Annotated in this window: 48 protein-coding genes and 1 pseudogene (2 of these 49 cut by a window edge); 12 read left to right on the forward strand and 37 right to left on the reverse strand. The window is 49.7% G+C overall.

Features of this window, described 5'->3' with window-relative positions:
- The 8 genes from AC5JMP_RS17275 to AC5JMP_RS17310 all read right to left on the reverse strand — a co-directional run.
- Positions 1–217, reverse strand: partial view of a F0F1 ATP synthase subunit gamma gene (locus AC5JMP_RS17275; protein WP_495852722.1) — the 5' end (the start) only. The gene continues 734 nt to the left of window position 1, outside the view; only the first 217 of its 951 coding nucleotides appear in the window; it begins with the start codon at positions 215–217; its stop codon lies off the left edge, out of view.
- 74 nt (positions 218–291) lie between these two features.
- Complete coding sequence (atpA, locus tag AC5JMP_RS17280; protein ID WP_495852723.1) at positions 292–1,812, reverse strand: F0F1 ATP synthase subunit alpha; 1,521 nt, start codon at positions 1,810–1,812, stop codon at positions 292–294.
- A gap of 63 nt (positions 1,813–1,875) precedes the next feature.
- Positions 1,876–2,427, reverse strand: a complete 552-nt coding sequence (atpH, locus tag AC5JMP_RS17285; protein WP_495852724.1) for an ATP synthase F1 subunit delta — start codon at positions 2,425–2,427, stop codon at positions 1,876–1,878.
- Entirely contained in the window at positions 2,427–2,975 is a 549-nt protein-coding gene (locus AC5JMP_RS17290) for a F0F1 ATP synthase subunit B (protein ID WP_495852725.1), read from the reverse strand. Before AC5JMP_RS17290 ends, atpH begins: the two co-directional genes overlap by 1 nt.
- Before the next feature lie 62 nt (positions 2,976–3,037).
- Positions 3,038–3,526: a F0F1 ATP synthase subunit B' gene (locus AC5JMP_RS17295; protein ID WP_495852726.1), complete on the reverse strand. Its 489-nt coding sequence runs from the start codon at positions 3,524–3,526 to the stop codon at positions 3,038–3,040.
- Between the two features lie 117 nt (positions 3,527–3,643).
- Positions 3,644–3,889 (reverse strand): ATP synthase F0 subunit C, encoded by a 246-nt coding sequence (atpE, locus tag AC5JMP_RS17300; RefSeq protein ID WP_495852727.1) that lies wholly within the window; start codon positions 3,887–3,889, stop codon positions 3,644–3,646.
- A gap of 174 nt (positions 3,890–4,063) precedes the next feature.
- Positions 4,064–4,822, reverse strand: a complete 759-nt coding sequence (gene atpB, locus AC5JMP_RS17305) for a F0F1 ATP synthase subunit A (RefSeq protein ID WP_495852728.1) — start codon at positions 4,820–4,822, stop codon at positions 4,064–4,066.
- A gap of 49 nt (positions 4,823–4,871) precedes the next feature.
- Entirely contained in the window at positions 4,872–5,276 is a 405-nt protein-coding gene (locus tag AC5JMP_RS17310; protein ID WP_495852790.1) for an ATP synthase subunit I, read from the reverse strand.
- Between the two features lie 692 nt (positions 5,277–5,968).
- On the opposite strand from AC5JMP_RS17310, the gene AC5JMP_RS17315 reads away from it, so the two are divergent.
- The 3 genes from AC5JMP_RS17315 to AC5JMP_RS17325 all read left to right on the forward strand — a co-directional run bounded on the left by AC5JMP_RS17315 (position 5,969) and on the right by AC5JMP_RS17325 (position 14,309).
- Positions 5,969–9,268, forward strand: a complete 3,300-nt coding sequence (locus tag AC5JMP_RS17315) for a phycobilisome rod-core linker polypeptide (protein WP_495852729.1) — start codon at positions 5,969–5,971, stop codon at positions 9,266–9,268.
- Positions 9,269–9,531: 263 nt separating this feature from the next.
- The gene (gene smc, locus AC5JMP_RS17320; RefSeq protein ID WP_495852730.1) at positions 9,532–13,224 is read left to right on the forward strand and encodes a chromosome segregation protein SMC; all 3,693 of its coding nucleotides are present in this window, start codon (positions 9,532–9,534) and stop codon (positions 13,222–13,224) included.
- 116 nt (positions 13,225–13,340) lie between these two features.
- Positions 13,341–14,309, forward strand: a complete 969-nt coding sequence (locus AC5JMP_RS17325) for a PRC-barrel domain-containing protein (RefSeq protein WP_495852731.1) — start codon at positions 13,341–13,343, stop codon at positions 14,307–14,309.
- Positions 14,310–14,688: 379 nt separating this feature from the next.
- On the opposite strand, the gene AC5JMP_RS17330 is transcribed toward AC5JMP_RS17325, so the two are convergent.
- The 4 genes from AC5JMP_RS17330 to AC5JMP_RS17345 all read right to left on the reverse strand — a co-directional run bounded on the left by AC5JMP_RS17330 (position 14,689) and on the right by AC5JMP_RS17345 (position 18,194).
- Positions 14,689–14,982: an SH3 domain-containing protein gene (locus AC5JMP_RS17330; RefSeq protein WP_495852732.1), complete on the reverse strand. Its 294-nt coding sequence runs from the start codon at positions 14,980–14,982 to the stop codon at positions 14,689–14,691.
- Between the two features lie 150 nt (positions 14,983–15,132).
- Positions 15,133–16,692, reverse strand: coding sequence for a circadian clock protein KaiC (gene kaiC / locus AC5JMP_RS17335; RefSeq protein ID WP_495852733.1), 1,560 nt, complete (start codon positions 16,690–16,692; stop codon positions 15,133–15,135).
- A 69-nt stretch (positions 16,693–16,761) separates the two neighbouring features.
- Positions 16,762–17,079, reverse strand: a complete 318-nt coding sequence (gene kaiB, locus AC5JMP_RS17340; RefSeq protein WP_495852734.1) for a circadian clock protein KaiB — start codon at positions 17,077–17,079, stop codon at positions 16,762–16,764.
- 107 nt (positions 17,080–17,186) lie between these two features.
- Positions 17,187–18,194: a circadian clock protein KaiA gene (locus AC5JMP_RS17345; protein WP_495852735.1), complete on the reverse strand. Its 1,008-nt coding sequence runs from the start codon at positions 18,192–18,194 to the stop codon at positions 17,187–17,189.
- A 415-nt stretch (positions 18,195–18,609) separates the two neighbouring features.
- On the opposite strand from AC5JMP_RS17345, the gene AC5JMP_RS17350 reads away from it, so the two are divergent.
- Complete coding sequence (locus AC5JMP_RS17350; RefSeq protein WP_495852736.1) at positions 18,610–21,861, forward strand: ATP-binding protein; 3,252 nt, start codon at positions 18,610–18,612, stop codon at positions 21,859–21,861.
- Between the two features lie 13 nt (positions 21,862–21,874).
- Here the strand turns inward: AC5JMP_RS17350 and AC5JMP_RS17355 are convergent, their stop codons facing one another.
- The 15 genes from AC5JMP_RS17355 to AC5JMP_RS17425 all read right to left on the reverse strand — a co-directional run bounded on the left by AC5JMP_RS17355 (position 21,875) and on the right by AC5JMP_RS17425 (position 39,587).
- Positions 21,875–22,336, reverse strand: coding sequence for a hypothetical protein (locus AC5JMP_RS17355; RefSeq protein WP_495852737.1), 462 nt, complete (start codon positions 22,334–22,336; stop codon positions 21,875–21,877).
- A gap of 211 nt (positions 22,337–22,547) precedes the next feature.
- The gene (locus AC5JMP_RS17360) at positions 22,548–23,834 is read right to left on the reverse strand and encodes a class I SAM-dependent methyltransferase (RefSeq protein WP_495852738.1); all 1,287 of its coding nucleotides are present in this window, start codon (positions 23,832–23,834) and stop codon (positions 22,548–22,550) included.
- On the reverse strand, positions 23,827–25,140 hold the full coding sequence (locus tag AC5JMP_RS17365) for an O-antigen ligase family protein (protein WP_495852739.1): 1,314 nt from the start codon (positions 25,138–25,140) through the stop codon (positions 23,827–23,829). Before AC5JMP_RS17365 ends, AC5JMP_RS17360 begins: the two co-directional genes overlap by 8 nt.
- Positions 25,141–25,280: 140 nt before the next feature.
- Positions 25,281–26,723 carry an undecaprenyl-phosphate galactose phosphotransferase WbaP gene (gene wbaP / locus AC5JMP_RS17370; protein ID WP_495852740.1) on the reverse strand — a complete coding sequence of 481 codons (1,443 nt, stop codon included), beginning with the start codon at positions 26,721–26,723 and terminating at the stop codon, positions 25,281–25,283.
- A gap of 23 nt (positions 26,724–26,746) precedes the next feature.
- The gene (locus AC5JMP_RS17375) at positions 26,747–27,880 is read right to left on the reverse strand and encodes a glycosyltransferase (protein WP_495852791.1); all 1,134 of its coding nucleotides are present in this window, start codon (positions 27,878–27,880) and stop codon (positions 26,747–26,749) included.
- Between the two features lie 136 nt (positions 27,881–28,016).
- Positions 28,017–29,102, reverse strand: a complete 1,086-nt coding sequence (locus AC5JMP_RS17380; protein ID WP_495852741.1) for a glycosyltransferase family 2 protein — start codon at positions 29,100–29,102, stop codon at positions 28,017–28,019.
- 578 nt (positions 29,103–29,680) lie between these two features.
- On the reverse strand, positions 29,681–32,515 hold the full coding sequence (dnaB, locus tag AC5JMP_RS17385; protein ID WP_495852792.1) for a replicative DNA helicase: 2,835 nt from the start codon (positions 32,513–32,515) through the stop codon (positions 29,681–29,683).
- A gap of 296 nt (positions 32,516–32,811) precedes the next feature.
- Positions 32,812–33,951: a 5-(carboxyamino)imidazole ribonucleotide synthase gene (locus tag AC5JMP_RS17390; protein ID WP_495852742.1), complete on the reverse strand. Its 1,140-nt coding sequence runs from the start codon at positions 33,949–33,951 to the stop codon at positions 32,812–32,814.
- Between the two features lie 8 nt (positions 33,952–33,959).
- Complete coding sequence (locus AC5JMP_RS17395; protein WP_495852793.1) at positions 33,960–34,418, reverse strand: pentapeptide repeat-containing protein; 459 nt, start codon at positions 34,416–34,418, stop codon at positions 33,960–33,962.
- 390 nt (positions 34,419–34,808) lie between these two features.
- Entirely contained in the window at positions 34,809–35,303 is a 495-nt protein-coding gene (locus AC5JMP_RS17400) for a P-loop nucleotide/nucleoside kinase family protein (protein WP_495852743.1), read from the reverse strand.
- 168 nt (positions 35,304–35,471) lie between these two features.
- A complete protein-coding gene (locus tag AC5JMP_RS17405; protein ID WP_495852744.1) occupies positions 35,472–36,002 on the reverse strand; it encodes a 2'-5' RNA ligase family protein in 531 nt (176 codons plus the stop codon).
- A gap of 214 nt (positions 36,003–36,216) precedes the next feature.
- The gene (locus tag AC5JMP_RS17410; protein WP_495852745.1) at positions 36,217–36,609 is read right to left on the reverse strand and encodes a GFA family protein; all 393 of its coding nucleotides are present in this window, start codon (positions 36,607–36,609) and stop codon (positions 36,217–36,219) included.
- A 291-nt stretch (positions 36,610–36,900) separates the two neighbouring features.
- Positions 36,901–37,590 (reverse strand): SDR family NAD(P)-dependent oxidoreductase, encoded by a 690-nt coding sequence (locus tag AC5JMP_RS17415; RefSeq protein ID WP_495852746.1) that lies wholly within the window; start codon positions 37,588–37,590, stop codon positions 36,901–36,903.
- Between the two features lie 134 nt (positions 37,591–37,724).
- On the reverse strand, positions 37,725–38,450 hold the full coding sequence (locus AC5JMP_RS17420; RefSeq protein WP_495852747.1) for an HNH endonuclease: 726 nt from the start codon (positions 38,448–38,450) through the stop codon (positions 37,725–37,727).
- Positions 38,451–38,885: 435 nt separating this feature from the next.
- The gene (locus tag AC5JMP_RS17425) at positions 38,886–39,587 is read right to left on the reverse strand and encodes a glutamine amidotransferase-related protein (protein WP_495852748.1); all 702 of its coding nucleotides are present in this window, start codon (positions 39,585–39,587) and stop codon (positions 38,886–38,888) included.
- A 317-nt stretch (positions 39,588–39,904) separates the two neighbouring features.
- On the opposite strand from AC5JMP_RS17425, the gene AC5JMP_RS17430 reads away from it, so the two are divergent.
- A complete protein-coding gene (locus AC5JMP_RS17430; RefSeq protein ID WP_495852749.1) occupies positions 39,905–42,100 on the forward strand; it encodes a phosphoketolase family protein in 2,196 nt (731 codons plus the stop codon).
- 406 nt (positions 42,101–42,506) lie between these two features.
- Here AC5JMP_RS17430 and AC5JMP_RS17435 read toward each other — a convergent pair whose 3' ends face one another.
- Positions 42,507–42,713 (reverse strand): type II toxin-antitoxin system HicB family antitoxin, encoded by a 207-nt coding sequence (locus AC5JMP_RS17435; RefSeq protein ID WP_495852750.1) that lies wholly within the window; start codon positions 42,711–42,713, stop codon positions 42,507–42,509.
- A gap of 1,010 nt (positions 42,714–43,723) precedes the next feature.
- Between AC5JMP_RS17435 and AC5JMP_RS17440 the strand changes: the two genes are divergently transcribed.
- The gene (locus AC5JMP_RS17440; protein ID WP_495852751.1) at positions 43,724–45,016 is read left to right on the forward strand and encodes an HhoA/HhoB/HtrA family serine endopeptidase; all 1,293 of its coding nucleotides are present in this window, start codon (positions 43,724–43,726) and stop codon (positions 45,014–45,016) included.
- 169 nt (positions 45,017–45,185) lie between these two features.
- On the opposite strand, the gene AC5JMP_RS17445 is transcribed toward AC5JMP_RS17440, so the two are convergent.
- The gene (locus tag AC5JMP_RS17445; protein ID WP_495852752.1) at positions 45,186–45,506 is read right to left on the reverse strand and encodes a DUF3007 family protein; all 321 of its coding nucleotides are present in this window, start codon (positions 45,504–45,506) and stop codon (positions 45,186–45,188) included.
- Position 45,507: 1 nt separating this feature from the next.
- A complete protein-coding gene (gene ndhL, locus AC5JMP_RS17450; protein ID WP_495852753.1) occupies positions 45,508–45,729 on the reverse strand; it encodes an NAD(P)H-quinone oxidoreductase subunit L in 222 nt (73 codons plus the stop codon).
- Between the two features lie 153 nt (positions 45,730–45,882).
- Between ndhL and AC5JMP_RS17455 the strand changes: the two genes are divergently transcribed.
- The 4 genes and pseudogenes from AC5JMP_RS17455 to AC5JMP_RS17470 all read left to right on the forward strand — a co-directional run bounded on the left by AC5JMP_RS17455 (position 45,883) and on the right by AC5JMP_RS17470 (position 48,618).
- Positions 45,883–46,221, forward strand: a complete 339-nt coding sequence (locus AC5JMP_RS17455; RefSeq protein ID WP_495852754.1) for a CPCC family cysteine-rich protein — start codon at positions 45,883–45,885, stop codon at positions 46,219–46,221.
- Between the two features lie 77 nt (positions 46,222–46,298).
- A pseudogene (locus AC5JMP_RS17460) lies at positions 46,299–46,712 on the forward strand (DUF6714 family protein); the annotation flags it as partial.
- A 167-nt stretch (positions 46,713–46,879) separates the two neighbouring features.
- Positions 46,880–47,422 (forward strand): AAA family ATPase, encoded by a 543-nt coding sequence (locus AC5JMP_RS17465; protein ID WP_495852755.1) that lies wholly within the window; start codon positions 46,880–46,882, stop codon positions 47,420–47,422.
- A gap of 257 nt (positions 47,423–47,679) precedes the next feature.
- Entirely contained in the window at positions 47,680–48,618 is a 939-nt protein-coding gene (locus tag AC5JMP_RS17470; protein ID WP_495852756.1) for a GIY-YIG nuclease family protein, read from the forward strand.
- A gap of 198 nt (positions 48,619–48,816) precedes the next feature.
- Here the strand turns inward: AC5JMP_RS17470 and AC5JMP_RS17475 are convergent, their stop codons facing one another.
- From AC5JMP_RS17475 to phoU, 5 genes are all read right to left on the reverse strand, one after another.
- The gene (locus tag AC5JMP_RS17475) at positions 48,817–49,317 is read right to left on the reverse strand and encodes a tetratricopeptide repeat protein (RefSeq protein WP_495852757.1); all 501 of its coding nucleotides are present in this window, start codon (positions 49,315–49,317) and stop codon (positions 48,817–48,819) included.
- Positions 49,314–50,231 (reverse strand): LapA family protein, encoded by a 918-nt coding sequence (locus tag AC5JMP_RS17480; protein ID WP_495852758.1) that lies wholly within the window; start codon positions 50,229–50,231, stop codon positions 49,314–49,316. Before AC5JMP_RS17480 ends, AC5JMP_RS17475 begins: the two co-directional genes overlap by 4 nt.
- A gap of 143 nt (positions 50,232–50,374) precedes the next feature.
- Entirely contained in the window at positions 50,375–51,022 is a 648-nt protein-coding gene (locus AC5JMP_RS17485; RefSeq protein ID WP_495852759.1) for a flavin prenyltransferase UbiX, read from the reverse strand.
- Between the two features lie 56 nt (positions 51,023–51,078).
- Positions 51,079–53,547, reverse strand: coding sequence for a ribonuclease R family protein (locus AC5JMP_RS17490; protein ID WP_495852760.1), 2,469 nt, complete (start codon positions 53,545–53,547; stop codon positions 51,079–51,081).
- Positions 53,548–54,296: 749 nt separating this feature from the next.
- Entirely contained in the window at positions 54,297–54,950 is a 654-nt protein-coding gene (phoU, locus tag AC5JMP_RS17495) for a phosphate signaling complex protein PhoU (RefSeq protein ID WP_495852761.1), read from the reverse strand.
- 385 nt (positions 54,951–55,335) lie between these two features.
- Here phoU and psaM point away from each other — a divergent pair, with 385 nt between their 5' ends.
- The gene (gene psaM, locus AC5JMP_RS17500) at positions 55,336–55,431 is read left to right on the forward strand and encodes a photosystem I reaction center subunit XII (protein ID WP_495852762.1); all 96 of its coding nucleotides are present in this window, start codon (positions 55,336–55,338) and stop codon (positions 55,429–55,431) included.
- A 395-nt stretch (positions 55,432–55,826) separates the two neighbouring features.
- Positions 55,827–56,300: a slr1601 family putative cell division protein gene (locus tag AC5JMP_RS17505; RefSeq protein ID WP_495852763.1), complete on the forward strand. Its 474-nt coding sequence runs from the start codon at positions 55,827–55,829 to the stop codon at positions 56,298–56,300.
- Here the strand turns inward: AC5JMP_RS17505 and AC5JMP_RS17510 are convergent.
- Together AC5JMP_RS17510 and AC5JMP_RS17515 are read right to left on the reverse strand one after the other, a co-directional pair.
- A complete protein-coding gene (locus AC5JMP_RS17510) occupies positions 56,297–57,322 on the reverse strand; it encodes an ABC transporter permease (protein ID WP_495852764.1) in 1,026 nt (341 codons plus the stop codon). The two genes, AC5JMP_RS17505 and AC5JMP_RS17510, sit on opposite strands and share 4 nt — an antisense overlap.
- A 76-nt stretch (positions 57,323–57,398) precedes the next feature.
- Positions 57,399–57,671, reverse strand: partial view of an ABC transporter substrate-binding protein gene (locus AC5JMP_RS17515; RefSeq protein WP_495852765.1) — the final stretch only. Its footprint extends 1,377 nt past the window's final position; the window shows 273 of its 1,650 coding nt (coding positions 1,378–1,650); its start codon lies off the right edge, out of view; its stop codon occupies positions 57,399–57,401.

Raw genomic sequence — 57,671 nt, forward strand, 5'->3', positions numbered from 1 at the left:
GCTTTTTCAGCAGAGGCAAGTCGGCTTCCTCAAACTTGAGGCGAGACTGCAAGCCGTAAAGCACCTGAGCTAGACGATCGGCAAAGGGACGCGTTGCCGTTACCTGCTCCTGAGCGCGGCGCACCTTTGCTGCCGCCACGAGCCGCATTGCTTCCGTAATCTTTCGCGTATTTTTGACCGACTGAATGCGATCGCGAATTTCCTTTAAGTTAGGCATAAATGAAAAGAATAGAAGAACAGGAAAACGAGGGAGCTAGGGCAGCAAATGCCGCCACTAGCTCCTAGACTCTCTTAGGCAGAAGCCAACATCGTCTTTTTCACTTCAGCGATCGCTTCCTTCAGCAGACCCTCCGCTTCTTCACTCAGAACCTTCTGAGTGGTCATAATTTCCATGTACTTGGGCTTGCTGTTTTTCAGATAGCTGCGTAGCTCTTGGGTATACGCCGTAACCTTCTCAACGGGCAATTCGTCAAGGTGACCATTAATGCCAGAGTAAATGATCGCCACCTGTTCACCCACTGACAGCGGTGAATACTGAGGCTGCTTGAGAATCTCCCGCAGTCGCTGACCGCGAGACAGCTGATTCCGCGTCGTTTGATCTAGGTCAGAAGCGAACTGAGCAAAGGCTTGAAGCTCGTCAAACTGCGCTAGCTCCAGCTTTACCTTACCCGCAACTTTCTTCATTGCCTTGGTCTGCGCAGCAGAACCCACGCGAGACACCGAGATACCAGGGTTAACCGCCGGACGCTGACCTGAGTTGAACAAGCTGGAGGTTAAGAAGATCTGACCGTCAGTGATGGAAATGACGTTAGTTGGGATATAGGCCGACACGTCACCCGCCTGGGTTTCGACGATCGGTAGAGCCGTCATACTGCCTTCACCCAGCTCAGGGCTAAGCTTTGCTGCCCGCTCTAGCAAGCGAGAGTGGAGGTAGAACACGTCGCCGGGATAGGCTTCACGACCGGGCGGACGACGTAGCAGCAGCGACATTTGGCGATACGCCTGCGCCTGCTTCGACAAGTCATCGTAAATCACCAGCGTATGCCGACCCTTATACATGAAGTACTCAGCCAGGGTTGCACCCGTGTAAGGAGCCAAATACTGAAGAGCTGCCGGGTCATTAGCGTTTGCCGCGACAATGATCGTGTAGTCCAAGGCGCCCTTTTCTCGCAGGGTTTCAACGACCTGAGCTACCGTAGAAGCCTTCTGACCAATCGCCACATAAACGCAGATAACGTTCTCACTCTTCTGGTTGAGGATCGTATCTACCGCGATCGTTGTCTTGCCCGTTTGGCGATCGCCAATGATCAACTCTCGCTGACCCCGACCAATAGGAATCATGGCATCGATCGCCGTAATTCCGGTCTGCATCGGCTCATAGACCGATTTCCGCTCAATAATTCCAGGAGCCGGAGACTCAATCAGGCGGCTCTCGGAAGAAACCACATCACCCTTGCCGTCTAGCGGACGTGCCAAAGCATCCACCACGCGTCCAATCATGGCATCACCCACCGGAATCGAGGCAATCTTGCCAGTGGAAGTCACAGAACTACCTTCCTGAATTCCCAAGCCTGTGCCCATCAGCACCACGCCAACGTTGTCTTCTTCCAGGTTCAGGGCGATTCCGACTGTACCATCTTCAAATTCCAGCAGCTCTCCAGACATCGCCTGTTCCAGACCGTAGACACGGGCAATCCCGTCCCCAACTTGCAGGACGGTACCCACATTCGTGGTTTTCACGTCCTGATCGTATTGCTCGATCTGCTGGCGAATGATGCTACTAATTTCGTCAGGTCTAATACTGATTGACATCTGTCGTTCTCTCTAATTGAAAAATGGAGGACAAGGAGTATCTGTAGCGCTAAATCTCGAATATTAAGCCCCTAGCTTCATCCCAATTCGGCGAAGCTGAGTCTGCAGACTGGCATCCACTACCTGAGAGCCAACCTTAATAATGACTCCACCCATCAGATCAGGATCGACGGTAAGCTCTAGCTCAACCTGCTCTGACTGAGTCATGCTTAGAACCTTCTGGCGAATTCCGTTTTGCTGCTCTTCGCTCAGCGCGACCGCTGAAGTCACCTCTGCGAGGACGGCTCTGCGGAGCTGACGTAGCAACACCTGAAACTGCCGGAAGATATCTTCGACGAAGACAATGCGACCGCGATCGACCAACAGCAGAATGAAGTTGAGCGTGTAGGCATGAAGCTGATCGCCCATGACCTGCCGGATCACTCGCTTCTTCACGTCCGCTTCAAACAAGGGGCTAGACAAGCAGGTTCTGAGATCCTGAGATTCAGACAGCACTGACAGCACTGAGCTAACGTCTTCACCAATGCGATCGACCTGATTGCTCGACTGCGCTAATGACATCAGCGCCTGAGCATAAGGCTCAGCAATTTCACCGGAAACTAGACTAGACTTCATCAGCTTCCTCCTATTGTGGCTATGCTGCGCTCAATCAACTGCTGCTGAGTCTCTGGATCCAGACCCGATCGCAATTGAGACTCAGCCCGTTGAACCGCCAGTGCCGCAATCCGCTGCCGCACTTCGCTGATAATTTTCTCCTGCTGCGTATTCAGATCCTGAGCCGCAGAAGCTCTCATCCGCTCAATGTCCGTCTGCGCCTGAGCGAGAACCTCACCCCTGACTGCCTCAGCCCGTCCTTCAGCTTCAGAGCGAATTCGAGCCGCCTCGGTCTGCGCCTGAGCCAGCTTCTGCTGCTGATCTGCCAATGCCGCCGCCGCCTTCTGCTTCCGCTGCTCAGCATCTTTGATAGCTTCTTCAATTTTCGATCGCCGCTCCGAAAGGGTTTTACCCAAGAAGCCTCGACCAAAATAAATCAGCACACCAATGATAATAGCCAGGTTGATAATGTTAGATTCAAGAAGATTGAAGTTCAGCCCGAACCCTCCCCTCTCTGCTGTTTCAGCAACTTCTGCCGTCTTAGCAGCCAGTAAAATGAAGCTCTCCATAATTCCTATCTCACCATAACTCTCGTCTCAAAAGTAGCTTTGCCTGTAGCTATCTCGCCTAACTAGCCAACCGCCTGTGCGCCCAAGAGCTTTTCCAAGATTTGCCGACTCAGAGCGTCTACCTGCTGTTCCAAAGACTGCATAGCCTCTTGCTTCTGCTGGTCTAACTGCACCTGCACTTGCTCACGCTGTAGCTGAGCCTCTTGCTGCACAGCCGCCATCTGTTGAGAGGCGGTTTGCTGCGCATCAGCCTGAGCATCAGCAATCACCTTTTGCGCCTGACGACGGGTATCAGCTAGCTCCTGCTCATACTGCCTTGCCATGGCTTCAGCCTTAGCAAGCCGTTCTTTAGCATCAGCTTGATTGGAGCGGATGAGGGCATCTCGATCGTCAATTGCCTTGCCGATTGGCTTGTAGAACAAAGCGTTGAGGACAGCAACCAGCACTAAAAACTGAATCGCCATGATGGGTAGGGTCGCATCAATGTCGAACAGCCCACCCTTGCCCTCTGCCGCCGCTTCAGCCGCCAGCAGGATTGTTGAATGAATCATATTTAGTTACCCCCTTGACACTGGAGGGGTTAAACAACAAGTGGAAGGATCAAAAATAAGGGATCGCGCTTAGCACTGTGGAGGCGCTGCGTACAGCACCTCCACAACCAAAGATCGTTATGCGAAGGGGTTAGCGAATAGCAGCACTAGAGCTACAACCAAGCCGTAAATGGTTAGCGCTTCCATGAACGCCAAGCTCAACAGCAACGTACCCCGAATTTTGCCTTCTGCTTCAGGCTGACGAGCAATTCCTTCAACAGCCCGACCTGCCGCATTACCTTGACCAATACCAGGACCAATCGCGCCCAAACCGACAGCCAGAGCGGCAGCGAGAACAGAAGCAGCAGCAACCGTTGGATTCATGATAATCTTCCTTACCTTAGATGTAGAACTAGATCAAACGAACGTTATCAGCGTCAGCAAGCGTTTTCACGCTGCATACAGTTTCAGGGTGCAGACGCTCGGATGAGCACATCTAGCAGCCGAAACACTCAGGGACAAGGGATACTATCCCGCGAAAGCCAATCTCAAAAGAGATTAATGCTCCTCGTGCCCTTCACCGTGATCCTCCATGGCTTCCCCAATGTAAGAAGCCGCCAGCGTCGCAAAAATCAGTGCTTGGATCGCGCTCGTAAACAAGCCCAACGCCATAACGGGCAGCGGAATAAATAGGGGAACCAGGAGAACCAGCACCGCTACCACCAGTTCATCTGCCAGGATGTTGCCAAACAGACGAAAGCTTAGGGAAAGCGGCTTAGTGAAATCTTCAATAATTTTGAACGGCAACATAAAGGCGACGGGCTGCACATAGTTGCCAAAGTAGCCTAGACCCTTCTTTTTGAAGCCCGCGTAGAAATATGCCAGGGAGGTGAGCAGTGCTAAGGCGATCGTCGTATTGATATCGCCTGTAGGAGCAGCCAGTTCCCCCTCTGGAATCCGAATCAGCTTCCAGGGAATCAGTGCACCTGACCAGTTGCTGATGAAAATGAACAAGAACAGCGTACCAATGAAAGGAACCCAAGGTCGATATTCCTTTTCACCAATTTGCGTCTTGGTCAAATCCCGGATGAATTCTAGCGCATACTCCATCAAGTTCTGGGTACCCGCCGGAACTAGCTGGATTTTGCGCGTTGCCAAAATGGAGGCAATCACCAGCACCCCAATGACGAACCAGGAAGTCAGCAAAATCTGACCATGAATTTCCAGATTGCCCAAGTGCCAATAAAACTGCTTGCCCACCTCTAGCTCGGCCAGCGGGAAGGCATTGAAGGTAGTGAAAGCGTTCAACGTTTCCATGCGAAGAAAAATTCCCAGAATCTTAAAGGAGTGCTAGGATATCCTGAAACTATTGGGAATCAGGTAAGATTGTCGTTTGCAGCATATAGAAAATGATCGCTGCCTTGTAGGTAAGGAATCCTAGAAAAATGGGTATGATTTGCAGCTCATGCAATTGAGAAGCTACGATAATCACCCCAATCAGGACGGCGAGTCGGGAGCTGCCCAACTGCTTTCTTTGCCTACCAAGCTGCGCAACATTTCTTGCCAACATCCTCAAGTAAACCACACCTGTGCACGCTCCAAGCAGGTAATTAAGCGCAATATTAAGTGAATAAAAAATCCAAACGGAGAAAAAGATAATCCCTGTCAGGATTAGTGTCAGACTCAGCAGCTTTTCCTGTAGCTGGAAATACTCCTCCATGGATGCGTCTGGCTCTGGGGAGAGCACGATCGCCACCCCTACAGACTGCACTTCTACAGGTTGCGCTGTCGCAGTATTACCTGTCACGGGCACCTGCGGATTGGAGCTTGATTCGGCTGCGGTTTCGAGAGAGGGATCTGGCGAATTCACAATTCTTGCAACCTAATAATTCTTGCAACCTAATAGCGTTTGACTGCTATTAGAGCTTGGAACCTATGCTCAGTGTGTGTATCAGGGCTAAACGCAGCCCCTAAAAATCATATCACTGACGAGTAACAATACTTATTAGATATTGGATTAGATATTGAACAAATTGGACATCAGATTTTCGTCAGTTTTTGGGGATGACAAAAAATTCTGCTATTTCCAAGAAGTGAGGATTCCCAGCCAAGACCAAAATTCCCAGAAAGTAACAAAGCTTAAAGCTACTCTCATGTAAGCATCCATAATCCTTTATGATTTGCCCTATGGGTTAGGTCGGGAAGCTATACACTTCTTAATAAAAGCGTGCAGGGACCCGAAACGTTCTAATTTAGAAAGATAAGCCAATTAACTTAGACAGCTAACTCAAACGGTCTTTTGGGTGAGGTCGGTGATATTTTCACGGGATGCCCTGACTGAATGTCTTAACTGCCTCTCTTAACCGAGAATCGCTTAATCCGCGAACGGTTGGCGATGCTGGCTAGGCGGCACCTTAAGCACGTCTAACGCAATCATTAAATATAGGGAGCTTTTGGAATCCAATGAGTGTTAAGGCAAGTGGTGGAAGCTCTGTTGCACGTCCGCAACTCTATCAAACCGTACCTGTCGCAACCATTTCTCAGGCCGAACAGCAAGATCGCTTTCTGGGGCGCGGAGAACTCAGCGAGTTGTCTAGCTACTTTGGCTCTGGGCTGAAGAGAATCGAAATTTCACAAATTCTTACTCAAAATTCAGATTTGATTGTTTCGCGGGCAGCTAACCGCATTTTTGTCGGCGGCTCTCCTATGGCTTTCTTGGAGAAGCCTAAGGACGACGCTCCCATCTTAGTGACCATGGGCGGCGCCACTCTGGATGCTCAGGAATCTAGGAGGCTGGGAACGGCGACCTATGTATCGAGCGGCAGTGGTGGCATTCTTGAAGGACTTAAAGCGCTATTCTTGACTCCTTCATCGGGAAGCGACACTACACCCGCGGCTTTCCGCCCCATCAACGTATCTCGTTATGGACCGCGCAACATGCAGAAATCTCTGCGTGACCTGAGCTGGTTCTTGCGATACATCACCTATGCGATCGTCGCGGGCGATCCAAACATCATTGCGGTCAACGTTCGGGGATTGCGGGAAATTATTGAAAATGCCTGTTCTGCCGATGCGACGATCGTGGCTATTCAGGGGATGCGAATTGCGGCTCTCACCTACTTCCGTCAGGATGCGGATGCGACGGCGATCGTTTCTCAGTATTTCGAGGTGTTGCTGACCGAGTTCAAAGGTTCCACGCCTTCGGCTAAGGTGCGGCAGCGTCCCACGGGCGATCAGCAGGGCTTACAGCTTCCTCAGATTTACTTCAATGCGTCGGAGCGCCGTCCGAAGTATGCCATGAAGCCCGGTCTGTCTTCTACAGAGAAGATTGATGTGGTGAAAGCAGCTTATCGTCAGGTGTTTGAGCGAGACATTACCCGTGCCTACTCCCTCAGCATCTCTGATTTGGAGTCGAAGGTAAAGAATGGCGACATCTCCATGAAGGAGTTTATCCGCCGCCTTGCCAAGTCGCCGCTGTACCGCAAGAATTTCTTTGAGCCTTACATCAACAGCCGCGCTCTAGAGCTGGCTTTCCGCCATATTTTAGGTCGTGGTCCTTCTTCCCGTGAGGAAGTGCAGAAATACTTTGCGATCGTTTCCCAAGGCGGTTTGTCGGCTCTAGTCGATGCGCTCGTGGATTCTCCAGAATATTCTGATTACTTTGGCGAGGAAACCGTTCCCTACCTGCGGGGCTTGGGTCAAGAAGCTCAGGAATGCCGCAACTGGGGACCTCAGCAGGACTTGTTTAAGTTCAGTGCGCCGTTCCGTAAAATTCCGCAGTTCATCACCACCTTTGCGCGGTACAATCAGCCGCTGCCCGATCAGCATGTTTATGGCTCTGGCAACGATCCCCTGGAGATTCAGTTTGGTGCAATCTTCCCGAAAGAAACTCGCAACCCCAGCACTAGCCCTGCTCCGTTCGGTAAGGACACTCGCCGGATTTTGATTAATCGCGGCGCGGGCATCAACAATCAGCTGAGCAATCCTGGTGCTAGGGGTGAGGCTCCTGGCTCTTTGGGACCTAAGGTGTTTAAACTAGAGCAGCTTCCCAACTACACGGGCACCTTTGCCAAGCGGGGTAGTTTTAGCAGCGGTTCTGGCGGTGGCACCAAGGGCATCAGCATCAAGTTCACCGAAAGCTCGACGCAGGCCGTGATTCGTGCCGCCTATCTACAGGTGTTTGGTCGCGAAGTCTATTCTGGTCAGCGGCTGACGGCTGCCGAAACTTTCTTGGAAAATGGGCAGATTCCGGTGCGCGAGTTCATCCGGCAGTTAGCGAAGTCTGACACTTTCCTCAAGACCTACTGGACTCCGCTTTATGTGGTGAAGGCGATCGAGTATATTCATCGTCGTCTTATGGGTCGTCCCACCTACGGTCGTCAAGAGATCAACGCCTACTTTGATATCGCGTCAAAGAAAGGCTTCTATGCCGTGGTGGATGCCATCCTCGACAGTTTGGAGTATAGCCAGACCTTTGGTGAAGATACCGTTCCCTATGAGCGCTATTTGACTCCCGCAGGTCTAGCGATGCGCACCAGCCGCGTTGGCAGCATCGTGGACAAGGGCGCACGCCCCGAAGTGGAAGAAACGCCGATGTTTGTGCAGATGGGCGCAGTGGAAGACAACCGCAGCGTTGCTGACGTTGAGTTCCGCACCAATCAAGGGGTGAGCAAGCAGCGTGAGCAAACTAAGGTGTTTAAGCTCACGGGTCAAGGGGCAACTGAAGTTCAAACGGTAATTCGGGCTGCCTACCGCCAAATCTTTGAGCGCGACATTGAGCCTTACATTATCCAGAACGACTTTGTCTCGCTAGAGAGCAAATTGCGGAATAACGAGCTGAACTTGAAGGAGTTTGTTGAGGCGCTGGGCACCTCTCGCTTGTATATCAAGGAGTTCTACACGCCCTATCCCAATACCAAGGTGATTGAGCTGGGAACGAAGCACTTCTTGGGTCGTGCGCCGATCGATCAAGCTGAAATCCGCAAGTACAACAAGCTGCTGGCGACTGAAGGCTTGGGGGCATTCATTCAGGCGATGGTTAACACCGTTGAATATGCCGAAAACTTTGGCGAAGACACCGTGCCCTACCGCCGTTTTCCAACGCTGCCTGCCGCTAACTTCCCCAATACCAATCGTTTGTACGATCAGCTCACCAAGCAAAATAAGGATGTTGTGATTCCTAGCTTTGAGCCAGTCAAGCCTCGCATGGACATCTCTAAGATGCCTCTGATGAGCAAGGCGATCGCAGATAATGAGAAGCAAGCCCGTCAAAGCACTCAGGCTACGCTGGTAGAATCGGGTCGTTCCATTGCTAGTGTTGCCGAAGTGGATGTGGCGACACGTAAGCCCACCCGCATTTACCGTTGGTATCCTCACTCAGACTCTACTGAGCAGGAGCTGGTAATCAGCACTCTCTACGGACAAATCATGGATCTGCATGATGAGCAGGTGCCTAGCGAACTGCGCTCTGTTGAACTGGAAAGCCAGCTGAAGCGTGGCGAAATCTCGATGCGGGAATTTGTGAAGGCTCTTGCAAGCTCAGAGGCTTACAGCCGTCGTTTCTATCTGCCTTATCCAAACACTAAGGCGATCGAGCTTCTATTCCGCCATATCCTGGGTCGTGCCCCGGCTGCATCCGAAATTCAGCAGTACAATCTGCTGCTATCGGGTGACAGTTTGAAGGCTGCCGTGGAGGCAATGGTGAATAGCGCTGAGTATGCCCGCTACTATGGCGAGGATATGGTGCCCTACAATCGCATCTAGACGATAGGCTGCGGATAAGCTGCCACAAATTGCAGCTTTGAATCCCTCTGATTAGCTGGCGACCTGCAAGCGGATCAGAGGGATTTTTTGTAGGATCTGGATGGAGTTTTGGGAAAGCGATCGCTACTCCAATCCTGCGCCAAAATCTGAATTTGCTTATATGATTCCGGGGTAGCTGTGAAAATTTTAGGAACCCAGCAAACACTGAGCTTGCCAAGGTTTAAAATACTCAGTATATTTGTACTAACTTTAGTTGTAGCCGAGTGTACATCAAGCGCGTTGAACTCACTCACTTCAAATCCTTTGGCGGCACAACGCAGGTTCCCTTGCTGCCAGGGTTTACAGTGGTTTCCGGTCCCAATGGCTCCGGCAAGTCCAATATTTTGGATGCGCTGCTGTTTGCCCTTGGGCTTTCCAGCTCCAAAGGAATGCGGGCTGAGCGTCTTCCTGACTTGGTGAACCAGAACCAAACGAGTCGAGGAAAATCGACCGTTGAAGCTAGCGTAACGGTGACGTTTGACCTAGGGGAGGCGATCGATAGCCAGGATCAAGAGGGTCACGATCAGAATGACCAAAATAGAGCAGAAGACGAGGCAGCCGAAAGCTCAGATTGGACGCATGATCAAGATGCTGAGCGACAAGCATCAGGCAATGGCGCAACTCCTCCAGCGCCCGCTGAACTCCTGCGTGAATGGACAGTCACCCGTAAGCTGCGTGTCACCCAGCAAGGAACCTACACCTCTAACTATTTTATCAACGACCAATCCTGTACTCTAACTGAGCTGCACGAACAGCTTCACAAGCTGCGAATCTATCCCGAAGGCTACAATGTCGTGCTGCAGGGAGATGTCACCAGCATTATTTCTATGAATCCGCGAGAGCGACGCGAGATTATCGATGAATTGGCAGGCGTAGGCGCATTCGATCGCAAAATTCACCAGGCAAAAGACAAGCTAGATGCTGTCAAAGAGCGGGAAGAGAAGTTTCGGATTGTTGAAAAAGAGCTGATTGCCCAGCGCGATCGCCTTGCCCAAGATCGCCTCAAAGCCGAAAAATATCAGCGCCTTAAACTGGAGCTACAGGCTAAGAGTCAGTGGGAGTCGGTTCTGCTCTGGCGGGCACAGGAGCAGCAGGTGCGACAGATGCAGGCACAAATTGAGGCAGGCGATCGCACCCATGCCGAACTCAACACACAGCTGATCGCGCTGAACCAGGTGATTCAAGCCGCGATCGTCGAGCTAGAGCAGCTCAACGCTAAAGTCAAGGCGCTGGGCGAAGACGAGCTGTTGGCATTTCAGTCTACCCTGGCAACCCGCGAAGCCGAACTGCGCCAGGTACAGCGCCAAGAGCAGGATTTGGCAACAGCTCAGGCAGAAATCGCGGTGGCGATTGACCGGACTCAGCGCGAGATTCAGGAGCAGGTGCAGCAGGTGCAGCGTCTATCTCAGGAGAGTCAGTCTGTTGAAACTCAAGATCTGGCTAGACTGCGGAGCGATCGCGATCAGGCAAAGCAATCTCTCGATCGACAGCGCGAAGCTGCCACCGCGATCGCCGCTGCCTCCGATGCTTGGGTGCAGGAACAGGCGGCAGTGCGACATCAGATGGAAACTCTGCTCCAGGCTTTAGAGCCTCAGAGAACTGAACAGGCCAAGCTGCAAGAACGGGTCGAGCAGCTGCGGCAAAAAATTCAGGAGCAGAATGAGGGAGTCCAAGCGATCGCCCAAGAAGCTGCGACCAAGCAGGGGCAGTATACCCAAGTGGTCGGGACGCTAAGCGCCTCGCTTCAGCAGGTGGATAGCTGTCAAAAGTCGCTGACTTCAGCCGAGCAGGAGCTGCAAATCCAGCAGGAAACCCAGACGCGATTGCTGCAAGAGCAGCGAGACAAGCAGCGGCAGCTCGACAAGTTGGAGGCTCAAGCTCAGGCAATTCAAGAATCTCAGGGAACCGGAGTCATTGAGGTTTTGCAGCGCGCCAAGCTGTCTGGCATTTGTGGGCTGGTGGCACAGCTAGGTAGAGTTGAGCCGCAGTACCAGCTTGCCCTAGAGATTGCGGCAGGGGCACGCCTCAGTTATTTGGTGGTAGAAGACGATCGCGTTGCCGCTGCCGGAATCCAGACCCTAAAACAGCAGCGCGGCGGACGGGCAACCTTTCTGCCGCTGAACAAAATTCGCGCTTCGCACTTCACGCCTATTCCCGCCTGGAATCGTCCCGATGGCTTTGTAGACTACGCCGTCAATTTGATCGAGTGTGACGATCGCTATCAGGATGTATTTTCCTACGTGTTTGGTAACACCGTGGTTTTTAGTTCACTGCAAGCTGCCCGCAAGGAAATGGGGCAATACCGCATCATTACCCTAGATGGCGAGCTGCTAGAAACAAGCGGCGCTATGACGGGCGGCAGCATCAGCACCCGGCAAGGCACCTTGCACTTCGGCACCGTAGAATCAGGAGAATCTTCTGAAGCCATTGCCCTGCGCGATCGGCTGCATGAACTCGATCGCATTCTCACCCGCTGTCAACAGGCGATTGCGGACGCAGTTGTTGCCGTAAAGACGCGATCGCAAGCGCTCATCGAAGCCCGACAGCAGCATCGAGAAGTGCAGATGAGTGCTGAGCAAATTCAGGCCCAGATCGTTAGCTTTACGGCGCAAGAAGGACAGCTTCGCACTCAGCTTTCTCAAAATATGCAGGAGTTTTCCACGGCTCAGCAGCGATTGCAGTCTCTAGAGCAAGATTTACCCCGGCAGGAATCTGAGCTTCAGCGACAGCGGCAGATTTTGACAGACTTGGAGCAGTCTCAAACCCACAGCGAATGGCAGCAAATCCAGGCGGCAATTCGGGCGCAGGAGTCGCAGTTGAGCGATCGCCAGCTTGCCCTTCAGTCCGCAGAACAGCGTCTTCAAGATCTGAAAAATCAGCAGCAAAGGTTTCAGGAGAAAGTCGAGCAGTCTCAGCAGCGGTTAAAAGAGTATCGCACCCAGCAGACCGCACAGCTCAACCAGACCTCAACCCTAAGCGATCAGCGTTCTGCTCTGACTCATCAAATTACCCAGATTCAAGTCAGTCTCGCTGCCCTAGAGCAAACTCTCGCCTCCGAAAAGCAGGAGCGCGATCGCGCCGAGCGGCAGCTACGAGAGCAGCAAACCCAGCAACAACAGCTAGAGTGGCAGCTGCAAAAGCTTTTGGAAACTCAGCAGACTCGACGACAAGAGCTAATTGCCCTTCAGGAGCAGCTCACGGCTCAGCAAGCCGAACTGCCCGATCCGTTGCCCGAAATTCCTGAAGAGGTCAAAGATCTAGGCACCTTGCAGCATGAATTGCGATCGCTGCAAAAACGCCTTCAGGCGATGGAGCCGGTCAATATGCTGGCGCTGGAAGAATACGATCGCACTCAGGCGCGTCTAGAGGAACTGAGCCAAAAGCTAGGTACATTGGATGAAGAACGCACCGAGCTATTGCTGCGAATTGAAAACTTCACCACGTTAAGGCAACGCGCTTTCAAAGAAGCCTTTGATGCCGTTAATGAAAACTTTCAGACTATCTTTGCTGAACTTTCGGATGGCGATGGCTACCTGCAATTAGATGATCCGCATGACCCCTTTGGTAGTGGACTCAATCTGGTTGCTCACCCCAAAGGCAAGCCCGTCCGACGCTTAGCCTCTATGTCGGGGGGCGAAAAATCTTTGACAGCCCTCAGCTTTATCTTTGCCCTCCAGCGCTACCGCCCTTCGCCGTTCTACGCTTTCGACGAGGTAGATATGTTCCTAGATGGGGCAAATGTAGAGCGATTAGCTAGAATGATTAAACATCAAACGCAGCAGGCTCAATTTATTGTGGTTAGCCTCCGCCGACCTATGATTGAAGCTGCTGAGCGGACGATCGGGGTGACTCAGGCGCGCGGTGCTTATACTCAGGTTCTGGGGCTAAACTTGCAGCCCCAGAGCGCTTCTGTCTAACCAGGTCTGTATAATCTAGTTAGCTTGGTCATCTTGCTCGATCCTGATATCGCAGATATTTTGGTTAGCTAAATGATTGCTGATACATTAAGTTCCTTCGAGATTGGGACTCGAAAATGACATCTGAACAATATTGCCAACGTGCTGATCTGATTGGAACACAGGTGATTACCCGCAACACGGGCAAGCGCCTAGGCGTAGTGAGCCAGCTTTGGGCGGATGTCGATCGCCGAGAAGTGGTGGTAATTGGCGTACGTCAAAACATCCTCTCTGGCGTGATGTCTCAAGAGCAGCAGACGCTCTTGCTGAAGAGCGTTCGTCAGATTGGCGACGTGGTGTTGGTGGATGACGATTCTGTTTTAGATGAGGATATTACTCTAGACAGCTATAGTAATTTGATCAACAGCGAAGTCATTACCGAGACAGGCGAACTTTTGGGCAAAGTGCGCGGCTTCAAGTTTGAGGCAAACTCAGGTCGTGTTGAGTCGATCGTGCTAGCTTCGATCGGCCTACCTCAAATTCCCGATCAGGTGCTGAGCACCTATGAGCTGTCGATGGACGAGGTGGTCAGTAGTGGACCTGATCGCCTGATTGTATTTGAAGGTTCAGAAGAAAAAATGAACCAGCTTACCGTAGGTCTACTAGAGCGGCTAGGCATTGGCAAACCTCCCTGGGATCGGGACGAGGATACCGCCTACATGACCCCGACAGCAACCACAAACCAGCTGCCCTCTGGTATCAAAACCCCCGTCGAGCCGATGCGAGCCAAGATTCCTGTGGCTCAAGAGACCTGGGATGATGACCACTGGCAAGAGGTTCAGCCCCGACAACAGCCTAAAGTGATGCGTCAGGAATTGCCTAACGAGGAACCTGAAGACAACTGGGGCGGTCAAGCCGATGTCTATGATGATGTGGAGTATCAAGAAATTCCCAGTACGTCTCCAGCGTCAGCATATGCAGGTGACGAAGATGTCACAAACGACGCTTGGGCAGATGATGATAATCCCATTCCCTATCGAGCGCCGGAGGTGAATATCCCTGAGCGTAAGCGGGTTGTGGAGTATGAAGAAGAAACCGACTACTAATAGACCTCTTGCAGATTAGAGTTTTGGAATCAGGTGTAGTGGGCTGTGCCCCTACTAAACCTGATTTGCAAGAGGTCTAATGTAAGGATCGCATACAAAATAAAGCCCAATAGTTTTTGAGAGGATCGCGCACGATCCTCTCAAAAACTATTACTGGTTAATTAATTTACGCAATGTGCGACTCTTTTCCTAAAGCTCTGGATCTACGGGGCAGACATCTTGCCTAACCAGATTCGGACGAGCAGGATGTCCATCCCACAAGATTTTTAGACCAAGTTGCACATCACGTTAATTTGTGATTTCAAACAGGTTTGAGACTAGGATTTGAGAGCAGGATAGCTACTTTCCATCGTGCTCTCAATAAGGATTCAAAAATTTCTTATCTGTAGCTGACAAAATCACCTCGCACCCAGCCTTCTGCTCCTGAGCTAAATCTGATGTAGCACCAGATATAGTTGTCCTCGCCACGAGCTTCGCTCAATACCTCAATGTAGTCTCCAACTAAGCCATAGTGGGGAGATGAAGATGCGGTTGTGGGTTCCAAGCGAACGTTAATACGTGAACCATCCTGTGAACCAACCAACACGGCGGGGCGCGCTAAAGAAGGCAGCGCTAAGGCGATCGTCATGGCTACAGAGGCAATTGCCGCCAGCACAAGGCTTTTCATCTTCATCAGTTATTTCCCCAGCAGTGAGTATTTGCAACTTACGCAAAATTCTAGTGCTTGAGTCACAGTCACACCATCCCGAAATTACGGAAGGAGATCGCCAAAGACTGGGGAAAATACTGTTGAGATTAGGGTTGAGATTACGAAATCAGTAGACTAAATCTCATCTTCCGATTTTTCCTGAAAGCCTCGCACGATGCGGGATAGCTCATTTTTTTCATCCACCGTAATCCGAGAGGGCGAACCGCTGATAATGCCTTCAAAGTTGCGGAAGGCTTCTTTGATTTCTGGCCCGTTGTCGCTGATGGTGTATTCACGGATGCCTTTGTCATGCCAAGAGCCGCGCATCTTAAAGACGTTAATTGCCCGCGCCATCTCGCCGCGAATCTCAACATATTGCAGCATCAGAATCGTGTCAGTGATCGTAGAGATATGGGAATCGGTAATCGAATTTGACCCCATAAACTGATCGGTGGTATTGGTAAAAAAGCCCGTGATTTCCTCCTGTTTGGCAAATCCCGTCACCCCAATCACAAACTGGCGGAAGGCGTTGTTGCTAACTCCCCGCGCCAGCGCCGAAAGAGAGTCGATCGCAATTCGGGACGGCTTAAATTCTGAAATTTCAGACTTAATAATTTGCAGATGGTCTTCTAACCCAGCCGACTCTGGATAAGCGCAGAGAATCTTCAACAAACCCTTCTGCTCCAGATCTTCAAAATCAATACCCCAGGAATAGGCGTTTCGAGACAACTGAGCGCGAGACTCTTCGTAGGCAAACAAAATTGCTCGCTCCCCCACATTGCAGGCATCCTGAAGAAATTTGCTGACTAGCAGCGTTTTACCTGTCCCGGTTGCGCCCGTTACCAGAATAATGGAGTCCTTGAAGAAACCGCCGCCACACATACTGTCCAGCTTCTTAACTCCGGAGGAAACTCGGACATTGGACGATCGCTGCGTCAGCTGCATCGCCCCCAGCGGAAAAATATTTACGCCGTGGTTGGTAATGGTGAAGGGGTATTCGCCCTTCATGTGGGTTGTGCCCCGCAGCTTGAGAATTTCCATAGTGCGTCTCCGGCGCTCGCCCTCTAGAACGTTACGCACAATCACCACATTATCTGAAACAAATTCCTCAACGCCAAACCGAGCGACTGGGCCATATTCCTCGACGCGTTCAGTTGTCATGATAGTGGTTACGCCTACCTGCTTCAATCGAGCCACCAAGCGAAAAATCTCGCGTCTAACCACGCCCACTGCGTCGTATTGCTGAAAAACGGCGGTGATGGAATCAATAGAAACCCGTCTGGCTTTATATTTGCGAATGGCATACTGAATTCGCTCAATCAGCGCTGACAGATCAAAATTGCCGATGACGTCCTGACCTTCTGGGTCGGGTGAGGCATCCAGAATAAACAATGTGCCTTCATCAATCAGCTTTTGCAGATCCCAACCAAAGCTTTGGGCGTTTTTAATCACGTCCGCAGGAGATTCTTCAAAGGTGACAAAGATACCTGGCTCATCAAACTGAGTGATGCCGTGGTAGAGAAACTGTACGGCAAAAAGCGTTTTGCCCGTTCCAGAGGTACCGCTGACTAAGGTGCTTCTGCCTATTGGGATTCCACCATGACTAATATCATCAAATCCTTCAATCAGAGTGCGTATTTTTTGAACCCCAGCAGGCGATCGCTGCAACAGTTCATCCTGATTGACCTGGGTCATACTCCATTACCTTAATTTAGCGAGAAAAGATAGAAATAATTCAAAAGAAAAGATAGAAAATGAAATGAATTAAAGATTCAAAGATTCGTCTTCCTGCAACTCATCATAGAGAAGATCAAGCCCAATTAGAACCCGTTCTCGATCGCTCAAGTCACCAATAATTTTACGCACGGGTGGTGGCAAAATCTTAGCCAGAGTCGGCGTTGCCAGAATTTTATCTTCTTCTGCGAGCTGAGGGTTTTTCAAAACATCTATCACTTTCAAGGCGTATACGCCCTGAAACTCCTTTTCCAAAATATTGTTCAGCGTCTTGAGGGCACGCACAGAATTTGGCGTATTTCCTGCAACGTAGAGCTTAAGAATGTAGGTTTTTTTTAGAGGACTCATAGACTCAATTCACCTTAGCTTATGTTCTACAGGAAGAAGGAAGATTTGAAAACAGACTCAAGCTGTTTAATCGCTGCTCAGTCTATAGGAAAAATTGCTTGAATCAATCATTGATCTTTAGAGATAGGTTCTCTTGGAATGGAACGACGATACATTTCGCATAGATGAGCGATCGTATCAATCAAGGTTAAACGGTAATCCTGCAAAATTTCATCGCTCCGCCCTTCCAACTTAAGCTGTTTTGAAAATTCATCCATCAATCCCATATGAATTTCAACAATTTGAGCGATCGGCACATCTGCGAAGAAAGCAATGTTGACAAAATTGTCTATTTTTTGATTGAGGCCGGATTCCTGAGAGAAATAAGACAGAATGATTTCACGATAGTCAGCCTTAAGCTGTTGCAGCAACTCTTGCCGCTGAGGTAAAGACATATAACGAAGGAAGTTTTTGGAGCTACGCTTGTAGTAAATGCCGAGATACCCTAGGCGCTCCTTCAATTTTTCAGCCAAGCGCATTTGCTGAGCAACTAGAGATTTGTGAGGGATCTGGGTATCCACTGAGTCTAGCGGCACCGACGCGGGTAAAGCTAGATCTGGCGAAACTGAGTCTGGCGAAACTAAATCTGGCGAAACTGAGTCTGGCGAAATCGAACACGCTTGACCCATAGGCAAGAGCTGAATAAATTTGCTGATGGCAGTTTCGATAGCCCACTCAATCAGACTAATCTTTTCAAAGGGTAGTTCTACCACAGCCGGGTGGTAAATCAGTTTAGAGTAGGCAAATTCTTGAGATGTATCGAATTTCGTTAGAATTGCGCCTTCAGAAATCGGGTCTTGTAAGCTAAGATTCAGGACAACCGCTGGCAGAAAGACAGCCTGATGCCGAAGCTGGTTGAGCAGCGCCTGTAAGACAGGACTGTTTTGAAAAATAAGGCAATCAATGTGCAGATTCTCCTGATTGACAAAGCCTAAGAACTGCACCTCGGAATCGAATTGAGTTAGCGTATATCGACCTGGCTCTTCAGCACTCGAATCATTTTTTATATATTGCCCAACAGACCGAGTCAGGTTACCCGAAAAGTCAATGATGCAAATTACTAATGGGGAGCGCAAAGCCTTAAATATCTGCTAAATGTGGATGATTCAGTAGGAGCAAAGGATAAGATCTTTGCACGAACGTCAAATTTCATAAAAATACTTAATGATTATTGTAATTGAAAACGGCTTGGCTTCTGTAGGGGTGTCATCATAATTGAGATAGTGCTGTGCGATCGATCCCCCCTACCCTGACTAACCCAATTTCCACAATAATCTGTCCTGATTTTCAAGAGATTATCCTAAAGATTCATCCCAGAGCAATTTTGCCATTTCCTGCATTTGCGTCTATGGCACCTGCCCATTCAAGTTCTTAGGTTGACTGACCTCAACCCTCATCCTAGATATCGCTCTAGGGGCAGGTTTTGAAAGATTTATCCGCCAATCCGTCTAATGCTCTCCAATCTTTGGGAATTTGCCCTTTGTACTGCGAATGGATATTCTCTCACTCAGAGATTTTTTGATAGATGTTCCGGCTTGCGCTGAAACAGAATCTCTGTCGCAGGTTTGGCAAACCTTTCTGCAAACGAGCTGCTCCCAAATTGTTGTGACCGATCGGCTGCATGTTGCTTTGGGTGTTTTGTCCCTGCATCGCTTCATGCCGTACATTTCTCAGAGTGCTGGCGATCAAATCTCTACCGAGAGCCTGCTGAACCAGATGAAGACTGAAGGTCAGACTTTACTAGAGCCGATCGCCTCTCTTTCCATTGACTCAACGCTACAGCAGCTTCAGCCCTATCTAGACACTGCGGCTCAGCAAAACTGGGTGCTGGTGGATCATCAGGGTCAATATGTCGGATTACTCGATCGCCTTGCTTTACTGCAACGACTGACCACTGATCTAAGTTGGGTCATACCGCCCAACCCGGTTGTGCAGCCCGCAACAAGCGTACAGCCAGACTCCTCTTCTGTCCCCCTGCTCGATCCCTTGGTTGACTTATTAGAGCGGCTTCCCATTCCGCTGATGCTGCAAACCAGCACAGGGCGCATTATCACCCAAAATTTGGTTTGGCGGCGACAGGTGGGAGGGCTGCAAGATCCTGGACAAATTCGTCAAGAAGCGGCGCTGTTGTTGGAGACGATCGCCCCACTTGAGCAATATACGGCAGTCAGCAGATACTCAGCGTTAGATGCTGCCTTAGCGCAGCAGCAGGTCGATAGCGCCCAGTTGCCCGAATTCTACACAGGTAGTTGGGATCACGCCAGCAGTCTATTGGAGGGATCGCGCTATGACGGAGCCTGCCGTCTCAGCGCTGAGCCAGGAGCCTGTGTTTGTACTTGCCCCATGAAAGATGGACAGGATCAGGTTTGGCAGTTCGTCAAAATTTCTATGGGAACTGTTCCTGCGTCAAGTCTCCACTTATCAGAGATGCCCTCTTTAGAAGTGCCGTCATTATTTAAGCTAGCCACTCTGAATTTTCATCCTGATCCAGAGTGGCGATCGCTCATGCAAACCGAGTCCCTTTGGCTAGTGCTGGCTCAAGATATGACTGAGCAGCATCAGGTGGCAAAGGAGCTAACCGCAAAAAATGCTGATCTGGTGCAGCTTAATCGCCTCAAAGATGAATTTTTAGCCTGCGTGAGCCACGAGCTGAAGACCCCTCTGACGGCAGTTTTAGGTCTATCGAGCTTGCTCAAAGAGCAGATGTTAGGCAAACTCAACGATCGCCAATCTCGCTACGCGCAGCTAATTCATCAGAGCAGTCGGCATTTGGTCTTAATTGTGAACAATATTCTCGATCTAACTCAGATTGAGACGGGTCAGCTTGACCTGAGCTTCCATTCTGTTGAGATTGAGGCAGTTTGCGTGCGAGCTTATGACCAGGCTCAGCAGAATTACAAGACGGAGGCAAGCAGCAAAGCTGAGGGCGATCAATCGACAACCCTTCAATTTGATTTAAAGATTCAGCCTGGGCTTGAGCATCTGGTGGCTGACGAAATGCGGCTTCGGCAAATGCTCACCAATCTGCTCTCTAATGCAATTAAGTTCACGCCAGTAGGCGATATCGGGCTGAGGGTAGAAGCCTGGGAAGGTTGGATTGCCTTTACGGTTTGGGACACCGGGATTGGCATTCCGGCAGACAAGCAGCACTTAATTTTTCAGAAGTTCCAGCAGCTCGAAAATCCGCTGACTCGACGGTTTGATGGCACAGGTTTGGGGTTAGTGCTGACTCAACGACTGGCACGAATGCATGGGGGTGATGTCACTTTTATCTCACAAGAGAATCGAGGCAGCGAGTTTACATTGCTCTTGCCACCTAGCCCGCCTCAGATGCGATCGCATCCCTCGGAGGGAAATCGCGAACGATCGACTGAACATTCCCCCGCTCAAAGCTTTAAGGAAGTCCCAGCCCCACTCACAACGACCTCCAATAATCATCTGGTTTTGATCGTAGAAGCGGATTCTCATGCGATCGAGAGTTTGACTCACCACCTCACCGACTTAGGCTATCGAGTGGCGATCGCCCGTTCTGGTACAGAAGCCTTGGAAAAAGCGCGAAGGCTCCAGCCCTGCGCCATTTTCTTGAACCCCATCTTGCCGCTACTATCGGGTTGGGATTTGCTGACCTTGTTGAAGGCAGATGACGCAACTCGGCAGATTCCAACGGTCGTAACCGCAATCCGCTTGGAAAAAAACCTGGCCTATCAAAACGGTGCCGATGGTTTTTTGAGTCTACCTGTACAGGTGGCTGCTCTAGAGCATTGCTTAGAGCGATCGATTCGTCCGCAGGAAGTTAAAGCACTGAGGAGCTTGACCGTATTGCACCTGCGAGAACAGACTTCAGAGTGGGGGGCAACCTCTGATATCACTCAACTGCTTCACCCTTATCAATATCGGGTGTTGGAGGTAGATGATCTAGAGCAGGCAGATCTTCTGGCTAGAGTCTGGCAGCCTGACGTAATGTTGATTGACGGGGGGCTTGCCAATCCATTGGCTTGTATGAAGCAATTGAGCCAGTCTGCGTTTTTAGCGGCTCTGCCCTTAGTGACGATGACCCCAGAGATCACGCAGGCGGCTAACCAAGTGGCGGGGCTTGCGATTTTTCCCTGTTTTGCAGCAGCGCAGTCAGAAGCAGCGATCGCTTCCGAAGAAAGTCACGTGATGAGCGAAGCTGAAAACTCAATGCGTCATCATTCTCAAGACTCCACCCTGCTACAAGTGATTCAAATTGCGGCAGGCATTCAGTGGAAGCCCAACATTTTGGTGGCAGACTTCTCGATTCTGGAGGCAGAATGGCTCAATTCAGGTGGAGAAGACGGTACGAGCGATCGCGCTAACCCCAGTGCTAACCCCAGTGGATTGCAGGCATTGACACAATACATCAACACGGCGGGGTTTCGCAGCACCATCGGCAGCTCTTGGCGATCGATTTTGCGGCAGTTGCAGCATCAGAGCGTTGATCTGATGCTGCTTTATGTCCATGGCACCGAGCCGCATCCGCTATTCGCTAGAATCTCGCAAGACTTGCAGCAGCTTAGCATCAAGCCCTTCACCTTGATTTGGCACTGTAACGCTTATCCTGCAACTGCCTCTGGAGCAGCAGAGGAGTTCAATGAGCGGTGGGGGGCGATCGCCTCCCAGATTTTGCCGCCTTGCGTCGCAATGTCTGATTTACTCGCGGAAATTAATCACGTTCTTGCCAAACAGGAAAATGTGGTACGGATCAAACGTGAGAAGCGCTAGAGCACAGCCATTTCTATCTGGGTGTTTGAGAAGGCACAATAGATGGAGGCACAACAAGAGTGCGGATGGCACCATTGTAGCCCAGGCGAGTTGACCAATCTGTTGTGTTGACTATTACAACCGACTGAACGCTGGGCGTTGTGTAACCCGGTTTTCCACCCAAAAAGGTAAATGTGAAAGTGCCATCACCATTGTCGAAAAAGGGAGCCTCAGCCGCCGGGCCATGCATTGACGCTTCGGCTCGGTAGAGTCCCAAACCTCCGTTGGCTTTCTCTGCCGTTTGTCGCGCCAGATTCTTTGCTCGATTCAGGTTGCCTGCCTGAGCCGCCGAGTTCTGGATTTGCAGATTGAGTGGATTAGTGGGCGTGATCGAAAAGGGAGCTTCGGGGGATGCGGTCTGAGCTTGAGCAATAAAAGGCAAGCCTAGCGCCACAGACGCAATCGCCATTAAAGCTGCAAAAGAAAAACGGTTCATATTTTTACCTAATTTTTACCAAAAGTTGTTCAACGTTGGGTTGCGCACAGCCTACTTTCGCACAATCTGCTTTTGTTCATTTTGCAGGTTGGGACAGATCCTATCCGGGACTGTTTGCCAAAGTATTTACTAAAGCGTTTGCCAAAGCGCTAGAAATATAGTACAATTGAACTATCATAATTCACCCACGTCACACAATCATGTGCCCTCGTCAAATTGGCGAGGGTTTTTCATGAGGCACGGAAAAATCTAGAGGAATAGTGAGCGGCCACTGCTTGTCTTTATAGAACAAAATCTGATGGACTTGTAGAGCACCATCCCGGAACGAAGCTTCGGAGGTTTGCAGGTAGAGATCCCACATACGGAGAAAGCGATCGTCATACGCAGGAGAGAGTGCCTTAATCTCATCCTTATTTTTGGTGAAGTTGATGCCCCATTGTCTTAGAGTTTCAGCATAGTGGGGGCGCAGGTTTTCGCAGTGGGCGATCGTCAGCCGCTCTGCCCGCATGGCCTGAGCAATCTCGTATAGGTGCGGCAGGCAGCCCCCTGGGAAAATATATTTGTCAACCCAGGCTCCGTTTCTCTCAACGCCTTCCGTGACGATCGTGTGGAGTAAGCCAATGCCGTTGGGTTTCAGCAGCGATTTAGCTTTGCCCATAAAGGTGCCAAAACTGTCCTTGCCCACATGTTCAAACATGCCGATACTCACGAACTTGTCATATTCACCCTGAATTTCTCGATAGTCTGATAGGACAATCTTGAGGCGATCGCCCAATCCCTTCTGCTCAATCCGTTCTTGGGCAAGTTTGCCTTGCTCCTTGCTCAGCGTAATTCCTGTTCCAGAAATGCCGTAATGCTCGGCAGCATAGATCAGCATCCCGCCCCAGCCACAGCCGATGTCGATCAAAGACTCTCCAGGCTGCAAAGCCAATTTTCGGCAAATCAATTCATACTTTTGAAGCTGCATCTCTTCCAGCGAATCGGTTTCTCGCATCTGATAGCCGCAGGAATAGGTGAGGGTGCGATCGAGAAACTGCTGGTAGAAATCGTTGCCTAAATCGTAATGATGCTGGACATTTTTTCGACTGTTTTGCACCTGAGTGGGCAGCGTTCGCAACCGCTGCGATACTACTCTTATCATCAGCGGCAAGGTCGCCTTATCCCGCGCTTTTTTATACACACCATTGCGAAAGAAGAGCTGAGTTAGCCCCACCAGATTATTGCTGGCTTCATCCCACCAGCCTTCCATGTAGGCTTCACAAAAGCCCAGCGACCCAAAGGTGAGAATGCGATCGTAGGTGTTTTGATTGTGAATAATCAGCCGTAGCTCAGGCACAGTGCCGATCGTGCCAAAGTTAAATTCTTTGCCCTGGGGATTAACAACCGTCAAATATCCTGTTTCAATCAGGCTAAGAAGTTGGTAGAGATAGAGTTCGCCGCTGGGTAAGTTGTTAGGCAAGTCACGGGTGTTAGGCAAATTACTGGCAGCATTATTCATCTTGGTCAATGACTCCCCGATTCTCATTTTTACTCATCATATTGCTCGACGGATCTGATGCATCGCTTACCAACGTGTAAATTCCTGCCAGCAGCACCCAGCCCATCACATTGAGTCGGGCGTCAAAGATCGGCACATCAAAGAAGGCAAACGCAACGCAACCCCAAAATGCCGCTAGGTAGCCCAGCAAAACTGCGCGATCGATTGGTTTTAGCTGCTGCAAAATCAAGGCTTTGACTCCGCGAAAGCAGAGGTAGCCCACCCAAAGACTAAAGGCAAACATCAGCACAATACCGCCCTCACAGCCCAGCATCAGCCACAGATTATGGGGATGCCCCACATAGGTTTCTTGAAGATTCAGCCCCACAATTCGGGAGGGGTAGAGAAACTTGTAGTTGCCCAAGCCCCAGCCTAGCAGCGGACGCTCTCGGATCAAATCCAACGCAATTCTCCAGATGACCAGCCGCGATTCATCCGTCCAGTTGCCCCACTGCGATCGCCCTCCCACGCCCAGCCAAGTCACACCTACCCCAAGACCGCCAATGCCCAGCAGTCCTCCCAAAACGATCGCTCGACTGGCTTTGGTAAAAATACCGAAAAGCACAAGCTGTGAAACTGCCACCAGCAGACCGTTGCGGGAGCCAGAGCAAAAGATGCCCAGCAGATTGATAAAAGTGCCGCAGTAGAGCCATGCAGGATAGGAGAATCTTCTTGGGCGAGCGATCGCCTGCCGCCGCAGGTTATGGCAAACAATTAGCCCCAGCCCCAGCCCAAACAGAATCACCAGGTATGCTGCTAGCGCGTTGGGATGTCCAAAAGTCGCCAGCGCTCTACCCTCATGGGGACGGCTGCGAATCCACTTCACGAAGGGAACACGGCGAATCTGGCGCGGAATCCAGCCCGCTCTGAGCAGATAATCTCCTAGCGCCATCAAGTTGAGCGGAATGGCGGTCACTACCATGCTAAAAGCCAGCTCTTCTAATCGCTCGGCTCCCCTCAGCAGATAGGGCAGAAAGGCAAACAGCAGGAAGAAGGGCAGGTAGTTCGTGAGCTGCAAAAAAGCTTCGCCTCGATCGAAGGCAAATAGCCCGCTAAGCACCATCAATCCGCTGATGAGCAGTAGCCCATTGCGGGTAAACGAGTCAAGGCGCGATCGCCTAAAGGTAATCAGCAGATAGATCAGAGCTACCCCAATGCCGACAAGACCGAGGTAAGTCAGGTAGGGCAGGGCAATCAGACCTGCTTGAAAGAAGCGATCGTACAGCCTAAGCTGTTTCCCCCTCAATTGATGCGGCTGTTCGCTCATGTCGCCTTTGCTGATGTCACCCTTACAGCAATTTTCAATTGCATAAACCACAGTTATTTTTCAGAAGCCGCGCGGAGTGTGGCTTCTGAAAAATAACCCACACTTGACTAAGCGCAAAGCGCTACAAGCTCATATCCCTTTTAATAGGCGCCCTCTCCAGTCACGACTACCCAAATCGTTCGAGTCAAAATGTAGATATCTAGCCAGACTGACCAGTTTCGCACATAGTAGGCATCCAAATTCACCCGCTCTTGATAAGTGATATTGTTGCGCCCCGACACCTGCCATAACCCGGTCAATCCAGGAATGACTTTTGTGTAAAGTGGGAATTTGTCGCCGTAGCGATCGATCTCCTCATCGACGATCGGTCTAGGGCCGACCAAACTCATCTCGCCTCGAAGGATATTCCAGAGCTGCGGCAGTTCATCCAGGCTAGTCCGCCGTAAAAACTTGCCGATGCGGGTCACGCGCGGGTCGTAGCGAAGCTTGTGATCTTTTGTCCAGTTTTCTCGCAGCTCAGGATGCTTGCTCAGGTACTCTTCCAGTATTTTGGAGGCGTTAGGAACCATCGTGCGAAACTTCCATGCCCTGAAGTGCTTGCCGCCTAGCCCAATACGAGTCTGTCGGTAAAAAATTGATCCGGGCGAGTCCAGCTTAATCAGAATGGCGATCAGGAAAATCAGCGGCAGGATGAGCAAACCACCCACCAGCGTAGCGGCGAGATCAATGGAAAACTTAGCAAAACGCGGCCCTGGCATCAGCAGCCGTTGGCGCACTTCTAGCCCCAGGACACCGCCCATATCTTTAGCGGAAACCCAGAGGCTAGAAAACTCAAATAAATCGGGGATGATCAGCAGGTGGGCAAAGGCGATGCCGTAATCCTCAATTAGCCGAATCAGGCGATCGCGCGGCACTCCTGGCATTGCTACGATCGCATAGGGAATCTTGCGGGTGCGTGCCAAAGCTGGAGCCATCTCTACGCCGCCTACGACAGGCACACCCTGGAGCAAGCCATGCTTTTCGGGGTTATCATCCAGCACCAGTACAGGCTTCAGCCCGATTCCCGGACGCTGCTTTAAGGTCTGGATCACCATCGCCCCCGTTTTTCCAGCTCCCAGCACCATGACGGGATAGCCCCACCAGCGACAGGGGGCAAAAATTAGCCGTACCAGCGCCCGAAAGGTGAGAACTAGGACGATCGATAGCACCCAGGCAATGATAAACACTTCCCGCGAGTAGATCTCTCCCTCGCGGCGCAGAAACAAAGTTGCCACCAAAGCCATGTAGATCAGCGTGGTCGAGAGGCTTGTCCAGCGCAGCTCGTCTACGGGGCTATTGGCAACACCGGGGTAAAGACCGACGATCGCATAAGCCAAAATAAACAGAGCCAGCATCGGGCACAGCTGCCAGTAAACCGAGGGATGAAACTGTTCTTCAGCCAGCATTCGCATCTGAACGCTGCCGATCCAGGCAAGGCTGAGTGCCAGCACATCTGAACCGATCATGAGAGCAAAGGTCGGCCAGGAGCGAGTGGATATGGAGATCGCCAAAATAGCAGGCTGTAACGCGCGATTAAGTTGCATTGCAGTACATTTTCCTCACGCTACTACTGTATGCCATGTCTGCCGTTCCTCTGCTGAAATTTTGTCCATTTCGTTTCCACAAAGCCAGAAAACTGGTCACGGAATCGCTCTGGAGCAAATTTTTCGGCATTTTGTCGCAGCAGATCAGCACTGAAGGAATATGCCCCCGACTCAAACAAGCGCACAGATGCCATCAAGCTCTCCACGGTTTGTTCCGGAAAAAACAGCCCTGTTTTCTCAGAAATCACAGTTTCGGTAATGCCGCCTCTGCCGTAGGCAATCACGGGTGCTCCGGCAGCCTGAGCCTCTACGGCAGCAATGCCAAAATCCTCAGCTGCCGCATAGACAAATGCCTTGCAGCGCTGCATATAGTTGACGACAACCTCCTCAGACTGGTGCCGCATCAGGTGAATGTTGGGTTGGGCGATCGCCGCAATTCTTGACCAGTCGGCTCCATCGCCCATCACCACTAGCGGCAGCCCCAGTCGGTTAAAGGCTTCCACAATCAAATCTACGCGCTTGTAGGGCACAAACCGAGCCAGCGTAAAGTAGAAATCCTCGCGCTGCGTCTTGGGGTAGAAGCGATCGACCGACACAGGGGGATAGATGACCTGAGCCGATCGCCGATAGGTTTTCCAGATGCGCTGCGCCACATACCGGGAGTTTGCTGCAAAATGATCGACCCGATTGGCGCTTGCCAAATCCCAAAGCCGCAGGTAGTGAAGAATAGCTTGAGCCAGAAGAGACTTAACGCCGCGATCGAGCCTTGCCCCCTGGAGATACTGCTGCTGAAGATCCCAGGCATAGCGCATGGGCGTATGCACATAGCAGAGGTGAAGCTGATCAGGTCGAGTAATTACGCCTTTGGCAACCGCATGGCTGCTGGAGAGAATCAGCTCATAGGGAGACACATCAAGCTGCTCGATCGCCAAAGGCATCAAGGGCAGGTACGCCCGAAAATGGCGCTGGGCAAAGGGCAAATGTTGCAAAAAAGAGGTGTTAACCGACTTGTGCTGAATAAATTCCCGCAGATGGCTGGGTAAAAACTCTACCAGACTAAACAAGTCGGCATGAGGATGCAGTCCGAGAATTTGCTCAACCACTCGCTCTGATCCGGCGTATGTCACCAGCCACTCATGAATCAGAGCGGTTTTAATGCTGTTGCTCCTAATGCCGCTCTCAAAGCTGTCCATACCAAACACTCCCACACCTGCTCTCCTGTTCAGAGATTGTCGCAGAGTTAGGGAATGTTCCCGCAATCCTCATCCAAAGTTTGTTTGTTCGCTAACTTCGCTAGATCCCTCGCGTGGCTTTCACATTGAGTGGACTGAGCTTCAACGCCCATAGCTTTGCTCTAGAAACCAGAGTTCTCAACGTCAAGATATACGAGAGAAGTCCTGATGTCTCTTCTGCGTTTAGCCATTCTCCCTGGAAGCCCAATAATCCCGACAAAGTGCCTGCCCCTCTGTAGAGATTCAGCAAAGCTTGACTCAATTTATACTTTCCCTTGAAGGCAGATGGAATAAGAGCTAGAGCGCCAGCTACAATCAGCCCACAGCCTTTGATAAAGCGCAGGGTTTGAAGATAAAGAGAAGGATAAAGTTCTTTCTCGAAAAGACTGTAGGAACTCCAGCCCCAGTAGCCTCTCTGGAGTAACCACTTTAGATTCGTGCGCGATTGAGGTATCCATTCATAGACGATCGCTTCATCCGACCAAACAATATGATATCCGTCCTTGCGTAATCGCATAAATAAATAGGTATCCTCTGCTCCCTTAATAGCCAAACGCTCGTCAAATACCTGTTCTAACCCTTTCAAAATGCTGCTTCGGATTAGCACATTGTTGGTGAAAGCAACATTTATTGGCTGCCCTGTAGGATAGCGATGAGGCTCAAAGAATTTTCCTTGTTCAATCCATTGAGGAACATTATCTCCTTCAAAATGGGCAAGAACGGGTCCTGAAACAACATCTGCATTGTATTGCTGCTGTGTTAGCAAAAGTTCTTCAAGCCATTCAGCAACGGGTACCTCATCATCATCAATGATGACGATGAAATCTGAGTCTTCTGAAGTGTTAGCAATAGTTCGATTCCGAGTATAAGAGACACCTTGTTGCAGCTCGTGATCATATTTCAATGACCATTTAAAGCTATGTTTTCTGTTTTCGCAAAACTCATTTGCCGATCGAGATGCATCATTATCAACGACGATTACTTCAATTGCAGGTGGGCTAATCTGCGTAAATGTTAGGCGATCGAGTCCATCTAGCAAACGTCTTAAACCTTCAGGACGTTGGTATGTAGAAATACAAATAGAGATTTGTAAATCCCTAGCTTCATGACTCACTGCTTCATTATCCATTTCATGAGTAGACATCATGCATTAGCCTCTAAAAAATTGTGTTGCTGCCTTAAGCTGGATTAATCAAAAACATCATGTTTTTGAAAAACATAATTGTTCTGTCATTGAAAGACGTATAAAATTCGGCATGAAAAATTGAGCGCAAGCCATCGACATACAGCGATCGCTATATGTGCGAGAACAAGCGTCTTTCATAAAGTAGGGGTCTTTAGAAAGCAGAGGCTTATTGCATCAACTTTGTCAACTTAATTTTTCAGCAAAAATACTGAGTTTAGGCTTAGCTAAATTCACAAGACCACATCTCAGCTTTAGGGAGAATAAATGCTAAGAGGGTTGGAGGCGGTTAGAAATGATGCGTAGAGCGAATGAAGGGGGGGAACCTTACAAAGCTGACGAAACAAAGCTGACGAATACTTGTACGAGAAAACATCACTGACGATAGTCCGCAAGTTGATCTTTCCTACGTATAAATACTCCTTTAGTATACATAGAAGTGTAAAATAGTACAATAATTTCTGGTGACAGTATTTAGGTAAGGACTACCCGATTTCTGAGGTGCGCCTTCTGCCAAGGCACAAGTACGGGTTCGCCGCTCCCTATCGATCGCCCGATGCCATATTGCGGAAGCGGGTAAACTGCGGCTCAAACAGCAGCTTGACCGTACCCACCGGGCCATTGCGATGTTTGTTGATAATGACTTCCGTGATGCCGCGATCGGGCGTATCAGCGTTGTAATACTCTTCGCGATAGAGCATCATGATCAGATCCGCATCCTGCTCGATGGAACCCGACTCTCTCAAATCGGACATCATCGGGCGCTTGTTGGTGCGAGACTCCACGCCACGACTGAGCTGAGATAGGGCAATGATGGGCACGTTCAGCTCACGGGCTAATCCTTTGAGCGATCGCGTCACTTTCGACAATTCCTGCACTCGGTTGTCGCTGCCGCTGCCCTCCATGAGCTGCAAATAGTCAATTAAAATTAGCCCCAATGCGCCGCCTTGCTCAGCTTGGAGCCGTCGCGCTTTCGATCGCATCTCGGCAACCGCAATGTTGGGCGTATCGTCAATAAAAATTGGCACCTGCGACAAAACGCTGATGGCGTTGCCCAAAGGCTCCCACTCCGCCTGACTAATTCGTCCCGATCGCAACCGACCGCTCTCGATTTGCGCCTCGCTAGACAGTAAGCGATAGACCAACTGCTCTTTGGACATTTCCAGGCTAAAAACGGCGATCGGCAGTTTGTGAAAAGCGGCGATGTTGCGAGCAATGTTCAAAACGAAGCTAGTGTTGTGAACGCAAATATCGTTTGCAACAAAGTTGTGGGTTCCAGGAATAGTTAAGTCATAGACCTGCTTATAGCCCACTAACTCAATTGAAACAATTTCATCCCAATAGATCTCGCTAGCTGCCAGTGCAGTCAACTCAGAATGCTCTAATGCCATGGCTAGAGTCTGGAGGCGATCGCGAGTAGGTGCCCGTTTCCCCACATGGATATTGCTATGCCCCGCAATGCCTGCTCGAAGCGCCAGAGATTTCCAACTTTCAGTACCTTTAGCAGCTGTAATCTGCTGCCATACTTCGATAGGAATCAGATCGCGATTAGTCTGATAACGCTTGCTCTGTAGTGCGACCTGCACTTTAGAAACAGCAGATTCTTTCCCAAAGATGCCAATTTCGGCAATGAAGGTTTGAATAGAAATGGCATCTGTAATATCAAGCTGCCAAGCTGAGCGACGACCCTCTTTATACTTCACCGATCGATGTTTTAAGGCAGCAATAACACCAAATCTTAAGAGTAAATGCTGCACCTGCCGCGCCAGTTTCTCGCTAACCGTTGCGAACCCTAGTTGAGCCTGACCGCTTGCCAAGACAGAAGCCCAGCCATCCGTTGAGAACAGCCGATTTAGGAAGAGCGAAAGCTGCGATCGCTCCAGCCTGAAAATCTGTGGTGGGACAGTTTTAGCATGAGCGTCCTTACCCCATAAATCTAGCGTTCTCAGCCATTGAGTTAGGCAATTTTCGGCAACCAGAGAGGAATGTCCCTGTGGCGCAAGTTCAACGGCATCTACTCCTAAGATTTGACAGAGAGATTGAAACAGAACCAGATTCGGTGAACATAGCCCCTGCTTCCATTGGCACAAGAGAGGAGGGGAAACACCAATCGACTCTGCTACTTTTCTGGTAGACAAGCCTTGGCGCTGGATAAGCTGGGTTAGGCGATCGCCAAAGTCTTGGCGATGGATGGCTGAGACTTCCCGATTTGCTGAAACATAGTAGCTTGTAGCGCGTTTACCACCATAGGTTTCAATTCGCAGCTTGAGATCGCCAAACTGATCGATCGCTTCAATAAAATCTTCCTGAATTCTAGGATGAGTATTGGTAAAGCTTGGGCAAGTGTGCGTTAGGCAACCATCACCAATCAAGTAGGCAAGCAGCTTCACTTCGCAGAGGCGCAACGTATCTGCCCCAAAAATCGGCAACTGGCGGGGAACAGCAATTTTGTCGGTTGGCTGCAACTCTGACAGCTTGCGCCAGCCTTGAACTGTGAGATAGGGATGCGTTAGAGTTGTCTCAATCGATCGCCCTAGCCGGGTCGCAACTCGGAAGACAGGTTTAATACCGTCATCCACGAAGGCAGAGGGCTGAGTGAACTGAAATTTCCAATTGTCTGCTAATGTCAGCAAGTTCGCCTGACGGCGATAATAAATTTCTTGAATCGTGGCGATCGAGCCATCCTGCAATAGAATTTCCGAATCATAGGCTAGACATTTGCCCATTGACGGTCGCCCAGCCGCAATGATCAAATCCGATCGCTGGAAACCCTGAGTCATAGCGTCTAGATCATAGAAACCGCAGGAAATTCCGGGCAGTACCAGACCCAGCGATCGACTCTCAATGTCTGAAAAAGTCGAGGTAAGAATATCTGATGTGGCGATTAAGCTCTGATTTGGGCGGGATTGAGTGATGCCAAAAATCTTCTGCTCAGACTGATCCAGGACTTTCTCAATCGGCGTTTCCGCCTGGTAGCCCATCTGGGTAATTTCTGTGCCCACCTGAATCAGCTTGCGCCGCAGATATTTGTCGTTAACCAACTGGGCGTATTGGTCAATGTTGACAGCGCTAATGGTGCGATCGACCAACTGCGCCAACTGGCTTTGTCCGCCCACTTTTTCGAGCAAACCGCGATCGCTCAGCCAGCTTGTGACCGACATTAGATCAGTAGGTCTGCCCTGCGCCTGAAGCCCAACCGCCGCCCGAAAAATTTCCTGATGGGCGCTGATGTAAAACACCTCCGGACGCAACAGCTCCATGACTCGCCCGATCGCCTCAGGATCAAGCAAAATACCGCCCAAAATTGCCTCCTCAGCATCAATGTTTTGGGGAGGAATGCGATCGCTGTAAGCCTGAAAGTTAAGTTCTTGAACCATTGGATGGCGCTGTGTAGGGCGATGCTGAGGGCTGCTTAACTCAAGGCTAGTCGCTTCTGAATTAGGGATTAAATCAGCGTGAACAATAGCCTGAGTGCTGAGTATTTTAGCTTGCTTTTTCACGGATGCAAGAGGAAACGAAGGACAATCTACAGGTTCTATCCTCGCGTTTCAAAAAACAGTGGTTTTAGAACCTGACCTTATTATCGTACAAATGTACTACTTTGCCCAGCACCTTTTTGCCCAGCACCTTTTTGCCCAGTGCTTTTTTGCCCAGTGCTTTTTTGCCCAACGCCCTACGGATACCAGATTGCCTCAATTTTTTGGGCGATCGCTTCTGCCTTCTCTCCATCCACCTCTAGCAATACCGTGATATGCCCTAGCTTTCGTCCCGGACGCGAGGTTTTACCATACCAATAGAGATGCGATCGCTCTATCTCGACCAGCTTTTGCCGCTGCTCCAGGTAGTCACTTTCTGCAGATTCATAGCCCAATAAATTCACCATGACTGCTCCAGCGCAGGTCAATGCCGGACTCCCTAACGGCAAACCGCTGACAGCGCGTAGCTGTTGCTCAAACTGTGAGGTTTCGCAGGCATCCAGGCTGTAATGCCCTGAGTTGTGGGTACGAGGAGCCGTTTCGTTAACCAGCACGTCGCCTTCGCGGGTGAGAAAAAACTCAATGCCCATGATGCCCACATAATCTAAGTGAGTCAGCAACGCTGTAGCGATCGCCCCTACTTCTGCCGTCTTGCCAAAATCTTGCGTAACAAACACCCGCTGACAGACCTGATTAACCTGCTGTGTTTCCACAACAGGATAGATTGCCATCTCACCCTGGGGCGATCGTGCTGCCATCACCGCCAGCTCCCGTTCAAACGGCACGAATTGCTCCAATAGCCACATTCCTGGCTCAAAAGTCTGGGATGCTAGAACCGCCTCTAGCGCCGCCAAATCCTTAAGGACGATCGTTCCCCGTCCGTCGTACCCCAGGCGGCGGGCTTTGAGGACAACTGGAAAACCAAACTGGCTCAGGGTCGCAGTATCTATGGTATCCAGTGCGGTAGTATCCAGTGCGGCAAAGCGGGGAGTTGGCAGCCCTAGCTCTTGCAGGCAGCAGCGCTGATGAAATTTGTCTAGCAGGGGAGTGAGCGATCGCAACGTAGGATAAAACCTGGGCATAGGCTGAATCTGCTCTAGTGCCGCCAGATTGACAAACTCATTCTCAAACGTGATCACATCGCAAGCTAGCTTTGCGGTTGCCTCTGCATCATCAACGGCAGCAAAGAGAGTTTGAGTGGCGATCGTCACTGCCGGATCGTCTGGAGAGGGAGTTTGAATGACGAGATCTAGCCCCAGCTTTTGGGCTGCTTTTGCCATCATCCACGCCAACTGTCCGCCACCAATGACTCCCACCCGTTTGACTGATCTTTCCATCGTATTAATTATCGACACCCCAAGGATTCTCGTGTCTCCACTCCCGTTTTAGAATTGACGCCGCTTGCCACGTTACAGAGCTGCTTGACCTGCGCTCTATCTAAAATGGCATCGCTGAAATCAGCTCCGGTAATGTCTACATCTTCAAAGGTAGACCTAAGCAAAATTGCTTCAGCGAAGACCGCATCGCTGAGATCAGACCCGGTAAACTTCACTTGATCTACCATGGCGTTTGTGAAATCTGCGCCCCGGAAGTTTGCCTTTGTCATCACCGAAGCGCTAAATACAGTGCCCCGCACATCTGCATGGGAAAAATTGGTCAGTTCTAAATTGGCGTTAGAAAACTCGGAACCCTGCAACTCCTGCCCAGAAAAGTTTTGTCCTCGCAAGTCGGCATTGCTATAAGACATCGGCACTGTCCAATCTGCCCAAGCGATCGGCGTACTCCAGAAAAGGACGATCGCCATCCCTAACGCTATTGCCTGTCCCAGCGATCGCTGCCCCATAAGAACTTAGCCTGAATTCAGGTCAAACGAAAGGTCTTTCCTTATCTTGACGCATTCTGAGCCTAATCCTTAGCTGCTGAGTGTAGGATGTCAATTGCTGGAGGCGGAGCGATCGTACCTCTGAACTAGAAAGGCGATCGGACTGATAGCTTGGGCAGCCTTGCGTTTCGGTATAACCTAGGCTTGATAAAATTTCTGTGCTGCATCTGCCCCATAACCAGTTTAAATTGGTATTACAAGCTGACTACCTGACACAAATGCCTCAAATCTTTGCCCTGCAAGCACTCTGCTATCTACGGCTAAAAGCTTATTTGCGGGTGGCTTGATCGCTGCAAGCCTTAATAAACCTAATTAACTAAATTCATATCTAGTGACGTTAAAGTCTTCGTCATCAGTTGGTGGTTGAAAATATGCCGTGATATGGTCGAACTCCTCCTCAGACATAATCATTGAACCTTCAGGCTGTTCAGCGTTTCGTTTATGCAATTGCGCTTTGCATAGTGAGTCAGAAGCAACAATGTGATGAAGCACATGGTTCACTCTAGCTGCTTCAAATATTGAACGGAACCATTGTCGCTGAGAAGGAACGTTGCCTGGAAAATCTAGAACAACAGATATCCCTTGTGCAAGGATATCTTGCACGTGCTGTGAGACTACAGGTTTTAAGCGTGACGAGTATTTCAGGTAATCATCGAAGGTACTAATCTCTATTGGGTACAACTTTGACAACCAGATATCTTCACTGATAAGAATAGCACTATGGTCTGATGCCAATTTTTTCGACAACGTTGTCTTGCCTGATGCCATCTTTCCGCAAAAAAAGTGCAGAACGGGATCTGTTTTCATGATCCATCATCCTTATGTTGTCAAATTTACTTAGTAAGCTTAACGTTCTAGATGAGCGGCTGTGAGTTACGTTTCGCTATTATACGACAATCTTAAAAGTACGCTTCATCTGGGCTGTTGAGCTATTGAACTGCTCGTACTTCAGTATGAGCTTAAAATTTAAGGCATTTACATCAAGGAGATTTGTTTAATTGTCTCCACTTGATTCTCCTTAGACCAAATCACATCCAGCTTCTCCACTCTCCCCCTAATTTCAAAAGGGTTTGCATTTAATTCATCAACCACACACTTACATATTTGCGCTTTACGAGAACTTGCAATTCCGATGTGAGGAACAAACGGAATGTCAAGGCGCAATTCGTGGGTTAAGAGGCCAGTGTACAGGCGATCGTGTAACTTCACAATTCTGCTGTAACCCTCGTCAGGAACTAGAAAGACATGGGTGAAATCACTGAAGGCATCGTCACCCAGTACTGCACACCGAAGCACAAAGTCAAAAGCCTCAATTTCTTTGGCTACCTGCGTAATATGATGAATGAACGCTTTTTCTTCGAGATTGAAGACGGGAAACACAATTGTGAAATGAGGGTCAATGACCTCCCAATACAGTTGATCGTGCTGCTTTCGTAGACATTGGATCCAATCAAAATTTTCAGCAGAAATCGTTGGATAGTTTACAACAAGTAAGCTCTTCATCATTTTTCAAATACGTTACCTTGAGATTCAGGTTACTCCTTCACCGCCGTTCAAGCAGCCCAACGGTTCTCTGGAACAGCAGATGACCTTGAAATCCATACCAAAATCTTTCGGCAGTCCACTCCAAACGAATTTTTAGCAGTCATTGAAGGTCTCAGAGAATTGCGCGGTATTCGTTGCGCTTCGCCTTCTGGAGATAGAGATCTTATTGTGGAACTTACTCCTCAAAGCGACTCGTGGCGTCTCGATCGCGATCGTATCGTCTCGTGAGCGGAAACGACGGTAACCAAGACTCACGGCGGACGATCCAGTTTTCGTAGGTTGGCATCAATTGATCAGGGGCATCCAGGGAGCCTAGGTTCACTTCGATTTCGTCTGCGGTGCGTGCAAAAATGGATGAGCCGCAGCGGGGACAGAAAAACCGCCCGCCGTAGTCGCGTGTTTCGCCATCGATCGTTACGGCCTTTTGAGGGAACACTGCGGAAGCGTGAAAAAGCGCCCCATGATGCTTGCGGCAGTCGAGGCAGTGACAAAGTCCGACCCGATATGGAAGTCCTGTTGCCACAAGTCGAACATTGCCGCACAGGCAACCGCCGATGAATCGATCCATGCTGCGTCTCCTCTAAAATGGAACGGTCGGAAGGGTTACCCCGAACAACACTAATATGTTTCTCACGGTGTATTCGTGGATGCCGCTACTGATGCCGGGAGAAAGAAGGCTGCCAAGCCTAGGATGGCACGTACAATGACTGCTAACGGTTCTGGTCAGCGGTTGCCGAGAACTGTGCAATAAGACAAGCGGCTTTGATCAGTACGCTGCACCAGGATCGTTAGATGTCACAGTTTTTTCGCAGTTTCTGGGCAACATTTGTAACCTGTATCTGCTTGGAATATTTCTCGATCAACCTTTCTGATACATATTTATCTCCCCAATATCCACAGCATTTGAAAGTGTTAAAATCCATTCAATTGAAGAAATTATATCTGTAAGCAAAATTGGAACTTGTGCTGTAAATCTACCCTGTTCAATATCTGCCATTACTTCTTCTGTAGCGATATTACCTGGGTTAATGACCGTAATACCAATCTTGTAATCGCGGAGAGCTAGTTTCAATGCCTGGGCTGCTCCCCTTAACCCAAATTTAGATGCTGTATTGGCTACCTCGATCGTTGGAGAGTTATCTAATCCTGATAATGCGCCGATAAATATGGCTCTTGGGTTGTTAGATTTAGCAAGATTTTTAGCAAGCTGCTTGGTCAATTCAATCGGTGCAATAGTATTTACAGCTATCACAAAGCGAGTTTCTTGATCAGGGCTTGTCATAAAGTCATATTGCTCGGTAAATGCGCCGTTCTCCCAAACTCCCCCCATAAACAAGAAAGCATCGACAGTTGATTCACCAATGCTACTGACAATTGATTTGAGTCCTTCTGGAGTGGAAATATCTGCTTGAATCCACTTTCCTGCGATAGGCTGACCTCTAGAAATTGAGAATACAGAATCACCTTTTTGGGCAAAGTGCTGCGCTACAGCCGAACCAATACCACGACTAGCTCCTACCACAACAATTTTTCTTTTTTCAGATTCCATATCCAACTCTTGAAATATGCGCCTTCTAAAATCTAACGCCCCCGTTCACCCGCCGCTAGTAACCTCTCAGACTCAACCAATGGTCTCTATACGGTCGGTGTGCAACGGGATTGTTAGACCTCTTTTAATCAACATTATTCAAATGTCATCAATTTATCCTTATCTGCAACCCAAATACTAGATACACCTTTATCAATTGCTTCATTGATGGATTCCTGGTTTAGGTCTTCAAAAATCTCAATTCTTTCTGGAATATCATTCCTCTGTGCCTTCTCATTTTTAATAACCCCTAAAGGCATATAAATCTCAGTGAAGTACGGAGCTAGAAAGCCCAACAGAAAATGTCTTTGAAGTTCGTACATATCATGATCAAACCCTCCATTCTCATTTCTATGACTATCTATGTCAAGGAATAAAAATCTTTTCTGATTGGGAGTATTATCCTGAGCACTTTTGAGCAACCTGTGGATATGCCCAGCGCTATCCTCAAAACCTTCCTCTTCAAACACTGCATGATAGAGCACAATTCCTTGTGACCGAAGTACTCCTTCCCAGTTTTTATCTGTTGAAACTTCGCAGAATTTTTCTATGTCGAGTGTTTCTGTAAGGTTTTTGCGCCTCTTCTCGATCAAATCCCACCAATAATCCCTCATCTGCCGAATCGTCTTTCTCTTCTCTGGATTACCTCCGTAAAGATCATGACAGGAAGAACATAAAGGAGCAGCATTATCCAGTTTGTCCGCTCCACCCTCTGCTTGAGGAGTGATGTGGTGGATCTCCACAAAGGGCTTATGGCAGAGACAGCATCTAAATGCCGACTTATGTTTTGCGAGCAGTTTTGTCTTTTCACTAAAAGCCATAAAACTACGGTTTGAAAAACAATTTCACTATCTAGAGGTCTAACTATTATTAGGCTGAAAGTTTCCGCATAACATCCCAGAGGAGGAAGATGTACCGAAAGTTTCTGTATAACATCCCAATTTGGGTAGATAGGCAGAATCTTTGCGTATAGTATGCCGATTTAGCGAGATAGGCAAAATCCTTCTAACTATTTTCAAGATATCTTCCTAGATGGGACTGATGAGACTGGGCGCTATCTCGACCTAATCTGCCCGATCGCGCCCCTTCTCCAACATCAAAGAATCCTGACAAAAGCCGTAAAAAATCTCTCAGCACTCTGACATTGATCGCGCTTTTACCTTGTGCTTTCCCGAACGGGTGCAACTTGCCAACAGACAGGCTTAAGGTTTAAGCGCAGAGTGACGGTGTGAATGCGGGCTTGGACAAGCGCATTGCTATGCAGCAACCTGTTCTAGCTTCAGCCATTTCTGCAACAGGAATCTCCGTAGCCATTGTTCAATCTTGGCGGCATGACGATCGTTTCCTGCCACGTGAGCTTCATAGGGCTGTGCGCCCGGTAAACTAAGCTGCTCCGGTACTTTAGCAATCCACCGATCGATCATGGCGCGGGTAATTTCTGGATGAAACTGCGTGCCGTAGGCTGCCCCATACTGAAACGCCTGATGGGGAAAAGTTTTGCCTGTAGCTAATAGCGTTGCGCCAGAGGGCAGCTCAAAGCCTTCTTTGTGCCATTGATAAACCTCGGTCAGTTCTGATAGCGGGTTGTGAGCAATGGATATGGGCTGAATCGGCACATATCCAATTTCTCGCAGATCGTGAGGATGGGGAGCGACCTTTGCCCCTAGCACTCGCGCCAAAAGCTGCGCCCCCAGACAAATTCCCAGGTAGGGCTTGCCAGAGTCAAGGGCGATCGGAATCCACTCTAATTCAGCCCGAATAAACGGTAAATCATCGTCATTGGCGCTCATCGGGCCGCCGAACACCACGACCCCGGCATGATCCTCCATTGTCTTAGGCAAGTCTGCCCCGATCGCCGGGCACCGAATGTCTAGCGCGTAGCCGTTTTCCTGCAATACCTGCCCCACCAAACCTGGCTCTGAAGACTCTTGATGAACAATCACTAAAACTTTTTTCACAATCGCAACTGCTGCTTTATGTTTCTACATCTATTGCTTCTGCTAAAAGCCTAGCCTTTTCAAATAAAAAAAACTGTTCAAAAATAAGGAACTGTCGATTTGGGGCAGGTCAAAAGAGCAGATTTCTGGCTGAGGCGATCGCTATCAGCAATCCTAATGGCACCCCTCAGAAGTTCTAGGGAGATGAAATGAAGCGATCGCACGTTCTGCAAGACCATCTGGCGATAGGATTTAAGAATTAAACGAATCTTAATCAGCTCCTATCCGCTACGCTGCGTTAATTGCTCTGTACTACTTGTCAAGAGGTCTTTGAATTCATGGCTGCTGTTACTCAGATCCCCGCTTTTTGTGAAGGAATTCAGTATTTTGGCGAGGCTCCGCCAGGGTTCGAGACCTATGGCAAGACTCCAGCTATCGCTGAAGGCAGTAAGGCGATCGCCGATCCCACCGATCCCGCTGCCGTTTACCAAACGCTGCTCTACGCCGATGCCCTGCGCTACCTGACGCTGCAAGTCACCGCCAGTAAAGCATCAGGACATCCGGGAGGCTTCGCCAGCCAAACCGAAGCCTATGCTGCTCTCGTGATGCTGGGTCACAAAAACATTCTCACTGAAGTGGGGCACCATGCGCCCGGATTTTACAGCGCCATGTTTCTCGATCGATCGCTAGAGGCAATGGGCATTAGCACCGTGCAGGAATTGCGCGATCGCTTCCGCGAGAAGCACGGCTTGCTAGGGCATCTCTCCGGCTACATTCCAGGAATTCTGGCTCCAGCTGGGCCGCTTGGGCAAGGACAGCACTTCGCGATGGCGGCAGCTCTGCTGCACAAAGGGACGCTCTTTCCTTTCACCATGGGCGATGGCGGCATGGGCGAACCCTATCCCATGAGCAGCATGGCGCATTTTCACACGGCTTTTCCGAGCGTCACAAACTTCCTGCCCGTGCTGGTGTGGAACGGCTACTCGCAGGAGCATCACAGCATGGTTTCCCTGCACACCAACGCCAGCATGACCGCCTACTGGCAGGGCAATGGCTTTGAGGAAGTGGTGCTGATTGATGCCAAAGACTACGACGATCAAAACCAAGCTGGAGCCTACGTAGACAGCACCGCCTTCTCCCCCGAACAGCGGCTTGCCTTCACCCAAGCCGTTCTCGCTGGGGTGGACAAAGCGGCAAAATCGGCGCTGGGCGGTAAGCTGACAGTCTTCATCATCAAGCAGCTGAAGGGAGCCGGAGTCCATGCCCGCGGGGCAAAGTCTCATAACCTCTATGGACACCACACCCTCGACAATGCTGAAATCGTGGCGGGGCTAAAATCGCGATCGCTGCCAATCGCCGCCTGGGAGCTAGTGCGTGCCAACTGTGAGCGATCGACAGGCGGTTCGGCAAGTCAGGTTTCGGTGACAGAAGCGGTATTGCCTTTGACCGATTTGGGGGAGCTGCCGCTAGAGGAGTATGCGATCGCCGAAGCCAAAGTTTCGACAACGGCAATGGGTCAGCTGGTGGCGTATGTGGGGCAAAAAGACGCGCAGTATCTCGTCACCAATGCCGACGGCAACGAGGCATCCGGTATTGCCAATATCAACCAGGGCTTGAAAATTATTCACCCTACCGAAGATCCGCTCTATAACCAAAGTCCCAAAGGACAGGTCTACGAGCCGCTCAGCGAAGATGCTTGTGCCGGACTTGCCGTGGGGCTGGCGCTGATGGGTTCTCGCAGCCTTTGGTGTTCCTATGAATCCTTTGCTATCAACGGTTTACCCATCTGGCAAACCGTAACGCAAGCCATGGCAGAACTGCGCCGCCCCACCCCTTCTACCCTGACTTTGTTTACCGCTGGCGCACTAGAACAAGGACGCAACGGCTGGACGCACCAACGCCCCGAAATCGAAGCTTACTTTGCGGCAATGATGCGTAACGGCAATGTCTTTCCCCTGTTTCCGCCCGATGCCAACAGCATTCAGGCTTGCTACGAGTGGGGCTTGTCTACCGTCAACAAAGGCGTGGTGATAACTGCTAGCAAGTCGCCTTTGCCGATTCGCACGACGTTAGCTCAAACCCGTCAGGCGCTCCAGGATGGGGCAATTATTCTGCATGACTCTTCGGGTAGCCAGACGATCGTCTTTGCAGTCGTAGGCGACATGATCCTCATGCCCGTATTTGAAGCGGCTAAGGCTCTAGAAGCCCAAGGCTACGGCGTACGCATTGTCTCTGTTGTCAGTCCACGCCGACTCTATCGCCCCAGCGACGTAGCGTGGGATACCTGCTCCGAACCCGATGGCGGCTTCCTAGACGATGCTGGATTTGAGGCAATGTTTGGCGGCGATGCCCTGATTGGCGTTATTGGTGGAGCCAGCGGCATGCTGGAACCGATTATGCTGCGAAGCGCAATCAAGCGAGATACGATCGCCTGGAAGCGAGGCGAAACAACCTCTAGCGCCGGGGAGCTAATGGCGTTTAACGGCATTACAGCAGATACATTAGTTGAACGGGCGATCGGGCTGGTGGCATAGGAGGCGGTACCTCTACGTCCGTTTGCTCCTTCAATGCGGCAAACGGACATTTGCATCTGTCGCACCTGTAGATGAATGGAGCTAGAGAGGCGATCGCAAAAGAAATGATTTGAATTGAAATCGGCATCATTTGCGATCGCTGCCCAAACACCGACCGATCGCTATCTCAAGTTGATTATCCTTGAGACACAACCCAATAATGCTCGAACCAGATCAAAAAGCCTCAGCTCAAAATCAGGTAAGCCGTTCCTAGCATTGGGTTTTGCTCAGGCGTAATCAGATTTTGCTTAAACAAAATTTATGAATGAGAAATCAAAATTAACTTTGAGGTCAGCATTTCACAATTAATAGATGCCTGTACGTATTTTTGACTGGCTAAATATTGCACAGAGCTATCCTATAGCCGCTAGTCGAAAGATGTATCTGGCTGCTTACCAATCTTCTGACAAAACTCTAAATAAACATCGATCGATAGATAAAACTCTTGCTTAGCAAGTTCTAGGGTTTTTGCTTCAAAAACGACAATATCTTTGACTTCTGTGACGTAACCTCGAAAGAGATGAGTCGTCTTATCCTGAGTTATTTCGGCAATGTATCCTCTATATTCAGCCATGTTTCTAGTCAGCATAATTTCTTAAAATATCGCCAATGCTTTTAGAGCTAGGAGAGAGGAGATAGATTCATCGTCGAACGCTGAATGCTTTACTCGCTTTGCTCTAGAGTGCTATCAATCTTCGCCTATTTTTTGCCTATCTCTAGCTCTTGTGCAGTTACGGCAGACTGTCGCAAGGAGTAGATTGGATGTTCTAGTTTAATTTACTCCTTTACTTAAAGCATACAATCTACAAACTGAAGCATTTCTAAGTTAAGTTTCCAACACAATCTATGTCTTTGGAAATTCCCTATTCAACCTTGCTAATCCATCGAAATCGTTCACTAACCTAGTCAGATTTGGCAAATCTAATTTGTCAAGATGTGCCATTTCTAAAAGCGACTTTGCAGTTCGTAGAGAGCAGCGCAGCTTTTCACCGATCAACCCTAATCCGTCTATTCTAGACAGCCCCATTCGTATAAGACACAAACTTGTTAATAAAATTAGTCAAGCCAAAGCTAGCCAAAGGTATAAATACATAGGCTTGACTCTATCTCTAGCCTTCACTAAGTCAAAATCCTTAAATAGATCCAGCAATTAGATGAGAATGGAGAGATAGAAGTGCCAGATCTTTTTTTGGCTGATTCTGCTAATTCCAAGTTGAGCAGTCTTACGGCAGGGATGAAGCATAGAAAGGAAAAAGGAGGAGCGGCTAGCAACCACCCCTCCGCAGCATTCATTCACCTGTGAAATAAATCTATCAACCGAGTTTGTCAATCTTGTTAGGGTGAGATGAAGTTGAGATGACAAAGCTGGAAAAGCATAGGCGGGAGCAAATCAACACTAGACAGCAAGAATTGACAGCCTGAACAAAGCGGTTAGAGGGAGAGTTGACAAAAGTTTCATAGATCTGTGAGAAGCTTGTCACTCCTTCGCCATACAGGACTTCTATTCTAAGAAGAGTCAGCCCGATAAAATTGAGTTAGACAGATCCAAATATTTTCTCGTATTCATCAGGAATCCAGCTTGTCATGACTAACCCCGAACCCTATTCTGCCGTCCGCAAGTTTTCTATCCAGCAATCGGCGGTTTATCTATCGCTTGTTCTCCTGGGTGCCGGGGGAGTCATGATGGGTAGCCGGATAGCTGCTAGCCCCAATGCTACAGTTACCCAGTCACCTACTCAGTCATCTGCTCAGTCACCCGTTCAATCGCCAGCTCTTCGACTCACGCAATCCGCTAGTCCGGCTGATGTCACGCCCAATCCTACGGGTGGAACAAGCCGCTTGCTCAGCGCTAACCCAAACTTTATCGCGGATGCCGTGCAGAAAGTAGGGCCTGCGGTTGTTCGTATTAATTCGAAGCGCACCCTCGCTAGGCGATCGCCCAGCATTTTCCCTGACGATCCGGCATTCAACCGATTTTTTGGCGGTGATTCGCCAACGGAGTCTCCTAGGCGCATTGAGGAAGGCACCGGATCAGGTTTCATCATTGACTCTAAAGGCATTGTGCTAACTAACGCTCATGTGGTTGATGGTGCCGACGAAGTTTCGGTAACGCTGACAGACGGGCGATCGTTTAGCGGCAAAGTGATGGGTGAAGACCCGACAACAGACGTAGCCGTCATCAAAATCGAGGCAACTGATTTACCGATTATTACGGTGGGCAATTCTGACCAGCTGAAGCCTGGAGAATGGGCGATCGCCATTGGCAATCCTCTAGGACTAGATAATACCGTGACGGCAGGTATTATTAGCGCCACGGGTCGCTCTAGCTCTGAGATTGGCGTACCCGATCGCCGAGTTGGCTTTATTCAAACCGATGCCGCCATTAATCCGGGCAACTCTGGGGGGCCGTTGTTGAATGAGCGGGGCGAAGTCATTGGCATCAACACAGCTATTATTGACGGTGCTCAGGGCTTGGGCTTTGCTGTACCCATCAACACGGCAAAGAGGATTGGCGATCAGCTAATCGCCACTGGAAAAGTGGAGCATCCCTATCTGGGAGTGCAAATGGCAACTATTACGCCAGATCTGAAGACAAGCCTAAATAATGATCCCGATAGCCCTGTTAGTGTTCAAGAAGATCAGGGAATTGTGGTGCTGAAGGTGATGGAAGGCTCCCCGGCGGCTCAAGCAGGCATTCGAGCAGGAGACGTAATCCAAAAAATTGGCGGCACGACTGTCACCACAGCCGACACGGTGCAAAGCACGGTAGAAGCCAGCAAAATTGGTGAAGATTTACCGATCGAGCTTCGACGAGATGGACAGACTCTGACGATCGGCGTAAAGCCTGGAGTGCTTCCGGCTCAGCCCGCAGGCTAGAGTATCCAAACTATAGCTTTCGTCAGTTTGCTTATGACATTTTGGGTGGGGCGCGAATCGCCCCACCCAAAATGTCTCCGTCCTAACTACCTTGGCAGTTGCTATATTTTCTAGCCTGGGTCACTTTTCAACAAGCGGCTCTGGCTCAGATCAAGAAGTAGCTCCAGCCCTACCCTTTGTCCTTAGTTTTTTGTCTCTCAAGCTCCACCTCTGATTGCAGTTTCTCAAGCTCTTCAGGCGTTAACTCCTCTAGACGCTTCTGTAGAACTGCATCTTCGTAGTCTTTGAGCTGCTGATTTAGAGTCATGTTTTGCGTGAAGGCTCTCGTCAGATAGGTGATTAGCCAGACGATTAGACCGCCTACCAGTAAGACCTGACTCCAAATCCCAGCAGTAATGTCATCCAGTCCCACCTGCCGGAAAACCAGATAGGCGATGCCGCCGATCGCAAAAATGCCGATGCCAATGCCAATTACATCAATCCGCCGCATACTACGTCATCTGCCGAGGTTGAGGGCGTAGGTTGATGAAGGGGCTAAGCAACAGCAAACCTGGGAAGAAAAGAAACACCAAGAAATACATCAGCACTCGCTCTACAGCGCTACAGGTATACCAGCGCTGCTTTAGGTAAAGCAAAGTCAGGGCTGGCAGAACCAGAAGGTAGGCTCCACCTAGGGCAACATACACACCTAGCGTAATGATTAGAGGTTCCATAGGATATTCCAGCAGAAGAGCGGTACGTATATCTTACCGCCTTAAGCAAGACAGAGAACGCTAGGGAATGGCAGCAAACGCATAATTACACTATACTACAAAATGTAGCATAAGTTGTGGCGGCAACCCTAGCGATAGACGGAGAGGAATAATATGGAACCTTTACATCCTTGCCCATGCTGCGGCTATTTCACCTTTACAGCTGCTCCACCTTACACTTTGCAGTTTTGTGAAATCTGCTTTTGGGAAGATGGGGGAGAGCAATCCTTATCTAGCCTGCGCTATGCACAGCGCAATTTTCTGACCTTGGGTGCCTGCGATCCTGTATTTCGTCATGATGTGCGTCTTCCCGATGTTAGCGATCGTCGGGTCGAGCAGTGGCAACCTTTAGATACGTTGAAACTGCCCGCACAGCCGCTTTGCAATCCATTGCCACAGCATTTAACGGCGTTATTCGAGGTCGTGGAGTCACACTCCACGAAGCAGATGTAATTGATAGCTACGGCTCGGATGAATTGCGTTTCACAGCTCGACTCAAAGACACCGATCGCCGTTAGCAAGAAGTCCCTGAAATCGATATTGAACGCCATTCTTCAAGTCTTAGCTTCCTAGATTGCTTCGGTTTCTGCTACTACATTCTTGCCTACATGACCTGGACGCTCAACCACTATGAAACCAGTGACTCTACGTCTGTTGATGCGACAATTTACCAGCTTAAGATCTACGAAGATCTTAAGAAGCATAAGCTAGAGCGATTCACATCTTTAGATCAGGCTCAGTCTCATGCTGTTTGCCAGTTTCTCTACTTCATCATGAGCTATGGCAAAGATCACGCAGATAGCAAGAGCGCTCAAAGAGCTTTGGAGCAATACTGGAGAAAGTATTGCAGAGGCAATGACGAGAGTGCTGTGGAAATTACCCTTAAACAGTATTGGAAAGGAGTTGAGGATAAAGAATTTGAGAATCAACCTCTTGCAAATTAGGTTAGAGCTGCACATCGACCCAACCTAATCCCAAAACTCTAATATATTTCTTATTGGAGCGAGGTACAGATTACTTTTTGAAAGTTTTGCAGAGCAAAACTTTCAAAAAGTAATCTGGTTCTAATCGAGCACGAAGCACTATAAGACTCAATACAGAAGTGCAGACTATGAATGTAAGAAAAGATGTAGGCAAACGAATTCATGTCGTCGGCACGAGCGGTTCAGGCAAAACGACTTTGGCAAAACAAATTGCAGCACAGCTTCAGATACAGCACATTGAAATGGATGCTCTGCATTGGGATGCCAACTGGACAAACGTTTCTACAGAGGTGTTTCGGCAGCGGTTGGAGCAAGTTTTGGTGGGCGATCGCTGGGTCATAGATGGCAACTACAGCCGTGTCCGTGATCTAGTTTGGAGCCGCGCCGATACGGTAGTTTGGTTGAACTACCCCTTTTGGCTGGTCTTCAGCCGCATTGTCCAACGAACCCTATGGCGAGGCTTGACTCGACAAGAACTTTGGAATGGCAACCGGGAAAGCTTGCGGACTGCCTTCAGCAAAGATTCAATGATTGTTTGGATGCTCAAAACCTATAAAAAGAGACAGCAGCAGTATCCCATTTGGTTTCAGCAGCCAGAAGCGGCGCATTTGACGATCGTAGAATTGCGATCGCCCCAAGCCGCTGAGGCATGGTTGAAAGAACAGAGTTAAGGATGGAAAAGGAGGCGATCGGACGGATATTGTGGAAACGGTATAGGTTCAATCACACCTAGGGGAAACATTCGTATCAAACCTGAAAATAGGCAGAAGGATTTTGCCAATCCATCCCAATTGAGTATTCTACGGAAAGATTCTACAGATCCTCCTCATTTTGGGTGGATATGCAGAATCTTTCTCTCTAAAAAGAAGTTAGACCCTGCTCTCTTTGGGAAAACTTATAAGAAACTCCTCCATATAAAAATTTCCCTATGCCTGGACGATCGATTCGTATTTTTCTTGTAGATGGAACAGCTACAGGTATCATGACAACTGAGATTATGAATTGGACGGGAAAGGTGATTGCATCTCCTAGATCTCAGCTAGTTAGCCTAGCCCAACGTAGTGAAACCAAGCGAACAGGCATATATGTATTGGTCGGTGAAGATCCTAGCAGCCCACTTAAAGATAAAGTGTACATTGGGGAAAGCGATAATGTTTTAAAGCGTTTAACACAACATAATAGCGATCCTGCTAAAGATTTTTGGAGTCGCACAGTCATTGTTATTAGCAAAGATGAGAATTTGACAAAGGCTCATGTACGGTACTTAGAAAGCCGCTTAATTGACATTACTGCACAGGCTGGTCGAGCAATTTTGGAAAATGGTACATCGCCTGAAATACCTAGCTTACCAGAGCCGGACGTTGCAGATATGGAGTATTTTCTTGAGCAACTGTTGATTCTCTTACCAGTACTTAATCTTCCTTTTGCAACTCCTGCCCCAACTATTTCAATAAGCTTGTCAACCCAGACAGACCGGACAGTTCCAACAGTTTCGAAAATTACTTCACCAATTTTTACAGCTAGTAGTTCTGACTACAATGCAACGGCTCAAGAAATAGACGGGCAGTTTGTAATATTGAAAGGTTCAACAATTAAAAAAGAAACTAAAAATTCTCTTAGAGCAACATACACGGAGATGAGAGAGCAATTTATTCAAGATGGAACATTGGTAGAAACAGTAGACGAAATAAGCTTTCAGCTTACAGCAGATGTTTCAGTTTCTAGTCCAACTGGTGCTGCAAGTATAATCACTGGAACATCAGTTAATGGTAGAGAGTTTTGGAGGGTGAAGAATACTAACCAAACTTATAATCAGTGGGATCAAGAACGTATTGCTGATGTTGCGGCTCTGGCAAGTGATGAGTAGTGTGCTGTGTTCGGGTTTTACGTTGTTGTCCCTAGGTCTAACAATTCGGGTGCAGCGGATTGACCGAAACCGCTTGGGTAAGATGTAAAGAACCGAGCGATCGCCGACCAAAACCGTTAAGAGAGCTTCAAAACGTCCCACTTGTGACCTTCAGATCAGGAAGTGAGAATCCTTTGAAGTTCCTTGAAATTGGAGCGTTCACCCTTGCTCTGGAGGCGTTTTTTCCTTCAGCGCTTTATCTTCTATTCTTTTTTCTTTTAGCAGCTTCAAATCTTGCTTCACCTGCTCATAGCCTGTAGTATTGTCCTGCTGAAGGTAAAGTTCCCCTGCCTTGACGAGGATGCTAGCCGCTTCATTGTCGCTGCGAAGGTTTGCGATCGCCCGTCCTCGATTGTGATAGGCTTCAGCAAAATTGGGATGGAGCTGAATAGCTGCGGCGAAGCGATCGGCGGCTTTGCGGTAGTTCCCGGCTTGAAATGCCTCATTGCCCTGCTGCACTTCTTGACTCTGCTGTAAGAAAACTGATGGTGAGAGAGCTACTTCTGAGTCTGCGGCAGAAGGTGGTGTGGGCAAAATCGGCTCTGAAAAGACTACGGCTAGGCTGCCTGACCCAACATAGGCTTGAGACATATTGATGACGGCAAAGGCGGCGATCGCCCCCACAAAGATAATCCAGATGAGAAAGCTTGAGGTATTCATGGAGTTCTGCGATCGCGCTGATTTCTGTCGAGATTAGAGCCGTCCAGATCAGAATCAAAAGGTTTATCTGCTAGCTCCTCCTCTACAGCCTCCCAATCATCTTGGTGCGCAGGGGCGACTTCAGGATCAGGTCTGTAGGGCGGAGTGATTACTCGGTATTCGGCATCATAGACCCCTGGACGCCCCGGCGCTTCCTCTTTACGTGGGTCTTCTCGCGAATCTATATCTTCAAAATCAGGATTATCAGGTTGATTGTAGCCGTAGGAATAGACAGAACCAGACTGGTAGCGGGTTGCCGGATCGCGCTTAACCTCAAAATCTGTGCGGCGAGGAACGCGAGGTTCAGGGTTGGGGCTTTCACGGCGATCGTCTCTGCGGGAGTCCTCATAGCCATCCCAGTTTCGCCAGTCATCGTCAGTGCGATCTCGAATTTCGGGCTGGGGGTTGCGAAAGCTGGAGCTGCTTGAAGAGCCGCTAGAGTCATTAAAGCTGCTGGGTCTAGCCGTCTGTGGCTCCTCCCAATCATCCCATTCGTCCTTGGCTTGCCCTCTGTTTTCCCAGTCATCCTGGAGGCGGGTGCTGGTGCTGGCAGAAGCCCCTCTAGAGGGGCTGCCAGGAGCGCTTCCAGCAGCGCGAGCGAAAGGATTGCGCGGAGCCGAGCTGCTAGAGAACCGATTGGCGGCTGGGCGGTTGGGTGCGCGTCGAGTAGAGCGACCTAGACCGGATAGCCCGGAAATCAGCAGGGTCGTTACGGCTCCAGAGGCGATCGCCCCCCCAATCCACAGCGCTAAAGGAAGCGGCTGAGTGGCAGTTCCCAAAATCACGAGCGGCAGTGCGGGCGACATATTTTGTAGGGCAAACATCACCAGTCCGCCAAGAATGAGCAATACAGGGACAATTCGGATTGCGGACATGGTTTAAGTCTCCGTGCTACAGCGCTTTGCGCTTGAGTCTATTTAGATTTTTTGTTGTGTGCTGCGCTCCGCGCAGCACACAACAAAAAATCTGTGGCTTAGGCAATTGAAAATTGCTGTAAGTCCTGTGCTGAGTCTCTGGGTTAAATCTCTTCATGCAATTCGTCCTTTCCCAAATGTCCTTGCCAACGTTTGAGAGGCACACAGTCAATGTTGAGCTGATCTAGGGCACGCGCCACGACAAAATCAACTAGATCTTCGATCGTCTGAGGATGATGATACCAGGCAGGAATGGCGGGTACAATCCTAGCTCCCGCTTCAGCAAGGGTGGTCAAGTTGCGGAGATGAATTAGGCTGAAAGGCGTTTCGCGAGGCACCAGCACCAGTTTACGCCCTTCTTTAAGCTGCACGTCGGCTGCCCGTTCTAGCAAATCGCCACTTAGCCCAGCGGCTAGCTTGCCCACTGTACTCATACTACAGGGCATAATCACCATGCCGATCGCTCTAAAGGAGCCACTAGCAATATTTGCCCCTACGTCGCCCCAAGGATGGCAGTGCAGTTTGCCGCCCAGATCTACCCCAGCCTGCTGCCGCCAAAACTGCTCCTGCTGGATGCCTTCGACAGGCATCCGAATATTTTCCTCGGCTTGCCAAACCATGTAGGTTGATTTAGAAGCGACTAGCTCGATCGCATAGTCTGCTTCTAGCAAAAACTTCAGGGCACGTACAGCGTAAATTAGACCTGACGCACCCGTGATGCCCAAGATGAGCGGAAGAGAAGGAGTGTTCACAGGTGTCTTTAACGGGCGTTTGTGAGGTTGAATTCGCCCTTCTTCATCATAAGCGTTTAATCATAGGCCTCTGATTCATGCCCGTTGAGTTCCAGAGCTTCATCATCGCCATTGTGATCATTGCGATCCCTATTCAGGTCATCGCGGTCGCCATTGTGATCATCCAGGTGCTCGTCGTTATGGTCATCCGCATCGTCGTCCTCAGAGGCTTCGCTGCCGCCACCCACAGCCACCAAATCAATTTGCTGACGGTAGTAATCGACGCTCTTGACCTGTACCTCTACTCGATCACCCAGCTTATACTGTCTACGATTTTTGCGCCCTACCAGCTTTTGCTGGCGCGATCGATACTCATACCAGTCATCTTTGAGCGAGCTGACATGCACCAACCCTTCAACCAATAGCTCCTCAATTTCGACAAAGAAGCCGTAGGACTGCACGCCCGTAATCAAGCCGTGGAAAACCTTGCCCGTATGCTGCTGCATAAACTCAGCTTTCTTCAGACCTTCCAGATCAGATTCAGCCTCTTGCGCCAGCTTCTCCTGCTCAGTGAGATGCACGACCAGCGTAGTGAAGGTTTCTTCTAGCTCGGCATGAATGTCGGTTGGCAAGACATTCCAGTTGATTTGCCCATGGCAAGAGCTGTTTCGCAGGTCAACCCTGTCTTTAGAGCGCGTGGTGCGGCGATCGCGACCTTGCTCAAACACCGCATGCAGCACTCGATGCAGCAGCAGATCGGGGTAGCGACGCAGCGGCGAGGTGAAATGGGTATAAGCCTGATCGAGCGCTAGACCAAAATGAGTGCCGGGGGTGGTGCTGTAGACAGCAGGCTTGAAGGTAGACAGCAGCAAATAGGTCAGCACCTTTTCGGTTTTGGACTCCGCAAAGTGATTGACCAAACGCTGATAGTCTCGCGGATGCACGACATCTTCCTGCTCCATGTGAGAGTCGATGCCCATATTGCTGACCAGCTTTAGCAACTCCTGCACATCGCTGGGATCAGGCGTGCGATGCACCCGATAGACGGCAGGCACCTGCAACGCCAGCAGATGAGAGGCAACAAGCTGATTTGCCAGCAGCATTAATTCGGTGACGATCGATCGCGCTGGCAGCAGTGAAGACACCACCATTGCCCCCAAAGCGCCCTCGTCATCATACTGAAACTTGGTCGAAAGGAACTTGCTCAGCTCTGGGTTTGCCTCGTCAGGGAAGATTTTTTCAGGCAAATTCAGGTCAAATGCGCCCCGGTTTAAGCGTTGAGTACGAATGGATTGGCTAATCGTATACAGATTGTCCAACATCGTAAACACAGGCTCAAACTCCTGTAGCTCCTCCAGCGACGGCAGCGGATAGGCAGGCGTGACTTCTATGTCAGAAGCCTCGTTTCGCTGCAAGATCGCCTGAGCCTGCTGATAGTCAAGGCGATGATTCACCTGAATCACCGTCGGCTCCAGCTCAAACTTAACGACCTGTCCCTGATCATCCAGCGTGATGAGCACGGAAACCGCCAGCCGATCCTGATCTACTGCCAAGGCACAGCAGCGGTGTACCTGCTCAGGCAGCATGGGAATCGCGACATCGGCTAGGTAAATGGAGTTACTTCGCTTACGGGCTTCTAGGTCAAGCGGCGAGTTGGGTTCAATATAGGACGAGACATCGGCAATGTGAACGCCGAGCTGCCAGTTGCCGTTGTGTAGATCCTTCAAGGTGAGGGCATCATCGATCGCGGGTCCCGTAGGCGTAGGCGGGCCATCAATAGTAATGGTTGGCAACTTGCGCAAGTCCAAGCGGTTCTTCAAATCGCCTTTGCGCAGCTTAGGCGAGAGCAAATCAGCTGCCGCCAGCACTTCCTCTGGAAACTGACGGGGCAAATCATACTTGCAGCAGACAATATCAAATTCAGAGGCTGCTTCGGCATCGCTACCTAAAACTTGCGCCACTCTGCCCATCGGCAAGTGGTTACCCAAGGGATAGCGTAGAATCTCGACATGAACCAGCTGATCAACGGCCTCCTGCAAATCGACGCTTGCCTCCGGCAGCAGCTCGACTTCAAACAGCAAGCGATCGTCTAGGGGAGTCGCTCGATACTGCTCCTCGACCTGCTTCACCCGCGCCAGCACCGATGAATTGGCGCGATCGAGAATCAGCCGCACCTCACCTTCAGGACTGCGCCGCCTTGTGCCCTCTTTGGTAACTCGCACCAAAACGCGATCGCCATTCCAGGCGCTGTGCAGATGGCTTTCCCGAATGTAGACATCCTCCGATCCTTCCACATCCTGAATGGCAAAGCAAAAACCCTTGCTAGAACAGCGCAGCTTACCTTCTACGATGTCTTCTTCGGGCGCACGGCGATATTTTCCTCGCTCCTTCATCAAGACACCCGTACGCTCTAAGGCATCTAGAGCAATTTGTAGCTTACGAAGGCTGACATCATCTTTGCAATTCAGCTTCTTCTCCAGCGCCTTGGGGGCAACCAACTTGTCCTCTGCAAAGTTTGCTAGCAGCGTTGCAATCGAGAATTCCATGTAGCGACTGATCCTTAGTTGATTGTCTTAACTCCTCGCCCTTACCGTTGCTCCTGAGCCAATCGCTAGGGTAATTCATCAGATGAATCACCGTAGGATTCACAGTCCTTGTAGTCTTTCGCAATCTGTACGTCATCTACAGAGAGCCTTATCTACTCTGGCTATGCCGAACAAGGGCAAACTGTGTTCCATACTCAGAGAAGACTCTAGACTTCTACTTCGGTGCGCTCAGCGATCGCTCTAACGAACAATTTGGCTGAAAACATAACCCGCCAACCGAATGTATGCCCGAACAACCGTCTTGCAAAACTCAAGCTTCTCTCCCCAAGAATCGCTGAAGGAAAGAGCGCAGAGGCAGTGCCGTTGAGAGACAGTTGCTCTTTTGCTCTTCACTCTTTTGCTCTTCACTTGGCTACTCTGACGCTATCTCTATGCCAATCGCTCTTGCAGACTCTTGTGTAAAAGGGCTGAAACTTTTGAGATCTAACCCTTGGGCAACAAGTCTTGGGTTAAAGCCACGCGACGCGGCAAAGACCGAGTTGAATGGATAGCGCTTGGAGAGAAGCGGAAGGGTTTCCTCTATTTTTGCACTTTCCCTATTCTATTCAAACTTTCTTAGAAAAAATGTTTTTTAAACCTGAAAATTTTGACATTGCTGAATTAGCAAGGTCGCAGTTCTCTAGGTCGCAGGTTTTTAGAAAATGAATCAGCTAGAAAACTGTGCGCCAGAAATTCAGCCAGCCAGAAATTTAACGCTGCCCTGTAACAATGTAGGCGACTCGCTTGCCAATATTGGTAGCATGATCCGCCATGCGTTCTAGATGCCGAATCACCAGAACCAACAAGACGATTGGCTCGATCGTTCCTTTCACATCGGTCTGGTGTGCGAGAAGGTTGTAGAGCGCTTCGTAGTCAGAATCAACAGCATCGTCTTTGATTTTAATATCTAGCCCCGACTCTGCATCCAAGTCAGACAAAGCCGCCAAACTCATTGCCAGCATTGCCCGACAGCGATCGAGCATGAGTTGCACATCCTCCATGCAGCTGTGAACAGGATAGGGAAATAGCTTCACGGCAATCTCGCCTAGATCTTCCGCATAGTCGCCAATGCGCTCTAAATCGCGAATAAGCTGCATCAGAGCGCTGAGCAGACGCAAATCTTGAGTGACATGCATTTGCAGCGAAATCAGATCGACGCAATCCAGCTCTATTTGCCGATACAGCTGATCAATCTGCTTATCTTGAACTGCAATTTGACGGGCAGCTTCCAGATCGCGCTCAAACAGCGATTTACGAGCCAGCCAGCAGGAATTTTCAACCAAAGCCCCCATTCTCAGCACGTCTCTTTGAACTCGCCTAATTTGGCGTTCCAACTGAATAGGGGTAGATTTAGAACTTTCCAATGAAACACTCTCCAAATAGAGTCAGACACCAGTTAGAGAAGGAGCCAACCATAGAGCAGAAAAGCAGGGCAGAAAAGCGAAGCGGCGCAAGGCTATAGAACTTGCGGAGGCTTTTGCCCGTTGCATGAGCTATTAACTTAGCCCGGATCACTGGGTCGTGCAAGCAATCTTGATCACCATTGCGGTATAGATTTTCGATAAGAAGCGACATTTTCTGTTACATCATGTGACGAAGAGTTCCACAGCGTCAGGATTTAGCCGAAATTAGTGAACGTTGGGGTAGCGGCGCTAGAGTCATTAATGTTAGTGATTCAGACTAACCATTAGTGCTGTGGCGATCGAAGCTTCCAACTTTGAATCTATGACATCAGGAGTTTCTAAACTTATGTCTTTATCAGATACTCAAGTCTACGTGGCAATGGTTGTGGCATTGATTCCCGCCGTTTTGGCGTTCCGTCTGTCTACTGAGCTATACAAGTAGTCTCTCTAGGGGCTTTCAACCGCTTTCAATTCATAGCAGAGAGTTCAGCCTAGACTGAACTCTCTGCTATTTTTTTGGCAGGTTCTCAGGTTTGGCAGGAGGCGATCGCCTGTACTCCTCAAAAGACGGCTGATTTCAGCCAATTGGAGGAAAATTACGGACAAATGTCTAAAAGATGCTAGAACTGCATGAGAAGCTTCTGTATTTTTCTTGTCAGGCGCGTGCAGAAACCTATTTATCGTGTAATCTTTTGTCTGGCTGCTTCTGTTTTTAGAGTATTCCTCAATCAGATAGACAGATAGCCGATACGGGCAAAATAGGGTCACCTACCGCTAATTTGGGGGATTTCTTCGGATTTGGGGATGCCCTTCGTCAGAGCAAGATCGGATCATTTTATGAATGCACTTCCACGCTACAACTATCCCCAACCACCCGACCCGACCCGTCGGAAAATGGTGCGCCGTCGTCCGCGACGCAATCCTCATCAGGCTGTTATTCTTGAAAATGGCTTTAAGCTAGGAGTCAACTGCCTACTGTCTGTGATTGCTCTGTCGGCTCTGGTGAAGCTGGTGCCCTACAACCTAGCGCAGCAGGCGAAGCTCAAAGAAATTCGGGTTGAGGTTTCAGAGGTAGAAGGTCGAGTCGATCGCCTACAGGCAGATCTCAACCGTCAATTTGATCCTCAGCAGGCGATGAGCGTGATGCAGGAGGAAAGCATCCGAGTTGATCCCAGACAGCGCCAGATTGTTTGGATTACTCCCACAGATTCACTGGCTCAGACGGCGCAGGAAGCCAATGCAACCTATGGGCGATCGGCTCAAACCAATCCAGCCTTCTATCCTCCGGCAGTCCTTCCGGCAGTTCCCTAGTAACGGATGCGCGGGTCAATGTAGGCATTGAGAATATCAATGAGGATGCTGGCGATCGCTACAATTACCGACAGAAAGACCATGATGCCCTGCACTACCGGATAGTCGCGCTTGAGAATGGCATCATAGAAACGACTGCCCAGCCCTGGCCATGAAAAAGTAACTTCCGTCAGCACCACACCTGCCAGCAGCGAAGCAAAGGTGAGTCCCAAAATAGTGATGACTGGAATTAACGCATTCTTGAGCGCATGAGATACCACAATTTGCCGTTCGGGGATACCTCGTGCCCGTGCTGCCTCTACATAGTCTGACTTCAGAGTTTGCTTCAGGTTAACGCGCACCATGCGCTCAAAAATACCGCTAATTAATACGCCTTGAGTTAGGCTGGGCAGCGCCAGATAGTAAAGGCTGACCGACAAGGCGCTAAAGTCAGCGCTGAGGAGACTATCGACCACATATAGCCCTGTGAAGCCCTGGGGAGGCGATAGGGAAAGCGGAAACCGTGCGCCCAAGGGAAACCAACCTAACTGCACCGAAAAGATCAGCTGCAAAATCATCCCAAACCAGTACATGGGCACCGCATAGGTGAAGATGCCGAATAGCCTGCCGCCTACGTCATATCCGGTATTGGGTTTAGAGGCTGCCAAGGCTCCAACTCCTACGCCAACTAAAACGGCGATCGTCATGCTAAACACCGTTAGCTCTACGGTTGCTGGAAAATGCGCCTGGATAATTTGCCAAACGGTTTCGCCCTGGGTAGCGATCGAGGTGCCCAAGTCTAGCTGCAACAGGCTGCCCATGTAGCGAAGATACTGGAGCCACAGCGGCACATCTAGCCCTAGGGTATGCCGCAAATCTTGCTTAGCAGTTTCAGGGGCACGCGGCCCCAGCAATACGTCGATCGGATCGCCAGGAGTCGCCCGCATCAGCAGGAAAATCAGGGTGGTGATTGTCCAGATCATCAGTGGGGCAAGCAGCAGACGGGAGAAGACGTAGTAGCGAAGAGCGGAGGAGCGAGACATGGAAGACGAGGGGGAGAGTGTGACTCAAGAGTGACTTATGGGTTGCAAGTGCGCCGAACCCAACACAAATAGGAGGCTATTTTTTGATTTGCCCAAACAGAAACTGCTGACTGGGCTGAATGGCAACACCCTGAACTGTGCCTTGGGCGAAGACATAGTCCTTGTTCTGCCAAAGGGGAATGTAAGGTACATCTTCGCCCAATAAGTCCTGGAGCTGGATAAAGTCAGCATCCCGCGCCTTCAGGTCTTTTTCGCTGCGCTGTTTTTTGAGCAGGCTGTTGGCGCGATCGCTGTAATAAAAAGACCCGCCTGCCTGACTTTGCCCCGATTCGCAGCCTTTCTCAACAGA

Source organism: Drouetiella sp. (assembly GCF_059504425.1).

Coding starts and splice junctions, on each gene's coding strand:
- atpA (WP_495852723.1), bottom strand. CDS start 1,812: ATGTCAATCAGTATTAGACCTGACGAAATTAGTAGCATCATTCGCCAG.
- atpH (WP_495852724.1), bottom strand. CDS start 2,427: ATGAAGTCTAGTCTAGTTTCCGGTGAAATTGCTGAGCCTTATGCTCAG.
- AC5JMP_RS17290 (WP_495852725.1), bottom strand. CDS start 2,975: ATGGAGAGCTTCATTTTACTGGCTGCTAAGACGGCAGAAGTTGCTGAA.
- AC5JMP_RS17295 (WP_495852726.1), bottom strand. CDS start 3,526: ATGATTCATTCAACAATCCTGCTGGCGGCTGAAGCGGCGGCAGAGGGC.
- atpE (WP_495852727.1), bottom strand. CDS start 3,889: ATGAATCCAACGGTTGCTGCTGCTTCTGTTCTCGCTGCCGCTCTGGCT.
- atpB (WP_495852728.1), bottom strand. CDS start 4,822: ATGGAAACGTTGAACGCTTTCACTACCTTCAATGCCTTCCCGCTGGCC.
- AC5JMP_RS17315 (WP_495852729.1), top strand. CDS start 5,969: ATGAGTGTTAAGGCAAGTGGTGGAAGCTCTGTTGCACGTCCGCAACTC.
- AC5JMP_RS17325 (WP_495852731.1), top strand. CDS start 13,341: ATGACATCTGAACAATATTGCCAACGTGCTGATCTGATTGGAACACAG.
- AC5JMP_RS17330 (WP_495852732.1), bottom strand. CDS start 14,982: ATGAAGATGAAAAGCCTTGTGCTGGCGGCAATTGCCTCTGTAGCCATG.
- kaiC (WP_495852733.1), bottom strand. CDS start 16,692: ATGACCCAGGTCAATCAGGATGAACTGTTGCAGCGATCGCCTGCTGGG.
- kaiB (WP_495852734.1), bottom strand. CDS start 17,079: ATGAGTCCTCTAAAAAAAACCTACATTCTTAAGCTCTACGTTGCAGGA.
- AC5JMP_RS17350 (WP_495852736.1), top strand. CDS start 18,610: ATGGATATTCTCTCACTCAGAGATTTTTTGATAGATGTTCCGGCTTGC.
- AC5JMP_RS17355 (WP_495852737.1), bottom strand. CDS start 22,336: ATGAACCGTTTTTCTTTTGCAGCTTTAATGGCGATTGCGTCTGTGGCG.
- AC5JMP_RS17360 (WP_495852738.1), bottom strand. CDS start 23,834: ATGAATAATGCTGCCAGTAATTTGCCTAACACCCGTGACTTGCCTAAC.
- AC5JMP_RS17365 (WP_495852739.1), bottom strand. CDS start 25,140: ATGAGCGAACAGCCGCATCAATTGAGGGGGAAACAGCTTAGGCTGTAC.
- wbaP (WP_495852740.1), bottom strand. CDS start 26,723: ATGCAACTTAATCGCGCGTTACAGCCTGCTATTTTGGCGATCTCCATA.
- AC5JMP_RS17380 (WP_495852741.1), bottom strand. CDS start 29,102: ATGATGTCTACTCATGAAATGGATAATGAAGCAGTGAGTCATGAAGCT.
- dnaB (WP_495852792.1), bottom strand. CDS start 32,515: ATGGTTCAAGAACTTAACTTTCAGGCTTACAGCGATCGCATTCCTCCC.
- AC5JMP_RS17390 (WP_495852742.1), bottom strand. CDS start 33,951: ATGGAAAGATCAGTCAAACGGGTGGGAGTCATTGGTGGCGGACAGTTG.
- AC5JMP_RS17395 (WP_495852793.1), bottom strand. CDS start 34,418: ATGGCGATCGTCCTTTTCTGGAGTACGCCGATCGCTTGGGCAGATTGG.
- AC5JMP_RS17400 (WP_495852743.1), bottom strand. CDS start 35,303: ATGAAAACAGATCCCGTTCTGCACTTTTTTTGCGGAAAGATGGCATCA.
- AC5JMP_RS17405 (WP_495852744.1), bottom strand. CDS start 36,002: ATGATGAAGAGCTTACTTGTTGTAAACTATCCAACGATTTCTGCTGAA.
- AC5JMP_RS17410 (WP_495852745.1), bottom strand. CDS start 36,609: ATGGATCGATTCATCGGCGGTTGCCTGTGCGGCAATGTTCGACTTGTG.
- AC5JMP_RS17415 (WP_495852746.1), bottom strand. CDS start 37,590: ATGGAATCTGAAAAAAGAAAAATTGTTGTGGTAGGAGCTAGTCGTGGT.
- AC5JMP_RS17420 (WP_495852747.1), bottom strand. CDS start 38,450: ATGGCTTTTAGTGAAAAGACAAAACTGCTCGCAAAACATAAGTCGGCA.
- AC5JMP_RS17430 (WP_495852749.1), top strand. CDS start 39,905: ATGGCTGCTGTTACTCAGATCCCCGCTTTTTGTGAAGGAATTCAGTAT.
- AC5JMP_RS17435 (WP_495852750.1), bottom strand. CDS start 42,713: ATGGCTGAATATAGAGGATACATTGCCGAAATAACTCAGGATAAGACG.
- AC5JMP_RS17440 (WP_495852751.1), top strand. CDS start 43,724: ATGACTAACCCCGAACCCTATTCTGCCGTCCGCAAGTTTTCTATCCAG.
- AC5JMP_RS17445 (WP_495852752.1), bottom strand. CDS start 45,506: ATGCGGCGGATTGATGTAATTGGCATTGGCATCGGCATTTTTGCGATC.
- ndhL (WP_495852753.1), bottom strand. CDS start 45,729: ATGGAACCTCTAATCATTACGCTAGGTGTGTATGTTGCCCTAGGTGGA.
- AC5JMP_RS17455 (WP_495852754.1), top strand. CDS start 45,883: ATGGAACCTTTACATCCTTGCCCATGCTGCGGCTATTTCACCTTTACA.
- AC5JMP_RS17465 (WP_495852755.1), top strand. CDS start 46,880: ATGAATGTAAGAAAAGATGTAGGCAAACGAATTCATGTCGTCGGCACG.
- AC5JMP_RS17470 (WP_495852756.1), top strand. CDS start 47,680: ATGCCTGGACGATCGATTCGTATTTTTCTTGTAGATGGAACAGCTACA.
- AC5JMP_RS17475 (WP_495852757.1), bottom strand. CDS start 49,317: ATGAATACCTCAAGCTTTCTCATCTGGATTATCTTTGTGGGGGCGATC.
- AC5JMP_RS17480 (WP_495852758.1), bottom strand. CDS start 50,231: ATGTCCGCAATCCGAATTGTCCCTGTATTGCTCATTCTTGGCGGACTG.
- AC5JMP_RS17490 (WP_495852760.1), bottom strand. CDS start 53,547: ATGGAATTCTCGATTGCAACGCTGCTAGCAAACTTTGCAGAGGACAAG.
- psaM (WP_495852762.1), top strand. CDS start 55,336: ATGTCTTTATCAGATACTCAAGTCTACGTGGCAATGGTTGTGGCATTG.
- AC5JMP_RS17505 (WP_495852763.1), top strand. CDS start 55,827: ATGAATGCACTTCCACGCTACAACTATCCCCAACCACCCGACCCGACC.
- AC5JMP_RS17510 (WP_495852764.1), bottom strand. CDS start 57,322: ATGTCTCGCTCCTCCGCTCTTCGCTACTACGTCTTCTCCCGTCTGCTG.